The organism is Jannaschia sp. L-14R (assembly GCF_056857695.1).
The window spans coordinates 728,417-779,889 of the sequence record NZ_JBSXNP010000009.1; the positions used below are offsets into that span (position 1 = coordinate 728,417).

General features: G+C 62.9%; 56 protein-coding genes and 1 pseudogene (1 of these 57 cut by a window edge). 34 read left to right on the plus strand and 23 right to left on the minus strand.

Annotated elements, in window-relative coordinates; all coding sequences use genetic code 11:
- Window positions 1–973, minus strand: the 5' portion of a protein-coding gene (locus tag AC13C2_RS08045) for an adenylosuccinate synthase (protein ID WP_482886466.1). It extends 323 nt beyond the left edge of the window; 973 of the gene's 1,296 nt are visible here — the first part of the coding sequence; it begins with the start codon at window positions 971–973; its stop codon lies beyond the left edge, outside the window.
- 148 nt (window positions 974–1,121) lie between these two features.
- Between AC13C2_RS08045 and secG the strand changes: the two genes are divergently transcribed.
- From secG to AC13C2_RS08060, 3 genes are all read left to right on the plus strand, one after another.
- Window positions 1,122–1,481, plus strand: a complete 360-nt coding sequence (gene secG / locus AC13C2_RS08050) for a preprotein translocase subunit SecG (protein ID WP_092764936.1) — start codon at window positions 1,122–1,124, stop codon at window positions 1,479–1,481.
- A gap of 165 nt (window positions 1,482–1,646) precedes the next feature.
- Window positions 1,647–3,290: a CTP synthase gene (locus AC13C2_RS08055; protein WP_339646162.1), complete on the plus strand. Its 1,644-nt coding sequence runs from the start codon at window positions 1,647–1,649 to the stop codon at window positions 3,288–3,290.
- 73 nt (window positions 3,291–3,363) lie between these two features.
- The gene (locus AC13C2_RS08060) at window positions 3,364–4,221 is read left to right on the plus strand and encodes a PhzF family phenazine biosynthesis protein (RefSeq protein ID WP_482886467.1); all 858 of its coding nucleotides are present in this window, start codon (window positions 3,364–3,366) and stop codon (window positions 4,219–4,221) included.
- Here the strand turns inward: AC13C2_RS08060 and AC13C2_RS08065 are convergent.
- Entirely contained in the window at window positions 4,205–5,014 is an 810-nt protein-coding gene (locus AC13C2_RS08065; protein WP_092764941.1) for a MipA/OmpV family protein, read from the minus strand. The genes AC13C2_RS08060 and AC13C2_RS08065 overlap by 17 nt on opposite strands.
- Window positions 5,015–5,130: 116 nt before the next feature.
- Between AC13C2_RS08065 and AC13C2_RS08070 the strand changes: the two genes are divergently transcribed.
- The 12 genes from AC13C2_RS08070 (at window position 5,131) to AC13C2_RS08125 (ending at window position 15,629) form a co-directional block, all read left to right on the plus strand.
- Entirely contained in the window at window positions 5,131–5,913 is a 783-nt protein-coding gene (locus AC13C2_RS08070; RefSeq protein WP_092764943.1) for a 23S rRNA (adenine(2030)-N(6))-methyltransferase RlmJ, read from the plus strand.
- A 3-nt stretch (window positions 5,914–5,916) separates the two neighbouring features.
- Window positions 5,917–6,210, plus strand: a complete 294-nt coding sequence (locus AC13C2_RS08075) for a DUF1330 domain-containing protein (protein WP_092764945.1) — start codon at window positions 5,917–5,919, stop codon at window positions 6,208–6,210.
- A gap of 52 nt (window positions 6,211–6,262) precedes the next feature.
- A complete protein-coding gene (locus AC13C2_RS08080; protein WP_092764947.1) occupies window positions 6,263–6,724 on the plus strand; it encodes a tellurite resistance TerB family protein in 462 nt (153 codons plus the stop codon).
- Entirely contained in the window at window positions 6,721–7,428 is a 708-nt protein-coding gene (locus tag AC13C2_RS08085; protein ID WP_482886468.1) for a PhnD/SsuA/transferrin family substrate-binding protein, read from the plus strand. Before AC13C2_RS08080 ends, AC13C2_RS08085 begins: the two co-directional genes overlap by 4 nt.
- Window positions 7,429–7,497: 69 nt before the next feature.
- Window positions 7,498–8,271 carry an ABC transporter ATP-binding protein gene (locus AC13C2_RS08090; RefSeq protein ID WP_482886469.1) on the plus strand — a complete coding sequence of 258 codons (774 nt, stop codon included), beginning with the start codon at window positions 7,498–7,500 and terminating at the stop codon, window positions 8,269–8,271.
- Window positions 8,272–8,322: 51 nt separating this feature from the next.
- Window positions 8,323–9,057, plus strand: a complete 735-nt coding sequence (locus AC13C2_RS08095; protein ID WP_092764953.1) for a transporter substrate-binding domain-containing protein — start codon at window positions 8,323–8,325, stop codon at window positions 9,055–9,057.
- A gap of 82 nt (window positions 9,058–9,139) precedes the next feature.
- A complete protein-coding gene (locus tag AC13C2_RS08100; protein WP_423787156.1) occupies window positions 9,140–10,042 on the plus strand; it encodes an ABC transporter permease in 903 nt (300 codons plus the stop codon).
- The gene (locus AC13C2_RS08105) at window positions 10,042–10,848 is read left to right on the plus strand and encodes an ABC transporter permease (RefSeq protein WP_424337595.1); all 807 of its coding nucleotides are present in this window, start codon (window positions 10,042–10,044) and stop codon (window positions 10,846–10,848) included. Before AC13C2_RS08100 ends, AC13C2_RS08105 begins: the two co-directional genes overlap by 1 nt.
- On the plus strand, window positions 10,845–12,194 hold the full coding sequence (locus AC13C2_RS08110; RefSeq protein WP_424337578.1) for a glutamine synthetase family protein: 1,350 nt from the start codon (window positions 10,845–10,847) through the stop codon (window positions 12,192–12,194). Before AC13C2_RS08105 ends, AC13C2_RS08110 begins: the two co-directional genes overlap by 4 nt.
- Window positions 12,195–12,314: 120 nt before the next feature.
- A complete protein-coding gene (locus tag AC13C2_RS08115) occupies window positions 12,315–13,013 on the plus strand; it encodes a type 1 glutamine amidotransferase (RefSeq protein WP_482886472.1) in 699 nt (232 codons plus the stop codon).
- Complete coding sequence (locus AC13C2_RS08120; RefSeq protein ID WP_339646422.1) at window positions 13,000–14,361, plus strand: glutamine synthetase family protein; 1,362 nt, start codon at window positions 13,000–13,002, stop codon at window positions 14,359–14,361. The genes AC13C2_RS08115 and AC13C2_RS08120 overlap by 14 nt, the downstream gene beginning before the upstream one ends.
- Window positions 14,358–15,629, plus strand: a complete 1,272-nt coding sequence (locus AC13C2_RS08125) for an NAD(P)/FAD-dependent oxidoreductase (RefSeq protein WP_482886474.1) — start codon at window positions 14,358–14,360, stop codon at window positions 15,627–15,629. Before AC13C2_RS08120 ends, AC13C2_RS08125 begins: the two co-directional genes overlap by 4 nt.
- Window positions 15,630–16,012: 383 nt before the next feature.
- Here AC13C2_RS08125 and thyX read toward each other — a convergent pair whose 3' ends face one another.
- Window positions 16,013–16,936, minus strand: a complete 924-nt coding sequence (gene thyX, locus AC13C2_RS08130; RefSeq protein WP_482886476.1) for an FAD-dependent thymidylate synthase — start codon at window positions 16,934–16,936, stop codon at window positions 16,013–16,015.
- 105 nt (window positions 16,937–17,041) lie between these two features.
- Here thyX and AC13C2_RS08135 point away from each other — a divergent pair, with 105 nt between their 5' ends.
- Complete coding sequence (locus AC13C2_RS08135; protein WP_339646435.1) at window positions 17,042–17,476, plus strand: VOC family protein; 435 nt, start codon at window positions 17,042–17,044, stop codon at window positions 17,474–17,476.
- A gap of 144 nt (window positions 17,477–17,620) precedes the next feature.
- Window positions 17,621–18,118: a hypothetical protein gene (locus tag AC13C2_RS08140; RefSeq protein ID WP_092764967.1), complete on the plus strand. Its 498-nt coding sequence runs from the start codon at window positions 17,621–17,623 to the stop codon at window positions 18,116–18,118.
- A 6-nt stretch (window positions 18,119–18,124) separates the two neighbouring features.
- On the opposite strand, the gene AC13C2_RS08145 is transcribed toward AC13C2_RS08140, so the two are convergent.
- The 4 genes from AC13C2_RS08145 to yajC form a co-directional block, all read right to left on the minus strand.
- A complete protein-coding gene (locus AC13C2_RS08145) occupies window positions 18,125–18,505 on the minus strand; it encodes an Mth938-like domain-containing protein (RefSeq protein WP_482886521.1) in 381 nt (126 codons plus the stop codon).
- 351 nt (window positions 18,506–18,856) lie between these two features.
- Window positions 18,857–19,822, minus strand: coding sequence for a protein translocase subunit SecF (gene secF / locus AC13C2_RS08150; RefSeq protein WP_339646789.1), 966 nt, complete (start codon window positions 19,820–19,822; stop codon window positions 18,857–18,859).
- Between the two features lies 1 nt (window position 19,823).
- Entirely contained in the window at window positions 19,824–21,491 is a 1,668-nt protein-coding gene (gene secD / locus AC13C2_RS08155) for a protein translocase subunit SecD (protein WP_482886478.1), read from the minus strand.
- A gap of 1 nt (window position 21,492) precedes the next feature.
- Entirely contained in the window at window positions 21,493–21,813 is a 321-nt protein-coding gene (gene yajC / locus AC13C2_RS08160; RefSeq protein ID WP_092764973.1) for a preprotein translocase subunit YajC, read from the minus strand.
- Between the two features lie 195 nt (window positions 21,814–22,008).
- Between yajC and serS the strand changes: the two genes are divergently transcribed.
- Entirely contained in the window at window positions 22,009–23,301 is a 1,293-nt protein-coding gene (gene serS, locus AC13C2_RS08165) for a serine--tRNA ligase (RefSeq protein ID WP_482886480.1), read from the plus strand.
- Window positions 23,302–23,313: 12 nt separating this feature from the next.
- Here the strand turns inward: serS and AC13C2_RS08170 are convergent, their stop codons facing one another.
- Window positions 23,314–24,006, minus strand: coding sequence for an HAD family hydrolase (locus tag AC13C2_RS08170; RefSeq protein ID WP_474520881.1), 693 nt, complete (start codon window positions 24,004–24,006; stop codon window positions 23,314–23,316).
- Between the two features lie 82 nt (window positions 24,007–24,088).
- Between AC13C2_RS08170 and clpS the strand changes: the two genes are divergently transcribed.
- The 6 genes from clpS (at window position 24,089) to AC13C2_RS08200 (ending at window position 29,123) form a co-directional block, all read left to right on the plus strand.
- On the plus strand, window positions 24,089–24,433 hold the full coding sequence (gene clpS / locus AC13C2_RS08175) for an ATP-dependent Clp protease adapter ClpS (protein WP_339646800.1): 345 nt from the start codon (window positions 24,089–24,091) through the stop codon (window positions 24,431–24,433).
- Between the two features lie 24 nt (window positions 24,434–24,457).
- Complete coding sequence (locus AC13C2_RS08180; RefSeq protein ID WP_482886483.1) at window positions 24,458–25,438, plus strand: class I SAM-dependent methyltransferase; 981 nt, start codon at window positions 24,458–24,460, stop codon at window positions 25,436–25,438.
- Window positions 25,435–26,247 (plus strand): SDR family NAD(P)-dependent oxidoreductase, encoded by an 813-nt coding sequence (locus tag AC13C2_RS08185; RefSeq protein WP_092764983.1) that lies wholly within the window; start codon window positions 25,435–25,437, stop codon window positions 26,245–26,247. The genes AC13C2_RS08180 and AC13C2_RS08185 overlap by 4 nt, the downstream gene beginning before the upstream one ends.
- 226 nt (window positions 26,248–26,473) lie before the next feature.
- Window positions 26,474–28,096: a peptide chain release factor 3 gene (locus AC13C2_RS08190; protein ID WP_424337596.1), complete on the plus strand. Its 1,623-nt coding sequence runs from the start codon at window positions 26,474–26,476 to the stop codon at window positions 28,094–28,096.
- Window positions 28,093–28,455 (plus strand): hypothetical protein, encoded by a 363-nt coding sequence (locus tag AC13C2_RS08195; protein WP_482886485.1) that lies wholly within the window; start codon window positions 28,093–28,095, stop codon window positions 28,453–28,455. Before AC13C2_RS08190 ends, AC13C2_RS08195 begins: the two co-directional genes overlap by 4 nt.
- Window positions 28,452–29,123: a hypothetical protein gene (locus AC13C2_RS08200; protein ID WP_482886487.1), complete on the plus strand. Its 672-nt coding sequence runs from the start codon at window positions 28,452–28,454 to the stop codon at window positions 29,121–29,123. The genes AC13C2_RS08195 and AC13C2_RS08200 overlap by 4 nt, the downstream gene beginning before the upstream one ends.
- Here AC13C2_RS08200 and AC13C2_RS08205 read toward each other — a convergent pair.
- Window positions 29,120–29,545: an OsmC family protein gene (locus tag AC13C2_RS08205; protein ID WP_482886489.1), complete on the minus strand. Its 426-nt coding sequence runs from the start codon at window positions 29,543–29,545 to the stop codon at window positions 29,120–29,122. The genes AC13C2_RS08200 and AC13C2_RS08205 overlap by 4 nt on opposite strands.
- A 224-nt stretch (window positions 29,546–29,769) precedes the next feature.
- Between AC13C2_RS08205 and AC13C2_RS08210 the strand changes: the two genes are divergently transcribed.
- Complete coding sequence (locus AC13C2_RS08210; protein WP_092764989.1) at window positions 29,770–31,305, plus strand: DEAD/DEAH box helicase; 1,536 nt, start codon at window positions 29,770–29,772, stop codon at window positions 31,303–31,305.
- Window positions 31,306–31,660: 355 nt separating this feature from the next.
- Here AC13C2_RS08210 and AC13C2_RS08215 read toward each other — a convergent pair whose 3' ends face one another.
- From AC13C2_RS08215 to fabA, 7 genes are all read right to left on the minus strand, one after another.
- On the minus strand, window positions 31,661–32,587 hold the full coding sequence (locus tag AC13C2_RS08215; RefSeq protein ID WP_092765054.1) for a threonine ammonia-lyase: 927 nt from the start codon (window positions 32,585–32,587) through the stop codon (window positions 31,661–31,663).
- Between the two features lie 5 nt (window positions 32,588–32,592).
- Window positions 32,593–33,417 (minus strand): alpha/beta fold hydrolase, encoded by an 825-nt coding sequence (locus tag AC13C2_RS08220; protein WP_482886491.1) that lies wholly within the window; start codon window positions 33,415–33,417, stop codon window positions 32,593–32,595.
- Entirely contained in the window at window positions 33,417–34,106 is a 690-nt protein-coding gene (locus AC13C2_RS08225) for a haloacid dehalogenase type II (protein WP_482886493.1), read from the minus strand. The genes AC13C2_RS08220 and AC13C2_RS08225 overlap by 1 nt, the downstream gene beginning before the upstream one ends.
- Window positions 34,107–34,169: 63 nt before the next feature.
- Entirely contained in the window at window positions 34,170–34,607 is a 438-nt protein-coding gene (locus AC13C2_RS08230) for a hypothetical protein (protein WP_339644241.1), read from the minus strand.
- A gap of 184 nt (window positions 34,608–34,791) precedes the next feature.
- Window positions 34,792–35,565: an enoyl-ACP reductase FabI gene (locus tag AC13C2_RS08235; protein WP_482886522.1), complete on the minus strand. Its 774-nt coding sequence runs from the start codon at window positions 35,563–35,565 to the stop codon at window positions 34,792–34,794.
- A gap of 11 nt (window positions 35,566–35,576) precedes the next feature.
- A complete protein-coding gene (gene fabB / locus AC13C2_RS08240; protein WP_092765056.1) occupies window positions 35,577–36,806 on the minus strand; it encodes a beta-ketoacyl-ACP synthase I in 1,230 nt (409 codons plus the stop codon).
- A 33-nt stretch (window positions 36,807–36,839) separates the two neighbouring features.
- Complete coding sequence (gene fabA / locus AC13C2_RS08245) at window positions 36,840–37,349, minus strand: bifunctional 3-hydroxydecanoyl-ACP dehydratase/trans-2-decenoyl-ACP isomerase (protein ID WP_092765001.1); 510 nt, start codon at window positions 37,347–37,349, stop codon at window positions 36,840–36,842.
- 111 nt (window positions 37,350–37,460) lie between these two features.
- Between fabA and irrA the strand changes: the two genes are divergently transcribed.
- From irrA to AC13C2_RS08260, 3 genes are read left to right on the plus strand one after another with little or no spacing between them, the layout of a single operon-like run.
- Window positions 37,461–37,904, plus strand: a complete 444-nt coding sequence (gene irrA / locus AC13C2_RS08250; RefSeq protein ID WP_092765058.1) for an iron response transcriptional regulator IrrA — start codon at window positions 37,461–37,463, stop codon at window positions 37,902–37,904.
- Window positions 37,905–37,940: 36 nt separating this feature from the next.
- The gene (locus tag AC13C2_RS08255) at window positions 37,941–38,693 is read left to right on the plus strand and encodes an SDR family NAD(P)-dependent oxidoreductase (protein ID WP_482886496.1); all 753 of its coding nucleotides are present in this window, start codon (window positions 37,941–37,943) and stop codon (window positions 38,691–38,693) included.
- 26 nt (window positions 38,694–38,719) lie between these two features.
- Window positions 38,720–39,604, plus strand: coding sequence for an NAD(P)-dependent oxidoreductase (locus tag AC13C2_RS08260; RefSeq protein ID WP_482886498.1), 885 nt, complete (start codon window positions 38,720–38,722; stop codon window positions 39,602–39,604).
- 47 nt (window positions 39,605–39,651) lie between these two features.
- Here the strand turns inward: AC13C2_RS08260 and AC13C2_RS08265 are convergent, their stop codons facing one another.
- The 5 genes from AC13C2_RS08265 to AC13C2_RS08285 are packed head-to-tail and all read right to left on the minus strand — an operon-like array spanning window position 39,652 to window position 44,195.
- Window positions 39,652–41,682 carry a molybdopterin-binding protein gene (locus tag AC13C2_RS08265; protein ID WP_482886500.1) on the minus strand — a complete coding sequence of 677 codons (2,031 nt, stop codon included), beginning with the start codon at window positions 41,680–41,682 and terminating at the stop codon, window positions 39,652–39,654.
- On the minus strand, window positions 41,670–42,143 hold the full coding sequence (gene mobB, locus AC13C2_RS08270) for a molybdopterin-guanine dinucleotide biosynthesis protein B (protein WP_482886502.1): 474 nt from the start codon (window positions 42,141–42,143) through the stop codon (window positions 41,670–41,672). Before mobB ends, AC13C2_RS08265 begins: the two co-directional genes overlap by 13 nt.
- The gene (gene mobA / locus AC13C2_RS08275; protein WP_482886504.1) at window positions 42,140–42,754 is read right to left on the minus strand and encodes a molybdenum cofactor guanylyltransferase MobA; all 615 of its coding nucleotides are present in this window, start codon (window positions 42,752–42,754) and stop codon (window positions 42,140–42,142) included. The genes mobB and mobA overlap by 4 nt, the downstream gene beginning before the upstream one ends.
- On the minus strand, window positions 42,751–43,383 hold the full coding sequence (locus tag AC13C2_RS08280) for a hypothetical protein (RefSeq protein ID WP_092765009.1): 633 nt from the start codon (window positions 43,381–43,383) through the stop codon (window positions 42,751–42,753). Before AC13C2_RS08280 ends, mobA begins: the two co-directional genes overlap by 4 nt.
- Entirely contained in the window at window positions 43,368–44,195 is an 828-nt protein-coding gene (locus AC13C2_RS08285; protein WP_092765011.1) for a formate dehydrogenase accessory sulfurtransferase FdhD, read from the minus strand. The genes AC13C2_RS08280 and AC13C2_RS08285 overlap by 16 nt, the downstream gene beginning before the upstream one ends.
- A gap of 61 nt (window positions 44,196–44,256) precedes the next feature.
- Between AC13C2_RS08285 and AC13C2_RS08290 the strand changes: the two genes are divergently transcribed.
- Together AC13C2_RS08290 and AC13C2_RS08295 are read left to right on the plus strand one after the other, a co-directional pair.
- Window positions 44,257–44,973, plus strand: coding sequence for an AzlC family ABC transporter permease (locus AC13C2_RS08290; RefSeq protein ID WP_245737662.1), 717 nt, complete (start codon window positions 44,257–44,259; stop codon window positions 44,971–44,973).
- On the plus strand, window positions 44,970–45,308 hold the full coding sequence (locus AC13C2_RS08295) for an AzlD domain-containing protein (protein WP_092765015.1): 339 nt from the start codon (window positions 44,970–44,972) through the stop codon (window positions 45,306–45,308). The genes AC13C2_RS08290 and AC13C2_RS08295 overlap by 4 nt, the downstream gene beginning before the upstream one ends.
- Here the strand turns inward: AC13C2_RS08295 and AC13C2_RS08300 are convergent.
- Complete coding sequence (locus AC13C2_RS08300; RefSeq protein WP_175495930.1) at window positions 45,297–45,761, minus strand: Lrp/AsnC family transcriptional regulator; 465 nt, start codon at window positions 45,759–45,761, stop codon at window positions 45,297–45,299. The genes AC13C2_RS08295 and AC13C2_RS08300 overlap by 12 nt on opposite strands.
- Window positions 45,762–45,892: 131 nt before the next feature.
- Here AC13C2_RS08300 and ald point away from each other — a divergent pair, with 131 nt between their 5' ends.
- Window positions 45,893–47,008 (plus strand): alanine dehydrogenase, encoded by a 1,116-nt coding sequence (gene ald / locus AC13C2_RS08305; protein WP_092765017.1) that lies wholly within the window; start codon window positions 45,893–45,895, stop codon window positions 47,006–47,008.
- A gap of 66 nt (window positions 47,009–47,074) precedes the next feature.
- Here ald and mscL read toward each other — a convergent pair whose 3' ends face one another.
- On the minus strand, window positions 47,075–47,509 hold the full coding sequence (gene mscL, locus AC13C2_RS08310; RefSeq protein WP_339644280.1) for a large conductance mechanosensitive channel protein MscL: 435 nt from the start codon (window positions 47,507–47,509) through the stop codon (window positions 47,075–47,077).
- A gap of 144 nt (window positions 47,510–47,653) precedes the next feature.
- Here mscL and AC13C2_RS08315 point away from each other — a divergent pair.
- From AC13C2_RS08315 to AC13C2_RS08325, 3 genes and pseudogenes are all read left to right on the plus strand, one after another.
- Window positions 47,654–48,215: pseudogene (locus AC13C2_RS08315) on the plus strand (glutathione S-transferase N-terminal domain-containing protein); the annotation flags it as partial.
- Between the two features lie 207 nt (window positions 48,216–48,422).
- On the plus strand, window positions 48,423–48,740 hold the full coding sequence (locus AC13C2_RS08320; RefSeq protein ID WP_092765022.1) for a hypothetical protein: 318 nt from the start codon (window positions 48,423–48,425) through the stop codon (window positions 48,738–48,740).
- The gene (locus AC13C2_RS08325; RefSeq protein WP_482886508.1) at window positions 48,733–50,445 is read left to right on the plus strand and encodes a methyl-accepting chemotaxis protein; all 1,713 of its coding nucleotides are present in this window, start codon (window positions 48,733–48,735) and stop codon (window positions 50,443–50,445) included. The genes AC13C2_RS08320 and AC13C2_RS08325 overlap by 8 nt, the downstream gene beginning before the upstream one ends.
- Window positions 50,446–51,473 lie beyond the last annotated feature (1,028 nt).

Genomic DNA, 51,473 nt, shown 5'->3' on the forward strand with positions numbered 1-51,473 from the left:
CGCCCGATGTGGCGCAGGTCTGCCGCACCAGCACGGCGTCGAACCAGCCGCAACGGCGCTTGCGGCCTGTTACCGTTCCGAATTCGTGCCCGCGCTCGCCCAGACGCTGACCGTCGGCATCGTCCAGTTCTGCCGGAAACGGGCCTTCGCCGACGCGGGTCGTATAGGCCTTGACGATGCCCAGAACGAAGTCGATCGCGCCCGGTCCCATTCCTGTGCCGGTAGCGGCCTGACCCGCGATGACGTTGGAGGACGTCACGAAGGGATAGGTGCCGAAGTCGATGTCGAGCAGCGCCCCCTGCGCGCCCTCGAACAGAATGCGTTTACCAGCGCGGCGCTTCTGGTCCAGCACCTTCCAGACGGGTGCGGCATATTCCAGAACGGCTGGCGCGACATCGCGAAGCGCAGTCAGCAGCGCATCGCGGTCGACGGGCTCCATGCCCAGGCCACGACGGAGCGCATCTTGGTGCGCAAGCGCGCGGTCGACGCGGGTTTCCAGCGTTGTTACATCGGCCAGATCGGCGACACGAATGGCACGGCGACCGACTTTGTCTTCATAAGCCGGGCCGATGCCGCGTCCTGTGGTGCCGATCTTGGTTCCCTTGGCCGAGGCCTCTTCCCGCGCGCGGTCCAACTCGCCATGGATCGGCAGGATCAGCGGCGTGTTTTCGGCGATCATCAGGGTCTCGGGCGTGACAGTGACGCCCTGTTCGCGCAACTGGTCGATTTCTTTGATTAAATGCCAGGGGTCCAGGACCACACCGTTGCCGATGACCGACAGCTTGCCGCCCCGCACGATACCCGATGGCAGCAGCGACAGTTTGTAGACCTTGCCATCTATGACCAGCGTGTGGCCCGCGTTATGCCCTCCCTGGAACCGCGCGATCACATCCGCGCGTTCCGACAGCCAGTCGACAATCTTGCCTTTGCCTTCGTCACCCCACTGGGCACCGACCACCACTACGTTCGCCATTGCAGGCCCTCGATCCGGTTGAAACCGTTCCCCCCTAACCCGGCCCGCGGTGACAGGGAAGCCTTGCAAACACCCATCGCCGCGCAGGGCTTGCGGGGCCGCTCCGCAGACAATAGGTAGCCCAGCGAACAAGTCTGAGCGGGCCGCCATGGAAAACGTCATCCTCGTCATCCACCTGATCATCGCATTTTGCCTGATCGGGATCGTGCTTTTGCAGCGGTCCGAGGGTGGCGGCATGGGTATGGGCGGGGGCGGAGGCGGCGCGATGACCGGGCGTCAGGCAGCCACGGCGATGACCAAACTGACCTGGGTTCTTGCGATTTCGTTTCTGGTTACATCGGTGACGCTGACGATTGTGGCGGCACAGAACGCGGCCGGCGGATCGGTGGTCGATATTTTGCCGTCGACCCCCGAGAATAGTGTGTTGGCCCCGGCGCCGCCCTCGGGTGACAGCCTGCTGCCACCGACGGCGGGGGATTCTCCGGCAGTGCCGCCGCGTTCTGAATAAGACCCGACGGGCATATCTAGACAGGACGGGACGAAAACTCTCAGGATATAGCGGGCGGCGGTTGCGGCCCGGCATATTGTCCTGTTATTCTCAAATCCCGTGATTGACGATTTTGGGCCGTGATTCTCGGCCCCGGATTCAGGCGTATTCGCGGGGGCATCTGGCATGGCACGATTTATCTTCATCACCGGCGGGGTCGTATCTTCGCTGGGCAAGGGGCTTGCCTCGGCGGCCCTTGGTGCGCTGTTGCAGGCACGGGGATACACGGTTCGGCTGCGCAAGCTTGATCCCTATCTGAACGTCGATCCGGGAACGATGTCGCCCTTCGAACATGGCGAGGTCTTCGTGACCGACGATGGCGCGGAAACAGATCTCGACCTTGGGCATTATGAGCGGTTCACGGGTGTGGCGGCGCGGTCGACCGATTCGATCAGCTCGGGCCGGGTCTATTCCAACGTGCTGGAGAAGGAGCGGCGGGGCGACTATCTGGGGAAGACAATTCAGGTCATTCCGCACGTCACCAACGAGATCAAGGATTTCATCCGCATCGGCGAGGATGAAGTCGACTTCATGCTCTGCGAGATCGGCGGCACCGTCGGCGATATCGAGGGCCTGCCCTTCTTCGAGGCGATCCGTCAGTTTGCGCAGGAAAAGGAGCGCGGTCAGTGCCTTTTCATGCATCTGACGCTACTGCCATTCATTAAAGCTTCCGGCGAATTGAAGACCAAGCCGACGCAGCATTCGGTCAAGGAACTGCGATCCATCGGCCTGGCCCCCGACATCCTCGTCTGCCGATCCGAAAGTCCGATTCCGACTAAGGAACGCGAAAAACTCGCGCTGTTCTGCAATGTGCGGCCGGATGCGGTGATCGCGGCGCAGGACCTGAAGTCGATCTACGAAGCGCCGCTAGCCTATCACCGCGAGGGTATGGATCAGGCCGTGCTGGATGCCTTTGGCATTTCGCCTGCGCCCAAGCCGAACCTGGACCGATGGGAAGATGTCGTCGACCGTATCCACAACACCGATGGCGAGGTGCGCGTCGCCATCGTCGGTAAGTATACGCAGTTGGAAGACGCCTATAAATCCATCGCCGAGGCGCTGACCCATGGTGGCATGGCCAATCGCGTCAAGGTCCGGATCGAGTGGATTGATGCCGAAGTCTTCGAGAATGAAGATGCCGCCCCGCATCTGGAGCGGTTGAACGCGATCCTTGTGCCAGGTGGCTTTGGCGAAAGGGGAACCGAAGGCAAGATCAAGGCCGCGCAATTCGCGCGCGAGCGCAAGATCCCGTATCTTGGCATTTGTCTGGGGATGCAAATGGCGGTGATCGAGGCGGCCCGCAACATGGCCGACATGGGCGACGCCGCGTCCGAGGAATTTTCCGAGGGCGTCGACCCGCGCAATTTCACGCCCGTCGTCTATCACCTGAAGGAATGGGTGCAGGGCAACGCCAAGGTGACGCGCGCCAAGTCCGACGACAAGGGTGGCACCATGCGTCTGGGTGCCTATGACGCGGTGCTGACCGAAGGATCTCGCGTTGCCCAGGCCTATGGCGGCATCGCCATCGAGGAGCGGCATCGCCACCGCTATGAAGTCGACATCAAATATCGTGAGCAATTGGAGAAGAATGGCCTGCTCTTCTCCGGCCTTTCGCCCGACGGTCGCCTGCCCGAAATCGTCGAGGCCAAGGATCACCCTTGGTATATCGGCGTGCAGTTCCACCCGGAGCTGAAGTCCAAACCTTTCGCACCGCATCCCCTGTTTGCCGATTTCGTGCGAGCCGCGAAGGAGCAATCGCGGCTGGTGTGACCGTCGCCAGAGAGAGTGGCTTACGCTGAAACCGGCCTATGGATTGCGCGTAACTCCAACACGGGAGAACACCTTGATAGACCTGCCCTTTCAAGTCTGGGACGTATTCACCGACGCGCCTTTCAGCGGCAACCCGCTGGCAATCGTCGAGACATCAGGCGACCTGACGGCGGCTCAGATGCAGTTGCTGGCGCGGCAGTTCAATCTGTCCGAGACGATCTTCCTGATGCCGCCTCGCGACCCGATGAACACGGCGAAGGCGCGCATTTTCTTTCCGACCGCCGAAATCCCATTCGCGGGGCATCCCACAATCGGCGCGTCGCTGTTCCTGGCCGCGCGCGATGATCTGACCGATCTGGTGCTGGAAGAAGAAGCGGGCCTCGTGCCGGTCACCGTCCGCGACGGGATGGCGCAATTCACCGCGCCCGTTCTGCCCGCGCTGCATGGCGGGCCAGTGGCTGTGACGTTATGCGCCGAAGCTTTGGGCCTCTCGAAAGATGCAATCGGCCCGCATACACCCGGCACCTTCGCGGGCGGGCCGGCTTTCGTCTACATTCCGGTTCGCGACCGCGATGCGCTGGCCCGCGCCCGTCCGATGGAACCGGCATGGACGGGCCTCATGGATAGCGCCGGAGTGGATAGTGCCTGGGTCTACGATCCGGATCTGAACGCGCGGATGTTCTCGCCGACCGCGGGCATTCCCGAAGACCCGGCGACCGGGTCCGCCTGCGCGATCTTGGCAGCACAGCTTCTGGCAAACGGGGCTTTGCCCGATGGCACGACCGTGCGCACGATCCGGCAGGGCGACGACATGGGACGGCCCTCGCGCATCTGCTTCGAAGCAGACGTCGCAATGGGAAAATTACAGGCGGTCAGAATTTCGGGACGGGCCGTGCCCGTCGCCGAAGGGCGGATCAGAAGCCCAGGGTGAAGCGGCGTGTGATGCCGATGCTTGCCGAAACCTGATCGTCGTTCATCGTGATCGGGCTATCGGCGGCATCGCCCCGCAACTTATCGTAGCTGACGACAGCATCGATGCCCCAGTTGTTGTCAAAGCGATATCCCGCACCGAATTGGACCCCTGTGGAGATAAGCCCGCCACCGGCATTGAATTCGGTAAAAGCACCGCCGCTTGCCACTTCTTCCCCAGCGGTCACGCCGAAATAGGTCGAGGCATAATCGCTGTCGCCAAACAGGGCGCGCGGCCCCATACGCAAGGTCAGACGGTCGGTCGGGCGCGCAAAGACATCGGCCCCAAGCTCGCCCACGAAGGCTTCGTGGCCGACGACGCCATAGCGCACGTTGCCGAAAACCTGGTAATCACGTGTCGCATATCGCAGCCCTGCGCCCAATTCGAGTGAAGCGTCGACATCGTTGAGGCCGGCAAGCTCGGGGCTGTCTTCTGCCGTCCGCTCGCCGATGTAGCGGAACGAGCCGTTGATGCCGAAGCCGGTCGGAACGAACAGCGGGTCGGGGTCGCCGAAGGTGAAACCACCCAGACGCAGATAATTGACACCAAAACCCAGCGCCGGAGCCGCTTCGTTCGAGTCGGCACCGAAATATTCCGGCGCGGTCGCCACGCCGCCGCGCAGGGTGAATCCAAGGGCGGGGCCCTGACTTTGCGACGAAAAGACGGGCGAGGCCGGATCCTGCTCCTGCGCCGTGACAGCGGCGGAGGTTGCAATCAAAGCAAGGGCAGCGAGTGTTGGAATGAAGCGCGACATGCGAATCCAGATGCAGAAGGTTAGTTAGTGTCTGACTATCATATGGGGTCGGGATCGCACGAGCAAACTCGTCTCGCAGCTTGCGTCGTTGGTGCTCCGCCGATAGCCCACGGGCCATGCTGTCCTATCAACACGCCTACCACGCCGGAAACGCAGCCGATGTTCACAAACATTCGCTTCTTACCGTTGCGCTCAACTATCTGACCAAGAAAGATAAAGCTCTCAGTTATATCGAGACGCACGCGGGGCGCGGTTTGTATGATCTGACCGATGCGGCCGCACAGAAAACGGGTGAGGCTGCGCAGGGTGTGGCGCGAATGCTGCAGTCATTTCCCCGCGATCACGATTACGTTGAAATGTTGGGAACTTTTCGCGCGACCCATGGCCCGGATGCCTATCCCGGATCGCCCCTTATCGCGGCACAACTGCTTCGCCGATTCGACCGGATCGACCTTGCGGAACTGCATCCTGCGGAACATGCCGCGCTGGTTCAGACAATGCCGGTCAGCCCGAACACCCGTATCCACAAGCGGGACGGTCTGGAAATGGCCAAGGCCTTGACGCCGCCCGATCCGCGCCGCGGTCTGATGCTGATCGACCCGTCCTGGGAAGTGCGCGACGATTACGTCCGGCTGGCGACCTTGCTACCTTTGCTCCATCGCAAATGGGGCGTCGGAATCCTGATGATGTGGTATCCGCTGCTGGCCGACCGTCGTCATGCGCCAATGACCCGCGCCCTGCGCGAGGCCATACCCGATATCATGATCCACGAAGTCCGCTTCCCGCCCGCCCGCGACGGGCACGGCATGGTCGGATCGGGCCTTGCTGTGGTAAACCCACCATGGGGCCTGGACCGTGAGGCGGCCCGTCTGACAGAAATCTTCACAAGGAGCGGCTGAGCGATGACCAAAGGATATTGGATCTCCCATGGGCGCGTCGATGATCCGGCGAAATATGACCTTTATCGTGCTGCGAATGCAGCCCCGCTTGCCGAGTTCGGCGGTAGGTTCCTGGTTCGCGGCGGCGATCGCGTGACCAAGGAAGGCACGGCCAAGCCGCGCACCGTGGTAATAGAATTTCCCAGTTATCAGGCTGCCCTGGATTGCTACGACAGCCCTGCCTATCAAGAGGCGATCAAACTGCGCCAAGGCATCAGCGAAAGTGATCTGGTCATCGCCGAGGGCTGGGCCGGTTAACAGCTTCGATGCGGACTGGTCTCCGGGTGGTACTCGTTCTATATGGCCCGCCATGTTTGCTGACCTGCTGCGCCGCCTGACGGCCCCCGAACCCGATCGTCTGCCGGAACCCGATGCCCGCCTTGCGCTGGCCGCACTGATGGTGCGCGTCGCCCGCAGCGACGGCGATTATGACCCGGCCGAGATTGCCCGTATCGACCGCATTCTGACGAAACGCTACGGTCTCGGCCCCGAGGCTACGGCCAATCTGCGGGCGCAGGCCGAAGCGCTGGAGCAGGAGGCCCCCGATACCGTCCGCTTTACCCGCGCCATCAAGGGTGCCGTCGATCTTGAGGAACGCAGCGCGGTGATCGAGGCGTTGTGGTCTGTCGTTCTGGTGGACGGCGAACGCGACGCCCAGGAAGACAGCCTGCTTCGCCTGTTGGCGAACCTGCTGGGCATCAACGACCGTGACAGCAACATCGCCCGCATACGGGCCGAAGAGGCCATACATCCTCGCAACAGTCAGGCGTGATCGCCAGCCTCGCCTGGTATCCGGCCACGCATTCGGCGTGGGACCGGCTGTGGGATGCGACGCGGGCCGGACTGGGCCCGCATCTTTCGGATGCACCGACCCGACTGACATGGCCTGTTGATTTCGCCAGCCATTGGCGTGCCCCGGACCTGATCCTGTCGATGACATGCGCCCTGCCCCTGCAACTGGGCCTGTTCGACCGCGTCCACATTGTCGGCACTCCAATCTGGGATGTGCCCGGACTGCCGAAGGGGCATTACGCCTCGCACCTTGTGACACGCGCCGATGACGGACGCGCCCTTTCGCGGGCTGCGGCATCGGGCATTGCCGTGAACGCGCCCGACAGCCAGTCGGGATGGGGCACCCTTGTTGGTGCCGGATTGACGGGACCGTCCATCGTGACCGGCAGCCATGCCGCCTCGATGCAGGCCGTCGCCTGCGGGCGCGCCGATCTGGCCGCCATCGACGTCGTGACCTGGGCCATGATGGGCGGCGATGCCCGATTGGCAATCCGGGACACCACCCCACCTACGCCCGCGACACCGTTCATCACCGCGAGAGCCGACCTGGCAGCACCTTTGCGTGTTGCGTTGGCCCAGGCGATTGCGGATATGTCGGCGTCGGATCGGGCCGCGACGGGCCTGTCTGGCCTGACCCGCTTGTCCGACGCGGTTTATGCGCCCCTACTGCGTCGCAGCGCATGACGCACCGACTCCATTGCATTCCCGTGGAAATTACGGCGTAAACATCAAGTCCAAAGACCCGAGGCCCGTTTGTCACAAGCCCCGCCCGTGATCGAAATCCGCTCCCTCCATAAGGCCTATGGTCAGCTGGAGGTTCTCAAGGGCGTCGATCTGACTGCGCGCCAGGGGCAGGTAATCTCGCTGATCGGATCGTCCGGTTCGGGCAAGTCGACGCTTCTGCGCTGTGCCAACCTGCTGGAAGACAGCCAGCAGGGCGATATCCTGTTCTGCGAAGAGCCGGTGAAATGGCGCGGGACCGCCCATAACAGACGCCCTGCCGACGCCGCCCAGATCACACGGATTCGCACAAACCTGTCGATGGTATTCCAGTCGTTCAACCTCTGGTCGCACATGACGGTTTTGCAGAACGTGATGGAAGCGCCGGTCCAGGTTTTGCGCCGCGATCCGAAGGAGGTCGAGGAAAAGGCCCGCATGTATCTCGAAAAGGTCGGGATCGGCGACAAGGCCGACGCTTTTCCTGCGCAACTCTCGGGTGGTCAGCAACAGCGGGCGGCCATTGCACGCGCGCTCTGCATGGAGCCTAAGGCCCTGCTGTTCGACGAACCTACCAGTGCGCTGGACCCCGAGCTGGAGCAGGAGGTCATCCGCGTCATCAAAGATCTGGCTGTCGAAGGACGTACGATGGTCATCGTCACGCATGACATGGCGCTGGCCCGCGACGTGAGCGATCACGTCATCTTTCTGCATCAGGGCCTGATCGAGGAAGAAGGTGCGCCCGACGCCCTGTTCGGCACCCCGAAATCCGAACGGCTTCGCGGGTTTCTGTCCGCCAAGTCACACTAGTTCATCCGCCAACCCCGACCAACCGGGGGGGCTCAACATGGAGAAAGCGATATGAAACTGATCCTGACTGCCGCCGCCTTGGCCGTCGCCGCAACGGGCGCATGGGCTGATGCCCACGGCAAAACCATACGCATGGGCACCGAGGGCGCTTATCCCCCCTATAATTTCCTGAACGATGCCGGCGAAGTCGACGGCTTCGAGCGCGAAGTGGGCGACGAGCTGTGCGCTCGGGCTGAACTGACCTGCGAGTGGGTAACGAACGAGTGGGATTCAATCATCCCGAACCTGACCTCGGGCAACTACGACACGATCATTGCCGGGATGAGCATCACCGACGAGCGCGAGGAAGTCATCGACTTCACGCAAAACTACTTCCCGCCCGCCGCCTCGGCCTATGCGGCGATGTCTGGCGATGCCGATCTGACGGGCGGCGTGGTCGCGGCCCAGACCTCGACCATCCAGGCGGGGTACGTGGCCGAATCCGGCGCGACCCTGCTGGAATTCGCCACATACGATGAAACCGTCGCCGCCGTTCGAAACGGCGAGGCCGATGCGGTTTTTGCCGACAAGGACGCGCTGGTCCCAACCGTCGAAGAGTCGGGCGGCGAGATGGTCTTTGTGGGCGACGATGTGCCGCTGGGTGGCGGTATCGGCCTTGGTCTGCGCGAATCGGATGACGAGCTGCGCGAGAAATTCGACGTGGCCATCCAGTCCATGAAGGACGACGGCAGCCTGAATGAGTTGATCGTGAAATGGTTCGGCGACGACGCCAAAGTCTTCGAATAAGACTCGAACAAGACAATCGGGGTGGAAGCACTCCCGCCCCGATTTCTGAAGGTTATACGAAGAAGACGTCCGAAACGGGCGCATGCGCCGGGGACATCTTACCATTTTCGCCTGCACGGACCCTGAAACGCTGTCCGGCCTGAACTGGCTGATCTGCTACCTGACGACGGGCAAGCACCTGTTGTTCTATGCCGCCTTTGGCACGGTCCTTCTGTTGCTGGCGATCACCGCGCCCGCCGCCATGGCCTTCGGGTTCGGCGGGGCGATGGCGGCGCGGTCACGGATCGCGCCGCTGCGCTGGTTTGGCAAGGGGTACATCGCCGTCGTGCGCGGTGTGCCCGATATCGCATTCTTTCTGTTCTTCGTGATCGCGCTGGATCAGGGCATCGAATATGTCCGCCACAAAATCAAATGTCCTGACTGGGATCAGCCCGTCCGGCAGGGTAGCGATTTTCTGGTTTGTCAGGCCGCCAAGATGCCCTTGGGTAACTCGCCGCAATGGGTTCACGAATCCTATGGGTTCGCTTTGGCCGTCCTGACATTCGCGATCGTCTTCGGAGCCTTTGCGGCCAACGTCCTGTTTGGCGCGATGGCCGCCGTACCGCGCGGTCAGGTGGAAACAGCCGAAGCCTATGGCATGACCGCTCGCCAGACGTTCTGGCGAATTACCGTGCCGCAGATGTGGATCTATGCCCTGCCCGGCCTGGGCAACCTGTGGATGGTTCTGATCAAGGCGACGCCGCTTCTGTTTCTGCTGGGGGTCGAGGATATCGTCTACTGGGCGCGCGAGCTGGGGGCCGCCAAGACACCGCGCTTCACTGACTATCCGCACCCGGACTGGCGGATGTGGTATTTTCTGGCGCTGCTGGTGTTTTATCTGGCCTTCACCCGCGTGTCCGAGATCGTCCTCGCCCGCCTGACCCGCCGTCTGTCGCATGGGCAGGCGACTGCAGGCGGTGAAGCGATGCGGCGGGCACAGGCATGATCGATTGTCTCGACACCATCGCCGACTATGGGCTGCGCAGTCTGGGATATGGCGAGCGTCTGCTGCCGCGCAGCGATTTCACGCTCTGTCAGCAGGTGACACTGATCGGGTCGGGTATGATCTGGAATGTCTATTTCGGCCTGCTGGCCCTGATTTCCGGGTTCGGACTGGCGACGGTGGTGGCGGTCGGCAAGGCCTCGAACAAACGCTGGGCGCGCAAACCGGCGGAATGGTTTATATTCTTGTTCCGGGGCAGCCCTTTGTTCATACAATTCTTCTTCGGATATTTCCTGTTCCTCTCGCTCAAACAGGTATCACCCGCCTTCGACGCCTTCGCCTCCGCCTGGGCCGGGGCGCTGGTCGTACTGTTTCTGAATACCGCCGCCTATACCGGCGAGATTTTCTACGGCGCGCTGCAATCCGTTCCAAAGGGCGACCAGGAAGCCGCCGAAGCATACGGCCTGACCGGCTGGCGCAAATTCCGGCGGATCACCTGGCCGACGATGCTGCGGCTGGCATGGCCCGCTTATACCAACGAAGCGATCTTCCTGTTTCACGCCACCACACTGGTCTTCTTCACCGGCTTCCCGGCAGTCCAGCAAAAGGGCGACGCGCTCTATTATGCCAGCTATTTTGCCGACAAGACGTTCAATCCCTTCGTACCCTATCCGATCCTTGCGGGGTTCTTCATCCTCTTGACCTTGTGCATTATCGCGATCATGGGCGCTGTGAACCGGCGCTTGAACCGGCACCTTCCCCAAGCCGCGACACGACGTCCCCGGCTGCTTCCCCAGATCATCCGATGACAGATGCCGCACCTGACGGCTGGCTTCACGCCAACCCCCATATCCATTCCGTTCGTGCCGCCGCCTGCGACCTGAATGCACAGGCGCGGGGCAAACGCATCCCCCGCCGCTTCGCGCACAAGCTGGAAACCGAAGGAACGCGGTTTCCCTTCTCGATCCTCAACCTCGACATCTGGGGCGAGGATATCGAGGACAGCCCGCTGGTTTTCGACACCGGCGATGCCGACGGCATTCTGAAACCCACTGAACGCGGCTTCGTCCCAATGCCGTGGCTCGACACGCCGACAGCCCTGTTGCCGGTCTGGATGTATCACCACGACGGGCGGCCCTTCGCAGGCGATCCCCGTCATGCGCTGGCTGCCATTTTGGCCAGATACGCCGCGCGTGGACTGACGCCCGTCGTGGCGACCGAGATGGAATTCTACCTGATCGACGACAGCACGCGGCAGCTGCGTGTGCCCAAGGCCCCCGGTTCAGGCAAGCGACGGCCGGGGGCCGAGACGCTGTCGATGCGGGCGCTGGATGCCTTCGATCTCTTCTTCACGCAGCTGTATGACGCCTGCGAAGCGATGGATATTCCCGCCAATACCGCCGTTTCCGAGGCGGGCATCGGCCAGTTCGAGATCGATCTCGCCCATCAGCCCGATGCCCTGAAGGCTGCTGACGATGCCTGGTTCTTCAAGCTGCTGGTGCAGGGTCAGGCGCGCAAGCATGGCTTCGCGGCAAGCTTTATGGCGAAACCCTATCCCGATTATGCGGGCAACGGGATGCATGTGCATTTTTCGGTGCTCGACGCAGACGGAAAGAACATTTTCGATGACGGCACGCCTCTGGGGTCGGATGCGCTGCGCCATGCAGTCGCGGGGCTGCTGGCTGCCGCGCCCGCGTCGACTCTTGTCTTCGCCCCGCACCTGAACAGCTATGACCGCTTGGTGCCCGACGCCCATGCGCCCACAGGGCTGAGTTGGGCATATGAAAACCGCACTTCGGCTATTCGTATCCCCGCATCGCCCAATGTCGCGCGCCGGATCGAGCACCGCGTATCGGGCGGCGACGTGAACCCCTATCTGCTGCTCGCGACGATTCTGGGCGCGGCCCTTCACGGGATCGAGGATGCGGTCGAACCGCCCGCTCCGATCACGGGGAATGCCTATGCACTGGATTTGCCACGGGTGCCGTCCAGCTGGCCCGAAGCCGTGGACCGGTTCGAGCGCGATCCCTGGACCGCGCGACTTCTGCCGCCTCCGCTGATCGCGAATATGGTCCTGACCAAACGACAGGAGATCCGCGATATCGAGGAGCTGTCACAGGCGGAGCGGATCGACCTTTATCTCGATACGGTCTGACATCGCCGATCCCGCAGGTCCGGGATGCCCTGCCATATCCGACACACTTCCACGCCGACATCTTGCGGCGCGCGCTGGCGAGGAATAGCCTGTGCGCAATCAGGCCAAAGGGCACTTTACATGAAAATCGGCATCCTTCTGGCCGGGCACACGCGTCCCCAGCTTCTGTCGACCCACGGCGATTTCGACGCGATGTTCCGGCACCTTCTGAAAGGTCATGGCTTCGACTTTGTATCCTATGACGTTGAGAACATGATTTTTCCGGACAGCGTTCGGGACGCCGACGGCTGGCTCATCACCGGGTCGAAGCATGGCGCTTATGAAGACCACGCCTTCATCCCGCCGCTGGAGCGTTTCATTCGCGATGCCTATGCTGCGGACGTGCCGATGGCAGGCATCTGTTTTGGCCACCAGATCGTTGCCCAGGCCCTGGGCGGTCGAGTGGAAAAGGTCGATCGCGGCTGGGCCGTGGGGCGCGCTGAATATTCGACTGCGGGTGGTGGATCGCTGGTGCTGAATGCGTGGCATCAGGATCAGGTCGTGGAGGTGCCGCAGGGTGCGATCTGCCTTGCCGGGAATGCGTTTTGCGAAAACGCCATCCTCGCCTACGGGGACCGCGTCTTCACTGTTCAGCCGCACCCCGAATTTTCCAACGAACTGATTGCGGATTACGTCGATATTTTGCGCGGAACGGGTGATTATCCTGATGATCGGATGGACCTTGCGAAGGATGCAACGCTCACACCGGTCGAAAATCCCCGGCTGGCCACTTCCATCGCCCGATTTTTTCTGACGAGGACAGCCAATGTCGACGCCTGACTGGATCAACCGTGCACCTCCTCATGTTCGTGCCTTCCTCGACGGGCGCAGGCTGGACGAAGTGGAATGTATCGTCGCCGACATGTCCGGCATCGCACGCGGCAAAGCCATGCCCGCCGCCAAGTTCGCCAAGCAGAAGCATTTCTATCTGCCCAACTCGATCTTTCAGCAGACGATTACCGGCGAATGGGCCGACGACGGCGACACCGCATTTCTTGAACCGGACATGATCCTGACGCCGGATGTCAGCACCGCCTGCGCCGCACCCTGGACGGCAGACTGGACGATGCAGGTTATCCACGACATGCACGATCAAGCCGGAGCGCCGGTCGCCACGGCCCCGCGCAATGTGCTGAAACGCATCGTCGCCCTATATGAAGCTCGCGGCTGGACACCTGTCGTCGCACCCGAAATGGAGTTCTATCTGGTTGCCCGCAACACCGACCCCACGCAGCCCGTCCTGCCGCCGATGGGCCGGTCGGGACGACGAGCGGCGGCACGGCAGGCCTATTCAATGTCGGCGGTCGATGAATACGGCAAGGTGATTGACGACATCTATGACTTCGCCGAGGCCATGGGTCTGGAAATAGACGGCATCCTGCAGGAAGGCGGTGCCGGCCAGGTCGAGATGAACCTGCGGCATGGCGATCCGGTCAAGCTGGCGGACGAGATCTTCTATTTCAAACGGCTGATCCGCGAGGCGGCGCTGCGGCATGACTGCTATGCGACTTTCATGGCCAAACCGATTCAGGACGAACCCGGATCGGCCATGCACATGCACCATTCGGTCGTGGATCAGGCAACGGGACGCAACCTGTTCGATGGTGGCGACGGCACGGAAACACCAGAATTCTTGCACTTCATAGGGGGGATGCAGAAACACTTGCCGTCGGTGATCGCGCTGTTGGCCCCCTATGTGAACAGCTATCGACGGTATGTCCGCGACTTCGCCGCGCCGATCAATCTGGAATGGGGACGCGACAACCGGACGACGGGTCTCCGCGTGCCGGTGTCAGAGCCGGAGGCCAAGCGGGTCGAGAACCGGATCGCGGGGATGGATTGCAACCCGTACCTAGGAATCGCCGCCAGCCTGGCCTGCGGATATCTGGGACTTGTCAACAAGATAGACCCTGCACCGCAGTTTGCCGGCGATGCCTATGACAGTGCCGACGGCATTCCCCGCGATCTTTCGACGGCGCTGGACCTGTTTGACGCGGCAACTGAGATACACGAGGTGCTGCACCCGCACTTCGCGTCGATCTATTCCGCCGTCAAGCGTCTGGAAAATGGTGCTTTCTTGCAGGTTATTTCGCCTTGGGAGCGGGAACATCTTCTGCTGAACGTATGACGTCGTGGCTGCACGCGAACGGCGATCGGAGGGTCTGGCCTGCGACATGGTATGCGGAAGGTGTCCAGTTTCCTGAACCTTTTCTGCCGCTTGAAGGAAGAGTGAAGGCTGACCTATGTGTGGTTGGCGCGGGGATCACCGGGTTATCTGCTGCTTTGCACGGTGCAAAAGCGGGAATGTCGGTGATCTTGCTTGAAGCTCAACGGGTTGGCTGGGGCGCTTCCGGACGGAACGGAGGACAGGTCGGCTCCGGGTTCAACTGGTCCCAACGGAAGCTTGCCGCGAAGCTGGGTGCGCAAAAAGCGCGCAAACTGTGGAACCTGGCGGAAGAAGCCAAAGCCATGACGCGACAGGTTGCGGCGGTGCGGCCGGGAGTTCTTCATACCGTTTATAATAAACGACAATTGCAGGATATTCAGGCCGAAAACGACTGGATGATGTCGCATTACGGGACCGATGCACGGGTTCTGGATGGCTCGGAGGTTGCCGACAGGATTGGAAGTCCTGCCTATGCGGGCGGGGTCCTGGATATGTCGGCGGGAGTTTGTAATCCGCTGGCATATACGCTCGCCTTGGTGCGGGCCTGTGTGGCGGCCGGCGTGACAATCCATGAGGGGTCTGAGGTTCATCGCATTGATAATAAACACGTTTACACGGCGAAGGGCGCGGTTACGGGGCGGTTCGTTTGCCATGCGACGAACGGGTATGGCGCTCATCTGATTGGAAAATCGGCGGCCCGGATATTGCCGATCAACAACTACATAGCGGTGACAGAGCCGCTGGACGTGCCGCCGATGCGGGAGCGGATGGCGGTCGCGGATTCTCGGTTTGTTGTCAACTACTTCTGGCAGACTGACGATGGGCGGCTGGTCTATGGCGGGGGCGAAAGCTATGGCAGGAAGTTCCCGGATCGGGCACGGATCGAGGCCAAGGTTCGGGAGAATTTGTCGCGCGTTTACAATGATTTGTCCGACGTTCGATTCAAGCATGCCTGGGGCGGGACGCTGGCGGTGACGGCGACCCGGCTGCCGTATCTGGCGGAAGTGGCTCCGGGCGTGTACTCGGCGGGTGGGTACTCGGGGCACGGATTGGCACTTTCCTCAATGTCTGGAAAGCTTTGCGTGGAAGCCATGCAGGGTGACAGGTCCCGGTTCGACCTGATGGCGGGCCTGCCTGTGCCCGCCCTTCCGGGGGGCCGGATGCTGGGCGGATGGATGGCGCAGGCGGGGATGCTCTGGGGCGCAACGCGGGACAGATTCCATGGGTGATGCACGGGTAATCTATGGGTGATCCGGGTCGGACGTTGCATAGGGCGGTCCGCGCCGCAGACGTGACCTTCGTGTTCTGGGGCGCTTCGGGTTTTAGGGGGTGAGGGCCGGTCCGGGCAAAGCCCGGATCGGATCGTCCAGTGGACGATCCGAAGTCCCGAACGCGGGGTCAGCAAGGATCGCGCCGGGGGTTTCTGGTTGGGTCTCTTGGGGTGGGGATTGGCAAGCTAATTTAGAAGTAAATTATTACCGCATCGTTCGCATCGCTGACGATGGCTGACTTTTCGCATCTTTCAAGAGGTCATGAATATCAGGCGCCAATTTAGCCGCACCAGCGCTTTTCGTCCTGTCTTCAAAACGCTCCACTGCACCGTTTCGCCCGGCTATGCCGGGTTGCGCACGACCCCCATAAACTCCCGCCATTCCCCCTTGCTCATCCCGCTCGTCTCCTGCGTCACATCCTCCCCGGCGACCATGCGCCGGACACACTCGACCCCCTTGCCGCTCAACTGCGCGCCGCCCAGCCGGTAGTCCTCGAACGCGCCGTAGGCCAGGGGCACCCAGTCCTTAACGATTTCGCAAATCTTTTCGGCATAAACACGAATCTCCATCTGGGCGTGCGGGTCGGCGCGCAGGCGGAGGAAGTGAAACAGATTGTGGAGGTCCACCTTCCAGTACCATTGCGTATAGATATTCGCGGGCAGGTTCATGCGCGCCAGTTCGCGGGCCAGACCGGCCTGCGGGGTTCCGTCGGGGGCGGTGTCGGAAATCATCGCCTCGTAGTGGTCATAGGCGCGGTCGGAATCGTGGCGCAGGTGGTCGAGAACGCGCTGTGCCTCCTCGCCCGAAAGCGCCGCGCCCCGGCCCTGATTGTTGACGACGGACTGGGCGGCAAGGTCGTCGGTGGCGGGAATATAGAATTCGCGGTCGAGGATCGAATAGCGGGCGGAGTATTCGTTTACGTTGGCGGTGCGATGCCTGATCCACTGGCGGGCAACGAAAACCGGCAGTTTGACGTGCAGCTTGATCTCGCACATCTCGAACGGGGTCGAGTGCCAGTGCCGCATAAGGTAGCGGATCAGGCCCTCGTCGTTGCTGACGGCCTTGGTGCCGCGCCCGTAGGAGACGCGGGCCGCCTGGCAGATCGCTGAATCGTCGCCCATGTAGTCGATGACGCGGACGAAGCCGTGATCCAGCACGGGGTGAGCGGTATAGAGATGTTCCTCCATTCCCGGCACGGTGGCGCGGCGTGTCTGATGCGATTGCGCGCGCTGGTCGTCGATTTCGGCCTGTTGTTCCGGTGTCATGTCGTCCCCCGTCGATTCTGTCGCCTGAGGTTAGCGCGGCGTTTGAGGGGTTGCACCGGGGGTCGGTCGGATTACCGTCTGCGCTGTCACCGAAAGGAAGCGAATATGTCGATCAAGTATCTGCACACGATGGTCCGCGTGAAGGATCTGGACGCGTCACTGGCGTTTTACAAACTTCTGGGGCTGATTGAGCGGCGGCGGAGCGAAAACGAGGGTGGCCGGTTCACTCTGGTCTTCCTGTGCCCACCCGATCAGGCAGATGGCCATGCCGATCTGGAGCTGACCTACAATTGGGACGGCGACGATGCCTTGCCGGACGACAGTCGTCATTTCGGGCATCTGGCATACACGGTCGACGACATTTACGCGACCTGCGCCGAGTTGCAGGCGGCGGGCGTCACCATCAACCGCCCGCCCCGCGACGGCCACATGGCCTTCGTGCGCAGCCCCGACAATGTGTCGATCGAGTTGTTGCAGGCCGGCGACCGGAAGCCCCCTGAGGAGCCCTGGGCCAGCATGGAAAATACCGGCAAATGGTAGGAGCGTTATAAGGTCGGTAATTGTGGCGGCGTTCGGGCGAAGGTTCGGACGTTGCCTCGCATTTGTCTCGAAATGAATCAGAAGCGCGCATTTTCGCGCCAAATTCTGCGCTCATCCATGAGTCAACGACATGGAGCTGTTCAGATGCAAAAGATCACCGACTTTCTCCGCTGCGAAACCGGCGCCGTCGCCGTCGATGGTGTTGTTTTGATTGCCGGCGCGACCGGTTTGGCGATGGCCGCGATGGCTGCCTATTCGGATCAGCTGAGTCTGGTTTCCTTCAACGTCGGAGCCGGGGTCCAGCAGCGGGAAACACGGCCCTCGTATGCCTATGTGCCGCATGATGGGTTGGCATACAGCGCCTATACCCAGATGATCCTGGCCCTGCCCACGGACGATCTGGGTGTGTTGTCGGCCTGGGCCAATTCAGTGCGTGCCACGCGGGATCAGATGACCGATCCGGCTGCGATTGCATTCTTCGACGACTTCGACAATGCGATCACGATCTCGCATGCGCGCCGATATATATCGCGAGACACCGGCACGGAATTTTCGCAGGACGAATTCGACCGTGTGGCAGATGCCATCGGGATCGGTGCCGGGTATTACGCGGGCGGCGGCGTCAACTACTACGCCGACTAGGGTCGGTCAGGCGGGCGCGTCGCCGGTCGGCCCGACCACGGGCAGAACGGCCGCGGCAACGCGCCGCCCTTCCCCCATCAGAACATTATAGGTGCGGCAGGCAGCCGGGGTGCTCATGACCTCAAGGCCGATGCCCACTCCTTCGACAGCGGTGCGCAGGTCGCCCGGCACATGCGCAACCTCCCGGCCCGTGCCGACAAGCGCCACATCCACCGCATCGGCCAGCCGCGTCAGCGCCGCGGCGTCGGCATAGCCGTCCCATGACGACAGACCACCGGCGTGAAGAATCAGCGCGCCATGATGCACCTCTCCTCCGACCCGGAAAAAGCCGGGGCCGTAGCCATCGAAGGGACGGGCATCGTGGAAGGTGACTTCTGTCAGGTTCATGACAAACTCCGGATTGATTGCGGCGGCGAGCGCGGCACCCGCGATAATGACATGGGCCGTATGCAACAGGCCCGGCCCTGCGAAGGTCTGGAACGACATGCGCGTGTTACATTGAAAGCCGGATCGGGCGCAATCAGTGCCGCGCCAAGCAAAACGGTGCGGACGCCTGCCGGGCCGCACCCGAGAGTTCAGGCGAAGATCGCCTCACACCGCCAGACATATCGGGACATTCGCCCTGATTCATCGCTGGTGCCAAGACATCGACATACAAGTCAGCCGCCCAGGCAAATCCTCGCCAAAGGCGCAGTCGCGGCAGTCGATTCAGATCAGATCGCCAGACGCAGCACCGCTTCAGGCGTCGATGTTGGCGAACTGGGTTCCGGCGTCTGAGGGTTTCTTGGGGTCACGGTCGACGCCCAGCATCAGCACGACGTTCTTGGCGACATAGACCGACGAATAGGTGCCGACGATCACGCCCCAGAAGATCGCGAAAACGAATCCGCGGATGACGTCGCCGCCCAGAACCAGCAGGGCGATCAGGGCGATCAACGTGGTGCCCGAGGTCATCAGCGTGCGCGACAGCGTCTCGTTGACGGACTTGTTCATCACATCGATCAGCGGCGTTTTCTTGAACTTGATCAGGTTTTCGCGCAGCCGGTCGAAGATCACAACGGTATCGTTGATCGAATAGCCGATGATGGTCAGCAGCGCGGCGATGGTCGCCAGATCGAAGCGAATCTGCAGCAAGCTGAATATCCCGATGGTCAGGATCACGTCATGGAACAGGGCGGCGACCGCGCCGACCGAGAACTGCCATTCGAATCGCAGCCAGATGTAGAACAAAATCGCGATCAGCGAGGCACCCACGGCGAGGAGGGCTGTCGTCACCAACTCGCCCGAAACCTTGGGGCCGACGGATTCGACCGATGGGAAGGTGATCGCCGGATCGACACCCAGCAGCGCGGATTTCACGTCAGCGATCGTTTCAGGCGTCACCGATTCAGCGCCATCCTGAACCTGTATACGAATCTGGGCCACGTTTTGATCGGGCGCGAAGGTCGGGTCGAAAAGCTCGGTAATCGCGATGTCACCAAGCCCCAGCGGGGTCAGCGCGTCACGGTAGACGCCAATATCCACGGATTGCGTCGATTCCGTGCGGATGGTCGTCCCGCCCAGGAAGTCGATGCCGAAGTTCAGGCCGACCGCAAGCCAGATGATCACCGACGCAATCATGGCGATGATGGAGGCACCGAACGTGTAGTGCCGCCAGCGCATGAAATCCCAGTTGGTGTCTTGCGGAACGAGTCTCAGGCGCATGTCAGACCTCGATCTGCTTGGGGCGGCGGCGTTCGAACCAGAGCACGATCAACAGGCGCGTCACGAAGATCGCCGTGAAGACCGAGGTCAGGATGCCGATGCCGAGGGTCACCGCGAAACCGCGCACCGGGCCGGAGCCCAGCGTGAACAGGATCACGGCGATGATGAAGGTGGTGATGTTGGCGTCCACGATGGCCGAGAGCGCGCGTTCATAGCCCAGCGCGATGGCGCGGGCCGGGCCGCGCGCGGTCTTGAGTTCCTCGCGGATACGTTCGAACACCAGAACGTTGGCGTCGACCGCCATGCCGATGGTCAGCACGATACCGGCGATGCCCGGCAGGGTCAGGGTGCCGCCGATCATCGACAACACGCCGAAGATCAGCGCGATATTGATGCCCAGCGCAATGGTCGCGAAGGTGCCGAACAGGCCGTAACTGGCGATCATGAAGACAACGACGGCGGCCATGGCGACCAGCGAAGCGATCTTGCCAGAATCGATGCTGTCCTGTCCCAGTTCGGGGCCGACGGTGCGTTCTTCGAGGAAGGTCATGCCGGCCGGCAAGGCACCCGCGCGCAGCAGGATGGCCTGGCGGTTGGCTTCTTCGACGGTGAAGTTGCCGGTGATCTGGCCTGATCCGCCGGTAATCGCCTCGCGGATCTGGGGGGCCGTGACGACTTCGTTGTCGAGAACGACGGCAAAGAGTGAGCCGACATTTTCGGCGGTATAGACCCCGAAGGCCCGCGCGCCGGACGGGTTGAACCGGAAGGTAACGGCGGGGCGGCCATTCTGATCGAAGGCCGGTTGACTGTCGACAAGGTCGTCGCCGGTGACGACAGCATCGCGTTCGAGGATGTAGAACTGCCCCGGATCGTCCAGGGCGGGCAAGACGATCTGATCGCTTTCGACACGCTGATCCAGACTGGTCGCATTGCCGCGAACGGGGTGGAAGGTCAGCTTGGCTGTGGTGCCGATCAGCTGCTTCAACTCCTGCGCGGAACCGATACCGGGCACCTGGATCAGGATACGGTCGGTGCCCTGACGCTGGATCGTGGGTTCGCGCGTTCCTGCCTCGTCCACACGGCGGCGGATGATCTCCAGCGATTGCGCCATGGTGCGGTCGTCGGTTGCGGTGCGTTCGGCCTCGGACAGTCTGACGGTGATGGTGTCGCCCGCGCCGGACACCTCGATATCGTTCTGGCCGACACCGGTCAGCGAAACGATGGGCTGCGCCAGATCGCGCAGGGCGTCGGCGGCAACCTGCAACCCGTCCGGATTGCTGATGCGGACGCGCAACTCGTCGGCGGGTGCGGTGCGATCCCGCTGCACGCCCCCTACCTGATCGCGGAGCGGGCGCAATGCATCGCGCACTTCGGGCCAATAGCCGTCGATGCGGCTGGCGTAGACGTCCTCGAGCTGAACTTCGGCCAGAAGATGCGCGCCACCGCGCAGGTCAAGGCCAAGATTAACAACGGCGGAGGGCAGAAAATCGGGCCACTGATCCAGATCGGCCTGGATCTCGGGCGTGGTGGCGGCACCGCGTTCGATCGCGGTGACGGCATCGTTGTAGCGCTCGGCGCGGGTGTAGAAGACATTGGGCAGCGCCACCGCCAGGCCCGCGAGGCAGACGAGCAGAATCGTCAACCGTTTCCAGAGCGAGAGTTCCAGCACGTCAGGCGGCCGGATCAGTCTTGGACAGGACCTGCGTGATCGTGGCGCGGACGATGCGGACCTTCACGCCCTCGGCGATCTCGACCTCGACCTCGGCGTCGTCCTTGACCTTGGAGACCTTGCCGATGATGCCACCCTGGGTAACGACCTGATCGCCCCGACGCAGGGCTGCGACGATGGCCTTGTGTTCCTTGACCTTCTTCTGCTGCGGACGGATCAGCAGAAAATACATGATCGCGAAAATGGCGATAAGTGGAATGAAGCTGCCGAATCCGGCGGCGACACCACCGGCGGCCTGGGCGTAGGCGGGGGTTGCGAACATGTGTGGTCCCTTGCGTGGTTGTGCGTCTTTCGGACGGTCGCGTCGCGCCCCCGTTGAAAGTGGCGGCAACCTATAAGCCGCATCTGGGGGGCGCAAGCGGGCGACGCAACCTCTGACGGCCACTGGAATCGGGTGTTTCGCTGTGGCATGTGGCGGGAAGCACACGCCATTCGCCCAAAAACAGGAACCGCCCCGATGCACGACATCCGACAGATCCGCGACAATCCGGCCGCTTTCGATGCGGCGCTGGCACGGCGGGGGCTGGAACCGATGTCATCGGATCTGCTGGCGCTGGACAGCGCGCGACGCGCCGCCGTCACCGGATCGGAGACCGCATTGGCCGAGCGCAATGCCGCCTCCAAACAGGTCGGAGCGGCCAAAGCGTCGGGCGACGAGGCGGAGTTTGAACGTCTGCGGGCCCTGGTCGCCGACAAGAAAGACGAGATCGCCCGACTGGAGGAGGAGGCCCGGACCACGGATGCCGCCCTGCGCGACCGCCTTCTGGAAATCCCGAACCTGCCGTATGACGACGTGCCCGACGGCATGGATGAGACCGACAATGTCGAGATAAACCGCTGGGGCGAGCCGCGCGTGCTGGACTTCACGCCGGTCGAGCATTTCGACATTGCGGGCGTCAGACCCGGCATGGACTTCGAAACCGCCGCCAAGCTGTCCGGCGCGCGGTTCGTTGTTTTGCGCGGCGCGGTCGCCCGCATTCACCGGGCGCTGGCGCAATTCATGCTGGATACACATACCGAGGAAAACGGGCTGGTCGAACACATGACCCCGGTTCTGGTCCGCGACGCGGCAATGCTGGGCACCGACAAGTTGCCGAAGTTCGGGGACGACAGTTTCCTGACGCGCGAAGGGTATTGGCTGATCCCGACGTCCGAGGTCACGCTGACCTATTCGGTGGCGGGCGACATTCTGGACGAAGCTGCCCTGCCCCTGCGGATGGTGGCGCATACGCTGTGCTTCCGGTCCGAGGCCGGGTCGGCAGGGCGCGACACCTCGGGTATGCTGCGCCAGCACCAGTTCGAGAAAGTCGAGATGGTTTCGGTCACGCACCCCGACGAAAGCCGGGCGGAACTGGACCGGATGACACGCTGCGCCGAAGGTATTCTAGAAAAGCTGGGCCTGCCCTATCGCACGGTGGTTCTTTGCACCGGTGATATGGGTTTCGGGGCGCGCCGGACGAATGACATCGAGGTCTGGCTGCCCGGCCAGAATATGTATCGCGAAATTTCGTCCTGTTCGACCACCGCCGATTTCCAGGCGCGCCGGATGAACGCGCGGTTCAAGCCCGCGGCGGGCGGCAAGCCGGAGTTCGTGCATACGCTGAACGGGTCGGGTCTGGCGGTCGGGCGTTGCCTGATCGCCGTGCTGGAGAACGGACAGCAGGCGGATGGGTCGGTCGTGTTGCCGAAGGCTCTGGCGCCGTGGCTGGGCGGCAAACTGACGCTGACGGCAGAGGGCGTGCTGGTCTGACGGCAATGCACGTCAGAGGGACGCGATCAGATCCGGCAACAACGCCAGCGTTTCGATCCGGCGATAGCGGGGCGCGGCTTCAGGGGCGGGTGCCGCCTCCAGCGCCCATTGGATTTCCGACGGACAGAAGACGCCCCAGGCCCCGGCTTCGATAGCCGGAATGACGTCCGATTTCATCGAATTGCCGACCATCAGAGCGCGGGCGGCGCCATCGCCGTGCATTTCGAACGCGCGGGTATAAATGGCCGGGGTCTTATCGCTGACGATTTCGATGCCGTCGAACAGGTCGCCCAGTCCCGACAGGGCAAGTTTACGTTCCTGATCCAGCAGGTCGCCCTTGGTAATCAGGACCAGACGGTGCGTCTCGGCCAGACTTCGCACACAATCCTCGGCTCCCGGAAGCAGATCGACGGGATGGCACAACATCTCGCGCCCTTCGTCCAGAAGCTGCGCGATAATGCCGGCAGGGACGCGACCCTCGGTGACCTCAATGGCCGTCTCGATCATCGACAGGACGAATCCCTTGATGCCGAATCCGTAGTGATCGAGGTTGCGCCGCTCCGCTGCCAGAAGGCGGTCCATCAGATGATCGGTGTCGGCATGATCGGCCAAAAGGGACGCGAACCGCTCCTGCGTCAGGCGAAACACCGTTTCGTTGTGCCAGAGCGTGTCGTCGGCATCGAAACCGATTGTGGTAACCGTCACTGTCTCAGCCCCCTTTTCCTGTGCGGTGCGATGCTTATATGGTGGAACCGACCGCGTCACCCCAGCCCCGGACCCGAATCTCATGCGTCTTGACCCGATATCCATGGCCGACCTGCCCGATGATGGCGATGGCGACACCACGGTCGTCACCAAGACAAAGACCAGGACGGCGCGCCCGCCGTTATACAAGGTCATGTTGTTGAACGACGATTACACGCCGATGGAGTTCGTCGTGATCGTGCTGGAGAAGTTTTTTGGCATTACCCATTCCCAGGCTGTCGAGATCATGCTGACCGTCCACAAGAAGGGTCTGGCCGTGGTCGGTGTGTTCAGCCACGAGATTGCGGAAACCAAGGTCGCGCAGGTCATGGACTTCGCGCGCCGCCACCAGCACCCGCTTCAATGCACGATGGAGAAGGAGGAGTAATCCTCCACGCCATCGGGTCCCCCCATGAATGAACGCCTGTCCCTCGCCCTTGCGGCCGATGCCGTAAGCCTGCCGCCGGGGCGCGTTCTGCTGCTGCGTCCGCCCGCCGACCTGGATCTGGACGGCCTGCCGGAGGACGTGGTTGCGGTGCATGGGTTCCGGCCCGATCATGATGCGCTCTCGGGCCGGGGTGTGCAGGTCGCCGCCGAGGTCGAGGGGGCGTTCGATTCGGCGGTCGTCTTCGCATCGCGGGCCAAGGCGCTGACCTTCGATATGATCGCCCGCGCCTGTGCCGCCGTGCCCCCCGGTGCACCGGTGGTGGTCGACGGAGCCAAGGGAGACGGCATCGATTCGGTGGTCAGGCAATGCCGTGCCGTCTTTGACGTGGGTCAGGTTTTTGCCAAGGCGCATGGCAAATGCTTTGCCTTTCCGGCGGGTCCGGTGCCCGTAGGCTGGGCCGCAGTACCGACACAGGTCGACGGATTCACGACGCGGGCCGGAGTGTTTTCCGCCGACGGTATCGACCCCGGATCGGCGCTTCTGGCCGCGCATCTGGGTGGCATATCAGGCCGGGTCTGCGATCTCGGCGCGGGGTGGGGCTATCTGGCGCGACAGGTTCTGGCGTCCGACAAGGTAACAGCCTGTGACCTTGTCGAAGCGGAGCATGAGGCATTGACCTGCGCCCTTGCCAATATCACCGATGCCCGCGCCACCTTCCACTGGGCCGATGCGACGATATGGACCGGCGGCCCGTTCGATGTGGTCGTATCGAACCCGCCGTTTCACACCGCGCGCAAGGCGGACCCGTCGATCGGCCGCGGTTTCGTGATGGCAGCCGCACGCCTTCTGACGCCCGGCGGGCGGCTTGTGATGGTGGCGAACCGGCATTTGCCCTATGAAGAAACGCTGACCGCCGCCTTTGCCGACCATGTGGTTCTGGCGGATGCCAGTGGTTACAAAGTGATCGAAGCACGCCGACCGAAACGCCAGCGGGGACACAGATGAGCAATAGCATCGAGGGCAAGACCGCCATCGTAACGGGCGCGGCCAACGGCGTCGGTCTGGCCATCGCGCGGCATTTCATCGAGCAGGGTGCAAACGTCATGTTCGCCGACCGCGACGAGGAGCGGCTGCACGACGAAGTCGGCGACGCGCAGGTCGAGGACGGCGCACGGCTGCGATATTTCGCGGGCGATTTACGCGAACGTCTGACCATCGCGAACCTGTTGTCAGCGACCATAGACGCCTATGACCGGGTCGATATTCTGGTGAATGCCTCGCGGCAAATCATGGCGACCGATCCGCTGGACCCGGAAGACGACAGCGTGGCGACCTTGCTGGAACAAAACCTGATGACCGCCCTGCGCCTGTCCCAGGCAGTCGCCAAGCGTATGATCCATCAGGCCGAAACCGATGGCCGGGACGAAGGCACTGTCGGCACCATCGTCAACATCAGCTCCATCGCGGGACGGCGGACGCAGCCGGAGTTGCTGGCCTATTCGATCAGCGCGGCCGCGCTGGATCAGGCGACACGCAGCATGGCGGTCAGTCTGGCCCCTGAGCGCATTCGTGTGAATGGCGTCGCGGTCGGGTCGGTCATGTCGGCCAACCTGCGGTCCCGATTGGGCGAAGCAGACGGGCTGCGACAGGCCATTATCGACGCCACACCGATGGGCCGCATCGCCTCGCCCTCAGAATTGGCGGAGACGGTGCAGTTTCTGGCGTCGGATGCTTCGGCCTTCATGATCGGTCAGGTGCTGACCGTCGACGGGGGACGCACCCTGATCGACCCGGTGGTTGAACCCGCGCATTGAGTCGGACCGACCGGCGGCTTGCGGTGCGGGCACAGGATGTCGCGTCGCCCCCCGAGGCCAGCAAAATGACGATCCCGATCCTTCGACAGGACCAGTCGGTAGTCGAAATGTATCGATGACCCGCCTCCTGTTGTTTTCACGGCAGGACGCTGGCACCCCAACCCCAAACATCCTGCCGACGCAGCGCCCGATTGCGGCGCGCACCCGGCCCGCCTATATCGCGCAGATGCCAGACACCCAGATTCCCAACCGCCCCCCGCTTCCGCCGGAAATCGGCCGTCGCCGGACCTTCGCGATCATCTCTCACCCCGACGCGGGGAAGACGACGCTGACCGAAAAGTTCCTGCTGTATGGCGGTGCGATCCAGATGGCCGGTCAGGTCCGAGCCAAGGGCGAGGCGCGGCGCACGCGGTCGGATTTCATGAAGATGGAGCAGGATCGCGGCATCTCGGTCAGCGCCTCGGCGATGTCGTTCGATTTCGCGGGCAAGGATCGGGAATTCCGGTTCAATCTGGTGGACACGCCGGGCCACTCGGATTTTTCCGAGGATACCTATCGCACACTGACTGCCGTGGACGCCGCCGTGATGGTGATCGACGGCGCAAAGGGTGTGGAAAGCCAGACGCAGAAACTGTTCGAAGTCTGCCGGATGCGCGATCTGCCGATCCTGACGTTTTGCAACAAGATGGACCGCGAAAGCCGCGATACCTTCGAGATCATCGACGAGATTCAGGAAAATCTGGCCATCGACGTAACGCCTGCGTCCTGGCCCATCGGGGTCGGGCGCGAATTCATCGGCTGCTATGACCTGCTCCATGACCGGCTGGAGCTGATGGACCGTGCCGACCGGAACAAGGTTGCGGAGACCATCCGGATCAGCGGGCTGGACGACCCGAAACTGGCACAGCACGTCCCGGCGGAGTTGCTGGACAAACTGCGCGAGGAGCTGGAGATGGCGCGGGAGCTGCTGCCAGCGATGGACCGCGATGCCTTCCTCGAAGGATCGCTGACGCCAATCTGGTTCGGCTCCGCAATCAACAGCTTCGGTGTGCAGGAGTTGATGACGGGAATCGCCGAATTCGGTCCCGAACCGCAACCGCAGCGCGCCGAACCGCGACAGATCAGCCCGGACGAGACGGCGGTGACCGGCTTCGTCTTCAAGGTTCAGGCCAACATGGACCCCAAACACCGCGACCGGGTGGCCTTCGTGCGGCTGGCATCCGGGCATTTTCAGCGAGGCATGAAACTGACGCATGTGCGGTCGAAAAAGCAGATGGCGATTTCGAACCCGGTGCTGTTTCTGGCGGCCGACCGCGAGTTGGCCGAAGAGGCCTGGGCCGGTGATATCATCGGCATTCCGAACCACGGCCAGCTTCGCATCGGCGACGCGCTGACCGAGGGTGAAGCGTTGCGCTTCACCGGCATCCCCAGTTTCGCGCCGGAGTTGTTGCAGGGCGTCCGTGCAGGCGACCCGATGAAGGCCAAGCATCTTGAAAAGGCGCTGATGCAGTTTGCCGAGGAAGGCGCGGCCAAGGTATTCAAACCCGCCATCGGATCGGGTTTCATCGTGGGCGTCGTCGGCCAGTTGCAGTTCGAGGTCCTGGCGTCGCGGATCGAGCTGGAATACGGCCTTCCCGTCCGGTTCGACCAGTCGCAGTTCCAGTCGGCGCGCTGGTTGTCGGGGGCGAAGGATGCGGTCGAGGGCGTAGTGGCCAAGAACCCGCAACACATCGCCCATGACAACGACGGCGACCCGGTGTTCCTGACCCGTCTGCAATGGGACATCGACCGGATCGAACGCGACCACCCGGCGGTGACGTTGTCTGCCACCAAGGAGATGATGGTGTGATCCCGCGCGGTATGGTCGCCGCCTCGCTCGGCCTGTCGGAGACGACCGATGCCCTGCCGCCGGGCGATCTGCCGCTGGATCGCTTTGCGGTGCGGCTGATCGGGTATCTGTCGACGCCCGATGCGGAGGCCGACACGCCGGATGCCTGGACCGGCGCGGTGATGGATGCGCTGATTGCCGACGACCCGGATCTGGCGCTGGCCGCGATCCGCGCAGGTGCGGGCCTGCCGGGGGCCGCAGTTCTGGCCGATCCGCTGGCCGAATTGGGCGCCAGCGATCCGGTGATGCGCGACCGGATCGAAACGCTGGCCGGGGATGATGCCGATCTCGGAGCGCTTGTATCCGCGATCGAAGGGTGACGCATCCCAACCGGGTTCAGCCGGACGGCACATTTCTGGCGACGCCTGCGCGCGGCATGTTGATGGGCAACCGGGGGGTGCTGCATCGCGATGGGGTAATCGGCCCGGCGCGGTGGAAGCACAGGAATTGGGTCTGCTGCGAGGTATCGTTTCGCGGACGGCACAGGGCGATCATGCCGCAAGGACGTTGGACAGCGCTTTTCTTCCTGGACGAGGCGGTGGCGATGGCGGCGGGGCATCGGCCCTGCGGTCAGTGTCGGCGGAACGATTATCTCGCGTTCGCGCAGGCCTGGGAGGGCGCGTTTGGCAAATGGCCCGGCCCCAGGTCCGCGGACGCGATCCTGCACGGGGCACGGGCGCAGCCCGGCGGGCAGATGTTGCGCTTTCACAGGGCCGAGGCGCGGACGCTGCCGCATGGAGCGATGTTCCGGACAGGCGGGTCCGACTTTCTGGTAGTCGACGGTGCGGCCCGGCCCTATGCGCCCGAAGGGTATGGCCAACCTGTCGCATTGCCAGAGGGACGGGTCGACGTCCTGACCGCCCCTCCGATGTGCGCCGTACTCCTGACCGGATATCGTCCGCGCCTGCACCCCTCCGTATCGGGGAAGGTGGTGGCGCAGCGGGCCGACCGGACGGATGCGCCCGGCGTCCCGCCGCCCGCCGGTTAGACGACCTTGGCGTCCATCGTGATCTCGGCTGTCAGCAGCTTGGAGATCGGACAGTTCGCCTTGGCACCTTCGCAGGCTTCCATCACCTTGTCCGGGTCGCCGTCAGGAACACTGACAGTCACATCCAGACGCGACTTGGTGACGGCAAAGCCGCCGTTGACCTGATCGAGCGTCACCGTTGCCCGCGTATCGATTTCCGAAGCTGTCATTCCGGCCTCGCCCAGAACCATGGACAGGGCCATCGAGAAACAGGACGCATGGGCTGCGGCCACCAATTCCTCGGGGTTGGTGCCGGGCTTGTCCTCGAACCGCGTGTTGAAGCCGTAGGGCTGATCCTCGATCGCACCTGATTCGACGGAGACCGTCCCCTTGCCTTCTTTGAGGTCACCTTCCCAATGGGCGCTTCCATATTTTTTCGGCATTGTACTCTCCTATGTGCGGTTGGTCAGTCCAGAGGAACCCTTCGGACCCCTTCAGCGTTCCTTAGAATGCCACGTGCGTTGACCACGCGCACACGCTTTGTTAGTGCGGCAACGCACGGATAAGGATTGTCCGGCAGATGCAATACCGAGGGGCGCATGAGTGATGGGCGTCCCGCCACCCCAGAGTTCGGGCAATACGGCCCACGACTCCAACCAGGACGCACATGACAAGCTTTTCCGACCTGAACCTCGATCCGAAGGTTCTCAAGGCCATCGAGGCCGCCGGCTATACAACTCCCACCCCGATTCAGGCCGGAGCGATCCCGCCCGCACTGGAAGGGCGCGATGTATTGGGCATTGCCCAGACCGGCACCGGCAAGACCGCCAGTTTCACCCTTCCGATGATCACGCTGCTGGGCAAGGGTCGTGCCCGCGCCCGGATGCCCCGATCGCTTGTACTGGCGCCGACGCGGGAACTGGCTGCGCAGGTGGCCGAGAACTTCGATACCTATGCCAAGGGATCGAGACTCAAGAAGGCCCTTCTGATCGGTGGCGTCTCGTTCAAGGAACAGGACATGCTGATCGACCGGGGCGTCGATGTCCTGATCGCGACGCCGGGCCGCCTGATCGACCACTTCGAGCGCGGCAAGCTCTTGCTGACAGGCGTCGAGATCATGGTCGTGGACGAGGCCGACCGGATGCTGGACATGGGGTTCATCCCCGATATCGAGCGCATCTTCGAGATGACGCCCTTCACCCGCCAGACGCTGTTCTTTTCGGCCACGATGGCCCCCGAGATCGAGCGGATCACCAACAAGTTCCTGTCCAACCCCGAAAAGATCGAGGTCGAACGTCAGAACACGACGTCGCAGACCATCACGCAGATCCTTGTGGAACATACGCCCAAGCGGCGCGATATGGCAGCCAAGGACAAACGCGAAATCCTGCGCGCGATCATTGAACGTGACGGCGACGATTGCCGCAATGCGATCATTTTCTGCAATCGGAAAACCGAAGTGGATGTCGTTGCCAAATCGCTGAAAAAGCATGGCTACAATGCCGAGCCGATCCATGGCGATCTGGAGCAGTCGCAGCGCACACGCACCCTGGACGGGTTTCGCGACGGATCGATCCGGTTCCTCGTAGCCTCCGACGTGGCGGCGCGCGGTCTGGATATTCCCAATGTCAGCCATGTGTTCAACTTCGACGTGCCGAGCCATGCCGAGGATTATGTCCACCGCATCGGTCGGACCGGACGCGCGGGCAAGTTGGGCACGGCCTATACCCTGTCGACGCCATCGGATGCCAAGTATCTGGATGCGATCCAGTCATTGGTAAAAACTGAACTTCCGCGCGGCGAAAACCCCTGGACTCCACCGGGTGTCAGCAAGCGCGAAGAGGCTGCTGCCGAGGAAGAAGCGCCCAAGCGCACTTCGTCGCGCACGCGGTCCCGGTCCAAGAAAGTCGATGCACCGGCAGCCGAGACGCCCCAGCCTGAGGTGAAGGAAGCTGATACCAGGACCAAGGCGCGCAACGAGGCGCGGCGCGAACAAAAGCCCGACACGCGAAATGAACCCCGGACCGAGGCGCGCAACCAGCCCCGTCAGCAGGAAGATCGCAGCGGCGCATCGTCATCGCGATCGCGCGGCGGACGTGGACGTGGTGGCGACAGGGACAACGGCCCGCGCGTTGTTGGGTTGGGCGATCATGTCCCCGGCTTCATCGAAATGAGCTTCGAGGAACGTCGCGGCAACAGCTGACGCGCGTTCCTTTCTCTCTATACTCTGCCTAGCCCGGTGCCCCTCGCGCCGGGCTTTTTCCTTGGCAGCCCAACGCCGAAAGGTCGGACCTTGCCCAGCCGAAGCCGCACGGTGTTTCTGTTCTGTGTGGCCTTGGTCCAGCCTGCCATACCGGGGCTGGCCAGCCGGGTTACGGCGGACGATGCGCAGGGGGAATTGCAAGGTGTCTTCGCATCAATTACGGCCATCGCGGCCATCATCTCACCCCTGCGGATGACGCGGGTGTTCAATCTGGCCACTAAAAGGGGGCGGCGTTTTCCCAGTGCCTCCTTTCTGGTGGCGTCTGCCCTGATGCTGATTGAGGGATGTATCGCCGTCAGACCATTGCCAGAGCGCGGGCGAATATCTGAGCGTCGACATTTCCGCCCGACGCCACCACTGCGACATCGCCCTCATGATGGAACAGTCCCGCCGCCAGGGCGATGGCACCACCCGGTTCCAACACGATCCGCAGATGCTTCCACGCTATTGCCATGGCACGCAAAGCCTCCTCGTCGGTGACGACGAGGCCGGGGCCACACAAGCGCGACAGGATGGGAAACGTGACTTCACCTGGAGAAGGCGTCATAACCGCATCGCAAACCGAACCTGTCATCGTCGCGTTCGACAGCCGTTGGCCCGCTATCAGCGACCGGGTGACGTCGTCGAAGCCCTCAGGCTCCACCGGGCGGACGGACGCGCGACCTTCCAGCGCCAGTGCCACGCCCGAGGTCAGACCGCCGCCCCCGCAGCAGACCAGCACCTCGTCGAGGTCTTCTGGCAGATCCTCGACCATTTCCAGCCCGCAGGTGCCCTGCCCCGCGATGACGCGCGGGTCGTCGTAAGGCTTCACGAGGGTCAGGCCACGCTCCGCGACCAGTGCTGCACCTATGGCGTCCCGGTCCTCGGTCGCGCGGTCGAACAACACGACTTCGGCCCCGTACCCCCGCGTGTTGCCGATCTTTATCGCTGGCGCGTCGGACGGCATGACGATCACCGCCTCGCGTCCCAGCATCCGGGCCGCCAGCGCGACGCCCTGCGCGTGGTTGCCCGACGAAAACGCGACCACACCGCCCGAGGTCTGGCTGACGGCGTTGAAGCCGCCGCGAAACTTGAAGCTGCCGGTCTTTTGCAGGCACTCCGCCTTGACGAAGATACGCCGCCCGAAGGTCGCATCCAGCGAGGGAGCATTCAAAAGCGGCGTGCGAACGGCATGTCCGCGCAGGCGATCCGCCGCGGCGCGGATGTCCGCAAGCGTCACCACATCGATCACAAAAGCATCGTCCATTCGTTCAGCGCCTCCAATGCCTCGGGTTCGTCCAGAAACGGAACATGGCCGCGCCCCGGCACTTCGGCCACGATCATGTCGGGGCGGCGGCGCGCCATCTCGGCCAGCGTCTCGGGCGTCAGCAGATCGGAGTTCGCCCCCCGGATGCAGGCCAGCGGCAAACCTTCCAGTGCGTCGAACAGCGGCCAGAGATCGGCCATCGGCTGCGTCCCGCCATCCAGCACCGCGTCGCGCAGCCTGGCATCGTAGTTGATGACCAGCCCATTGTCGGTCTCGCGGTAGTGATGGTGCACTTCGTCGCGCCAGCGTTCGGCTGGCACGTTATCGAAGCCGGCCATCAGCGTCGCGCGTTCCAGCGCCGCCTCCTCATAGGTTTTGGCCGACGGGTTCAGGCCGACGTAATCCTTGATGACATCCAATCCCTCTGCCGCCAGTTCCGGGCCGATATCCACCAGACACAACCCGCCCAGACGATCCTTCGCCAGCATCGCCAGCGCCATTCCGATCAGTCCACCGCGCGACGTGCCGATGATCGGCACTTGGGCAAGCCCCAGTTCGTCCAGCAGTTCCAGCACGTCCCGCGCTTCGGTCGGGATGGTATAGGTCTTCCAGTCGGGCGCGCGCTGCGATTTGCCGCGCCCGCGATAATCCAGCCGGATCACCCGGTGTTCGCCCAGAAGATAGGGCAGCACATAGTCGAAATCGGTCGAATTGCGCGTCAGGCCGGACAGGCACAACAGCGGTTGGCCATCGCCCTGATCCTCGTACCAGAGGCGCAGATTGTCCGATGTCCTGAATTCGGGCATCAGGCGCGGCCCGCCAGATCGGGGATGTCCGACAGGTCGGTCAAGATGTGCGTCGGTGTCCACGGCAGGCGATCCACTGGCAGGCCCATACGATTCACCCAGGCAGTGGTGAACCCGTATCCCGTCGCCGCCGCCGCGTCCCAGCCATTGGACGACACGAACAGGACGTTGCCCGCCTCACAGCCAAACGCCCGCCCGACCAGATCGTAGACCTTGGACGATGGTTTGAAGATGCCGACGGATTCGACCGACAACACGTGATCGAGCAGGCGTCCGATACCGGCCGAGTTGACCGCGCCCTGCAACATCTCCGGCGATCCGTTCGACAGGATGCCGGTCGCCAGATTCCCATCTTTCAACGCGCCCAGCATGTCCGGCACTTCGGGGTAGGCCGATAATTCCCAATAGAGCTGTTTCAGACGGTCGCGCAGCGCCGCGTCTCCAGCCAGATCGACCGCATCAAGCGCATAGTCGAGTGCCTGGGTCGTGACCTGCCAGAAATCGCTGTGATCGCCGGTGATGGCTCGCAGCCAGGTGTATTGCAGCTGCTTGTCACGCCATACGGCAGCCAGCGTCTGCCACTTATCGGCCAGGGCCGGGAATGCCGCGTCCTCCGAGGCCAGCCGTGCTGCCGATGTCACGTCGAACAATGTTCCATAGGCGTCGAAAATGCAGGTGTCGATGGCCATGTCACGCCCCTTTGATATATCGGGCGCGACCCTGCCACGGTGTCTGATCCTAGTCGAGAGGCGCTATCCCAGACCGCGCCGGGTCATGCTGCATTCCATCAGGGACTGGATCGTTTTGTTGCGGGTCCAGTCCGGAATGCCGCGATTGGCCGCCACCAGACGGTCCCGCTCGCTCAGCAGGGCCATGTCAGACAGGGTGTCGCCATAGGTTGCCATCCAGTCGGCGATGTCCACGGGATCGGAACCGCCAGACGCGATTCGCGCCGCTTCCCGGTCGCGCAGTCCGTCTATCCCCGTGGAACAGAGGTCCGCGCCGAAACTTTGCCGGATCACCTGACCGCGCAATTGCGAGGTCGTGCCCAACGAAGCGGACTCGATGCCGCGTGTCACGCTGCCTGTGATCGCCATGCCGGTGCCAAGGATGACACCGGTCAGGATCACCCAGTCAAAGGTGATGGTGCCGTCTTCGCACCGGAAGAAAGACCGAAAATTGATCGACATGAATATTGCCCGCAGTCGGATAGATTAGATTCCACCCACACAGGATGCCCGACAGACTTGGCAAGATTAGGGCCAAACCCCCTTAAAAAAGGCCGGATTTGCGTGTTATAGAGCGCCTTCAGGCAACGATCCGCCGGAATTGGCAGTACCGTTAATCAATTTTCCGCCGAAGCCGAAAACGCCGTCAAAGATTGTCAGTCCGGGGCATTCCCATGATGTGATAGCCGCCATCGACGTGAATGACTTCGCCCGTCGTTGCGACCCCGGCGTCGGAACACAGGTAAAGGGCTGTCCCGCCGATCGCCTCGAGGGTCGCATTGGCGCGCATCGGGGCATTCGCCTCGGCATGACGGAACGTCTTGCGTGCCCCGCCGATTGCGGCCCCCGCCAAAGTCTTCATCGGGCCGGGACTGATGGCGTTCACGCGGATGCCGTCGGCCCCCAGATCGGACGCAAGGTATCGCACCGAAGCCTCCAGCGCGGCCTTGGCAACACCCATGACATTGTAGAACGGCATGACTCGCCGCGACCCTTCGAAGGTCAGCGTCACGATGCTGCCGCCGTCGGTCATCAGGGGGGCGGCCCGGCGCGCCACTTCGATCAATGAATAGCAGGAAATATCCAGCGAATGCTTGAAGTTGGCCCGACTGGTGTCGACGAATCGCCCCGTCAATTCGGATTTGTCGGAAAAGGCGATGGCATGGATCACGAAGTCCAGCTTGTGGCCCTTCTCCAGCTCCGCGAAGGCCGCATCCAGCGAGGCGTCGTCGGTCACGTCCACATCCAGCAGGGTTGTGGCTCCGATGGTCTCGGCCAAGGGGGCCAGCCGCTTGCCGAACGCCTCACCCTGATAGGTGAAGGCCAGATCGGCCCCGGCCTGTGAAAGCGCGCGGGCGATGCCCCATGCAATCGACCGCTCGTTCGCGACGCCCATGATCAGGCCGCGTTTGCCCTGCATGTTCATGGCGATCAGTCCCGGTGCCTGGAGATGATGACGGTGCCGTTGGTGCCGCCGAAGCCAAAGCTGTTGGACAGAACGCTATCGATTTCGACGTCCGTGCGCAGTTCGGTGTTGATCTCGGACGGCGATAGCGCCTCGTCCAGTTGCGTCACGTTGATCGACGGCGCGATGAAGCCCTTGTTCATCATCAGCATGGAATAGATCGCCTCCTGCACACCCGTCGCGCCCAGGCTGTGGCCGGTCATCGACTTGGTGGACGATACCGGCGGCGTGTTCCCCTCGCCGAAAATATTGCGCAGCGCGACGATTTCCTTGATGTCACCCACCGGAGTCGATGTGCCGTGCGCGTTGACATAGTCGATCTTGCGATCTTCGGGCAGTTGCGACAGGGCCAGACGCATCGCCCGCTCACCGCCCTCGCCCGAGGGTGCGACCATATCGGCCCCATCGGACGTCGCGCCGTAGCCGGTCACCTCGCCATAGATCTTTGCGCCGCGCGCCAATGCCCGCTCCCGCTCCTCCAGCACCACGACGCCGGCACCGCCAGCGATGACGAACCCGTCACGCGTCGCATCATAGGGCCGCGAGGCCGTTTCCGGCGTATCATTGTACTTGGACGACATCGCGCCCATCGCGTCGAACAGGCACGACAGCGTCCAGTCGATTTCCTCGCCGCCCCCCGCGAACACGATATCCTGCTTGCCGAACTGGATCTGCTCGACCCCGTTGCCCATGCAATGAAGAGATGTCGTGCAGGCCGAAGTGATGGAATAGTTCACGCCCTTGATCCCGAATGGCGTCGCCAGACAGGCTGAATTGGTCGATGACATGCAGCGTGTCACCATGAAAGGGCCCATGCGCTTGGGACTGCCCTTGTTGATCACGGTGTCGAAAGCGGTGAAGAAGTTCGACGTCGACGGCCCGCCCGACCCCATGACCAGACCCGTGCGTTCGTTCGAAACGTCGTTCTTTTCCAGACCCGAATCCGCGATCGCGCGTTCCATCGCGATGAAGTTGAACGCAGCCCCCGGCCCCATGAAACGCAGGTCGCGCTTGTCGATGTGGTCTTCCAGAACAATGTCCGGCACGCCGTGGATCTGCGACCGGAAGCCGTGTTCGGCATAGCTTTCCGAGAACGTGATACCGGACTTGCCCGCGCGCAAGGATGCCTCGACTTCATCCGGTGTGTTTCCGATGGGCGAGACGATCCCGATCCCGGTGACGACGACGCGACGCAGCATGGGCATGCTCCTTTGAATAACGTGTTCGGATCAGCTCTCGGAGAGAGCGACCTTCATGTCCTTGACGATGTAGATGACTTCACCATCCGCCTCGACGATACCGTCTGCGACACCCATCGTCAGGCGGCGCGTCTGTAACGCCTTGGTAAAATCCACCTTGTAGGTCAGCATCTTGCGGTCAGGGCGGACCATCCCGGTCAGCTTGACCTCGCCCACTCCCAGCGCATAGCCGCGTCCCTGCCAGCCACGCCAGCCCAGATTGAACCCGGTCAACTGCCACAGCCCGTCCAGACCCAGGCAACCGGGCATGATCGGATTGCCGGGGAAGTGGCAGTCGAAGAACCAAAGGTCAGGTTTGATGTCGAATTCGGCGACCACATGACCCTTGCCATGCAGTCCGCCATCGCCCGAAATCTCGGTGATGCGGTCCATCATCAGCATCGGCGGTTCGGGCAACTGCGCATTGCCCGGCCCGAACAACTCACCCCGTGCGCATTTCAACAGGTCGTCCCGGTCGAAGCTGGTCGGATATTCGCTCATGTGCCCCCCTCGGCGTGTTTCGAACCCACTATCACCGCATGTTTCAACGTCGCAACCCTGCGTGCGCGGTCATACCGTCAGAGGCTGGGGCGAATCCGTTTGAAAATCGTCATGTCGCACCTCTATATTGCGGATGTGACCGCGACCGAGAAATCCCGAGGCGAGGCCTGGCTGGCCCGCGCCGATCTGCGCCCGACACGGCAGCGTGTTCTGTTGGCGTCGCTGCTGGTGGGTGACGGACGGGATCGCCATGTGACGGCGGAATGGCTGCATGATGCGACACGGCAGTCCGGCGAAAAGGTGTCGCTGGCGACGGTCTACAATACGCTGCGGGCCTTCACCGACGCCGGTCTGGTGCAGGAAATCACGGTCGACGGAACCGGCAGCTATTTCGATACCAGGCTGGACGATCACCCCCACTTCTACTGGGAGGAGGAGGGGCGTCTGTCGGACGCGGGCTCCGAAGCGTTGCAGATCGTCAATCTTCCCGACACGCCCGACGGCATGGAAGTCGCCAAGGTCGACGTGGTGATCCGGCTGCGCTCCAAGACCTGATCTTAACGCTTGCCCAATCTGACCGGAGGGCGAAAGATGCCTGACTTCGCCCATTACCCTTCCCTGTCCGGAAAGACCGTCATGATGACCGGCGGTGCGTCCGGCATCGGGTCCGAGATCGTGGCCGCATTTGCCGCACAGGGGGCGAAGGTCGGCTTTCTCGACATCGACGCGCGCGGCGCCCAGGCGATGTCCGACGCGCACCAAGGCGTCACGCATGAAGTTTGCGACCTGCGGGACATAGCGGCGCTGCGCGGCGGCCTGGCCGCGCTGAAATCGCGGATCGGTCCCACCGACATCCTGATCAACAACGCCGCGCGCGACGACCGCCACGACTGGCGCGAGGTGACGCCCGCCTATTGGGACGAGCGCATGGCAACCAATCTTCGCCACATGTTCTTCGCCATCCAGACTGTCGCGCCCGACATGGCGGCGCGGGGCGGTGGGTCCATCGTGAATATGGGCTCCAATTCGTGGTGGGAGGCGGGGGGCGGGTTTCCGGCCTATGCCACCGCCAAGGCCGCAGTTCACGGGCTGACCCGGACGATGGCGCGCGACCTGGGCGGCGAACGGATTCGCGTGAATACCGTCGTGCCGGGCTGGATCATGACGGACCGGCAGAAAGACCTCTGGGCGACGCCCGACGCACTTGAGGCGCATCGCGCGCGACAATGCCTGCCCGACCTTATCGACCCGGTCTATGTCGCGCGCATGGTGTTGTTTCTGGCCTCCGACGATGCGGCGATGTGTACGGCGAACAATTATATGGTCGAAGCGGGAAGTATTTGACCGAAGGTTTCAAGGTGAGGGAAAATATGGAAAAGATCGGTTTCGTGGGTGTCGGCCTGATGGGTCATGGCATGGCGTCCAACCTGATGGCGGCGGGTCATCCGTTGACTGTGGTCGCGCATCGCAATCGCGGCCCGGTCGACGATCTGGTGTCCAGGGGCGCGACCGAGGCGGCGGATCTGGCCGAGTTGGCGCGGGCTTCGGATATCGTCCACATATGTGCCCCCGGTTCGCCGCAGGTCGAGGCGGTTGTGGACGTCCTGTTGGCGAACATGGCCAAGGGGGGCGTGATCGTCGATTGCTCCACTTCGAACCCGGTCTCGACCGAGAAACTGGCGCAAAATGCTGAAATCGCCGGGATTCACTGGGTCGACGCCCCCTTGGGCGGCACCCCTGCGCAGGCCGCGACGGGCGAGCTGGCGGCGATGGTCGGTGCGGATGAAGACGTCTTTGCGCGGGTCGAGCCGGTGATCGGCACATGGGCCAAGGCCGTTGTCCGAATCGGCGGGCCGGGGTCCGGGCACAAGATGAAGTTATTGAACAATTTTCTGGCGATGGGCTATGGCGCGATCTATGCCGAGGCACTGGCCCTGGCCGAGAAATCCGGCGTCGGCACCGCCATGTTCGACAGCGTCATTCGGGGCAGCCGTATGGACTGCGGGTTCTACCAGACGTTCATGGGCTATGCCGTCGAAGGCAACCGTGAGGCGCATAAGTTCACCCTGACCAACGCCTTGAAAGACATGGCATATCTGGCTGCGATGGCGGATGGGTCGGGCGTTGCCAACCCGGTCCAGGGCGCGGTCAAGAACAGCTATGCGATGGCCGTGAACACCGGTGGCGACGGGCCCGAGGACTATGTTCCGCACCTTGTGGACTTCGTGGCGAAGGTGAACGGTATCGACCGCTGATCGACGGGTGATGCACGGGTGATCTGCGGGTGATCCGGGGCGGACGTTCAGCCCAACCCGAGTTCGCTGAACGGGATGTAGTCGACCGGATCGCCCGGTTCGACCGTCACCGCGCCGTCCGGCAGCAGGACGAAGCCTTCGGCCCAGCTGAGCCCTGATACCAGACCCGACCCTTCCGAGCGGAAGATCTCGGCTTGACCGCCCCTCAGCCGGGCGCGCAGAACTTCGCGGCGCCCTGCCTTCTTGCGCTTGGCGAAGCCCGCCGGAACGGTGATTGCCTGCGGCTCCCGCCACCCGGCCCCCGCCATCTGCAAAAGCGCCGGACGCGCGAAGAGCGCGGCGCAGGTGAAGGCCGCGACCGGGTTGCCGGGCAGACCGAACAGCGGCGTGTCGTTCCAGTGTCCCAACATCAGCGGACGACCGGGTTTGATCGCGATGCGCCAGTGATGGACGCTGCCACGGTCGCGCATCAGACGGGACAGATGATCCTCGTCCCCTGTCGATGCGCCGCCCGAGGTCAGAATCGCGTCGGTCCCGGCCTTGTCCAGTATCGCGGCAAGCCTGTCGGCCTCGTCGGGGGCATGGCCCAGATCGACAGGCTCCAGCCCCCATTGCCCGAGCATTGCCAACAGCATGGGACGGTTGACGTCCGGTATGCCGGTATCGCTGCCGGGGGAAGTGATCTCGTCCCCGGTCGATAAAACGCCGACCTTCAACCGGGTGCGCACCAACAGACTGCTGTGACCGGCGGCGATGGCGAAGGCCAGATCGGTGGGGCGCAGGATCGTGCCCGCCGACAGGACCGGATCACCCGATGTCACGTCTTCGCCCGCCTTGCGGGTGTTCGCGCCGATCCTCGGGATGGCCTTCAAATACAACAGATCATCCGAAACATGCGCGTCTTCCTGCAGGGCAACCGTATCGGTGCCGGAGGGAATTTCCGCCCCGGTCAGGATGCGGACGGCATGGCCGGGTGGTATCGACCCCGAGAACGGCTGCCCGGCAGCGGATCGGCCCGCAACGACCGGGATGCCGCCGGGGGCGAGGGTGGCGTGGGCGAAGGCCCAGCCATCGACGGCGGCGTTTGCATGCGGCGGGTTCGCGCGGGTCGCCACGAGGTCGGCGGCGAGGATGCGACCCGGTGATGCGTATATCGAGATCGTTTCGCGGCCCATCCCGCAGGGCGTGCCGCTGCGCAGCGTCTCCAGCGCCACATCGACCGGCGTCCAGTCCGTTCCCGGCGGCAGGGCAAAGCAGTCGGAGGGGGGCAGGACGCCGAAGATCCACCCTTCCTCGGTGGCGATGCGGTCGGCGTCGGGCTGACTGGCGGGGGCGGTGAACCAATCAGCGGAGGCCGCGCGCAGGGCGCGGGCGGTGGCGATGACCTGACCGGCGTCCTTGATCGGATGATCGGCGGGTTCGTACAGACTGGGATAAATCTCGACGAGCAGGTTTGCATCTTTCACATGCTCAAAACCGGTTTCCTGCGGCCAGACCCGCAGGGAGGCGTGGCGCGCGCGCAGGCCGGACAGGGCGGCGCAGCCCAGAAGGCTCTGCGATCCGACCGATCCGGTGGTGAAGAGTTTCAGAACGGACTGGGCAGAAGGGGTGAAGCCCTCGACCGTGCGATGATCGGGGACCCCGTGATCGCGGCGATCGTTGCCCCTGTCGGGCAGGTCGGGATGGTCCTGTGTGCCGGGCCGCCCCCAGAGCGGGCCGATGCCGGGAAAGCGGCGGTTGATCGTTTCGGCCACGTGGAAGCGGTTGTTGGAATTGTCGGCATTGTCCTCGACGTGTCGGGCCAGCCAGTCCCAGACCGACAGGGCATTCGGCTTGCCAGTCAGGGTTTCGGCGAAACCGGGCGGAAAGCCCATGGCGAAGTCGAACCCCAGAAGGGTGCGATGACCTCGGTTCAGCCAGTCGTCGATGAAAGCCAGGGCCTGCGCGCGCGTCGGGAAATATTCGACGGTCTGATGCCCCCGAAGATCGGCGCAGACCCAGATTGCGTCCTTGCAGGGGGTCTTGCCCGTGGGTCTGGCGGCGGCAGACCAGTCGGCGACGAGGATCAGGTCGAACATATGAAATCCGCGATGGCGGGAATGTCGTTCAGGTCGAGACGCGGTTGCGGCAGGTCGCAGGTGCCGGTGCAGGCAATGGCGAGGATCGAGGTATCGGCGGCGGCGAGCGGGGGTTTGCCCGTCTCGGGACGCCAGACCTCGAGGCGGGGGTGGGTGCCGTGCTTCCACCCCTCGGCCAGCACGACGTCGCAGGGGGCCAGACGAGAGAGTAGGTGGTCGATGGTCGGCTCCGTCACCTCCTCCATCAGGGTCAGGCGGTGATCGGTGGCAAGGATCACCTGTCGTGCGCCCGCCATGCGATGACGATGCGTGTCGGAACCGGGCTGTTCCAGATCGACGGCGTGATGGGTGTGCTTGAGCGTGCTGACGGTCAGCCCGCGCTGCGCGAGTTCGGTGACGAGGGCGGCGGTGAGCGTGGTTTTGCCCGCGTTCTTGTGGCCGATGATGCCCATCAGGATCATGCCATCGCCTCGGCCCGCGCGAGGTCTTCGGGGGTGTTCACATTGAAGAACGGGTCCCATGGCGTTGTGGGAAATATGGCGAGGCCCGCGCCGTGACGGTCGGTCCAGTGCAGGATCTTGCGCGTGCCTTGGGCGAGCGCCTCGCGCAGATCGTTGCGCAGCGCGGTGGGCCAGAGGCCGAAGGTCGGTTGCGGCCAGGTCTTCGCACCCTCCTGCGTGGCGGCAAGTGCCAGACCCGTGGGGCCGGCGGCGGCCAGCAGGCGGGGAACCAGATCGGGCGGCAGGAAGGGGGTGTCGGCGGCGGCGGTGACGATATGCGGACAGCCCAGCGCTGCGGCCCAGTCCAGACCGGCGAGGACACCCGCCAGCGGACCGGGATGATCGGGCGCGGTATCGGGCAGGACCGGGAGGTTCAGATCGGCCCAGCGCGTCGGGTCGCCGTTGGCATTCAGCGCGATGCGGTCGACCTGTGGCGCGAGGGTGCTGATGACGCGGGCGATGAGGGATGTGCCGTTGATAAGCAAACGCCCCTTGTCGATGTTATTGGCGTCGGTGCCGCCCATGCGGGTTGCGCGCCCCCCTGCGAGGATAAGGCCGTGAGGCTGAGTCATCGGCACCGCTGCAATCCGTAGCGGTCGCCGATGGTGAATATCTCGACCTTGACGACAAGGGGGCGGTCGTCTGCGTCGAAGGTGGTGCGGATCAGGCTGTAGACCGGCGCGCGCAAGGTGTCGGACCACAGCGCCTTGCGGTCCATGACGCCGATAATCAGCGGCATGGTTTGTCGCCCGCGCCAGATGTCCACGGTCGCCGGGCCAAGGTCGGACACCTCCTCCACGTTCCAGCGGGCCGGGCATCCGGGATGCGCCTGAGGCGCGACGATGGTCGCGACCCAGGCCCGGATGGAGTTGCGGTCGCCCAAGGCGTTGAAGATGGCCAGCAGACAGGTCTGATGGTCGCGGGCCGACCGGGTTCCGGGCCAGTCATAGGACGCGAGATCCACCACGACGGCGCCGGGCAGGTCCGCGCGAAGGCAATCTGTGACGTTTACCGTGGCACGGCTCGACAGAAACCGGGTCTGGGTGACGGCGACGGTGGGGAGCATCGCGCCGTATCCATTGATCACGATATCGACGGGGCGCAGATCCTGCCGGAGGCGGAGCAGTTCGTCACCGGCGATGCCACGGCCGGGCAACAGGACCGCAAGCGCAAGCAGAACGGCAATCACTCCGCGTCCCATATCACGCGCCCTTCCCCGCTGAGGCAGACGAAGCGCGACCCTTTCATCCGACCGATTACGGTCAGGCCGACCTGTCGTGCGATTTCAACGCCCCAGGCGGTAAAGCCGGAGCGGGAGACGAGGATCGGAACCCCCATGAGAGCGCATTTTATCACCATTTCGGACGTCAGGCGACCGGTCGTATAAAGCGTCTTGTCCGCCGGATCGGTGCCGGTGTCGCGCATCCATCCGGCCAGTTTGTCGACGGCGTTGTGGCGACCGACGTCTTCGAAATACGCCAGCGGGTCGGGCCCCCGGCACAGGCAGGTGCCGTGGATGGCGCCCGCTTCCAGATAGAGAGACGGCGTGCGGTTGATGGCGCTCGACAGCGCATTGAGGTCGCGGACATGCAGCGGAGTGGGCGGCAGGGTCAGGCCCTCCAACCCCTCCATCATGTCGCCGAAGACGGTGCCGACGGCACAGCCGGAGGTTCGGGTGGCGCGGGCCAGCTTGGCCTCGTGGTCGGTTTCCACGGCGGTGCGGACGACAACGGTTTCAAGTTCCTCGTCGTAATCGATGCCCGTCACTTCGTCCGCGGCGCGCACCATTCCCTGATTGACGAGGAATCCCAGCGCCAGCCATTCCGGGTGGTCGCCGATGGTCATCGCCGTGACGATTTCGCGGCTGTTGAGATATATCGTCAGCGGGCGTTCCTCGACCACGCGCAGGCCAATCGACGCTCCGGTCTGGTCCACGCCGGTCACGGCCCGCGTCAAACGCGGAGAACTCGGGTCGGGCGCGACGCGCAGGGTGGAGGGAGTTTGCGTAGACACTTGAGACCTGTCGGACGGAGAGTTATCGCAACCTGTCTGTCACGCGAGAGGGATGCAAGCGATGGTAAGGTCTCCGTTCCGGCGCGGGGTGGCCGAGGGGCTGCCGTTTCTGGTCATCATGGTCCCCTTCGGAGCGCTGTTCGGTGTGCTGGGCGTGGAGGCGGGTCTGCCCATCGCGCAGGTCATGGGCTTTTCAGTACTGGTGATCGCGGGCGCGTCGCAGTTCACCGCCGTGCAACTGATGCTGGACAGCGTGCCAGCGGTGATCGTCGTCCTGTCGGCCCTGGCGGTGAACCTGCGGATGGCGATGTATTCCGCGGCGATGGTGCCGCACATCGGGGCGGCACCGCTGTGGCAACGGTCACTGATCGCATATTTCCTGGTGGATCAGACCTATGCGCTGTCGGTCAGTGCCTATGAGGACCGGGTCGATTGGGGCATCGCCGACAAGGTCGCGTATTTTGCCGGAACCGCGCTGCCGGTGTTTCCCGCCTGGGTCGGTTCGACGTTCGTGGGGGCCGTCCTGGGCGCGCGGGTGCCGGATGAATGGGCACTGGATTTCGCGCTGCCGCTGGCATTTCTGGCGCTGGTCGGACCCTTGTTGAAGACGCGGGCGCATGTTGCCGCGGCCTTCGTGTCGGTCGTTGGGGCGCTGGCACTGGTGTGGGTGCCGTGGAATCTGGGGCTGATACTGGCCGCGATCCTGGCCTTGATGACCGGCGCGGAAGTCGAGCGCAGGACTGCGGCGCGACCCGTCGGCACGGAACAGAGAACATGAGTCCCGTCGAGATCGGAGGTCCCGGCGTCTGGGGTATCATCGCGGCTCTGGGGGTGCTGACCTATCTGACACGGTTCGTGTTCCTGGGGATCGTCGGCGACCGGCCCCTGCCCGGCTGGCTGTTGCGGCATCTGCGTTATACCGGGGTAGCCGTCCTGCCGGGGCTGGTCGCACCGCTGATCGTCTGGCCCGCCGCGACGGGCGGCGAAACGGACCCGATCCGTCTGATTGCATCCGCCGCCGCACTGGGTGTCGGCGTCTGGCGCAAGGACGTCGTTCAGGCAGTCGTCGCGGGTGCGCTGGTGATGGGCGGGCTGAGCTGGCTAAACGGGTAAGGCCGTCGTCTTGAACACCGTCTTGAGCGCGAAGGACGACTGCATCTTGGACACACCCGGAAGCCGCGCCAGATGGCGGCGGTGGATGGTGGCGAAATCTTCGGAATCGCGCGCGACGACCTTGAGCAGATAGTCATAGGCCCCGGTCATCAGGTGGCATTCCAGAACATCGGGGATACGCGTGACCGCCGCCTCAAACGCATCGAGGACGTCATCGGCCTGTGTCGCGAGGCTGATCTCGACAAAAACGGTGGTGGGGCGTCCAACGGCACGCGGGTTCAGCAAGGCGACGGTTTTGTGAATTATGCCGGTCGCCTCCAGTCGTTGCAGGCGCCGATGACAGGCGGAGGGGGAAAGATTCAACTTTTCAGACAGTTGCGCCGAAGTAAGTCGGGCGTCCCGCTGCACCAGGCGCAGCAGACGGGCGTCGGTATCGTCGATCTGATGCTCCACGCTGAAATTTCCTGTTTTTGATGAAACAGCGCAAATTATTCGCGCAAGATGGATTTGATACGCCTGTGTTAACGAAATACATGCAATCCGTCACCCCTATGATCGCGCCCATATAACTCAGGGAGAACATGATGCTCATCGGCTGCCCCAAGGAAATCAAACCGCAGGAATTCCGCGTTGGCATGACGCCTATGGCCGCGCTGGAAGCGATCGCCCATGGTCATTCGGTGGTCGTCGAAACGAACGCGGGAGTCGGCTCGGGCTTCGACGACGCACAATATCTCGCGGTCGGTGCCAAGATCGTCGACACCGCCGAGGAGGTCTTTGCGACCGCCGATATGATCGTGAAGGTCAAGGAGCCTCAGTCGGAGGAACGCGCGCGCCTGCGCGAAGGCCAGATATTGTTCACCTATCTGCACCTTGCGCCAGACCCCGCCCAGACCAATGATCTGCTGGCATCGGGCGCGACCTGCATCGCCTATGAAACCGTCACGGACCGTGCAGGCGGCCTGCCCCTGCTGGCGCCAATGTCCGAGGTTGCGGGCCGTCTGGCACCGCAAGTCGGGGCATGGACCCTGCAGAAGGCCAATGGCGGGCGCGGCGTCTTGCTGGGCGGCGTTCCCGGTGTCGGCCCGGCGCAGGTCGTGGTTATCGGCGGCGGTGTCGTCGGCACCCATGCCGCCAAGATCGCGGCAGGCATGGGTGCGGATGTCACCGTGCTGGACCGCTCCCTGCCGCGCCTGCGCTATCTGGACGATGCCTTCGGCGGCACCTTCAAGACCCGCTTCGCCAGCGCCGGCAATACCGCCGAGTTGGTGATGGCGGCCGACATGGTGATCGGTGCCGTGCTGATCCCCGGTGCTGCCGCGCCGAAACTGGTCAAGCGCGCGGACCTGTCGCACATGAAACCCGGTGCAGCGATCGTCGATGTCGCCATCGATCAGGGCGGATGCTTCGAGACGTCGAAGGCCACCACGCACGAAGACCCGATCTACGAGGTCGACGGCATCATGCATTATTGCGTGGCGAACATGCCGGGCGCGGTCGCGCGCACCTCGACGCTTGCCCTGGGCAACGCGACGCTGCCGTTCCTGTTGTCGCTGGCCAACAAGGGCTGGAAAAAGGCCTGCGCCGATGACGCGCATCTGAAGAACGGATTGAACGTCCATGCCGGCAAGCTGACCTATGCCGCCGTGGGCGAAGCCCTGGGTCTGGAGTCGGTCGACGCGGACAGCGTTCTGGCCTGAGCGAATGCTTTGACGAATGTGTAAGGGGCCCGCGCTTGCGGGCCCGTTGCACGCTTGGAGAGCGGATTATGCCCCGCGCTTCAGATTGTCGCGGATCTCCAGAAGGACATCCAGTTCGGATGGGCCGGTCTTCACCTCGGGGGCAATGTCGTCTGGATGCTCCGCCACGGATTTCACCCGGTTGACCATCTTGACCAGCATGAACACGACAAAGGCGATGATCAGGAAGTTGATGCAGGCGGTGATGAACGCACCATAGGCGAAAATGGCCGCGCCAGTTGCGCGCGCCGCCTCGAGTCCCGTACCCGCGGGTACATCGCCGGACAGCACGACATACATGCTTGTGAAATCGACACCGCCGAGGACCAAGCCGATGACCGGGTTGATCAGATCGCCCACCAGCGATGTGACGATGGCGGTGAACGCCGCCCCGATGATGATGCCGACCGCCAGGTCCATGACGTTGCCCTTGGCGATGAAATCCTTGAATTCATTTATCATATTGTCCCTCGCTTGGTCGTTATCGTGCAAATCCCGGCAGTCCGGGTATTCGGGCACAGGCATTGTCGGTTTTCGCGACTGAGTCACCCGTTTTCTTCGCTTTCAGCGGGTATCGGGTGAGGGGCATAACGCGAGAAGTTGCGCATGACGGACCTTTCAGCCTTTCGCTCACACGTCATCGGGTGCCGGAAGATCCGACGCGGGTTACAGCTTTTCCGCTTTCCGACACCGAATGTGACTGTCGCCGTTGCGCTGGAAGAAACGGGTTTGGCCTATGAGGCGCATCGCGTGACGCTGACCGATGCGGATGTGAAGTCGCCCGCGTTCTGTCGCTGAACCCCAACAGCAAGATCCCCGCGATCATCGACCCGGACGGACCGGACGGCACGCCGATCGGGCTTTGGGAAAGCGGGGCGATCCTTTTGTATCTGTCTGAAAAGACTGGGCTGCTGGGCGGTGCGACCGCATCGGACAAGGCGCGGGTCATGCAATGGCTCATGTGGCAGATGGCTGGGCTGGGCCCGATGCTCGGTCAGTTGGGTTATTTCGTGAAGTTCGCAGGTAAGGACATCCACGATCCCGGCCCCGCGACCGGTACGCCGCTGAGGCGAAGCGTCTGCTGGACATCCTGTCCGGATCGCTGGCGGATCGGGACTGGATCGCGGGCGGGTACTTCATCGCCGACATAGTCATTGGGCGATGGCTGGCCGTCATTGCGGAATCGGAAGCGTGGCAACCACGGCCGTTCCGAGGAAGACAAGCCCGAGGCAGAGCGCGGCGATCTGGAATCGTAATATCATGGGTGGTCTTGTAGGGCCGCTTTCTTGAGAACCCGTTAATTGCCCGGAATTCCTTTGAAGAGACGCCGCACCCCTTAAGCGTTCCGAAAGATTCGGCTGTTAGCAACGGCAGCATGATGAACAAACGCGCCCTTGTTGCCGGTCTGGCGTTGCTGTGGTTTCCGATCACGAGTATTGCCGCAACCCTCGCCGTCTTGCCCGGTGCCACGCCGGGGGCTCCCGTGCTGGTCCTGTCCCGTCCATTTGGCCCGTCAGCCGAGTCGCTCGTTACGACAGCCGGTGGATATCTGATCGACCAAGGCGCATCGCCATTCGGGGTCGTCGCAACTTCCCCATCGGCATCCTTTTCGTCCAGGCTCAAGGCTTCCGGCGCCCTAATGGTGTTGGACGCGGCTCTCCTTCCCGGCTTCATGTGTGGTGCGAATGCCTGACAAATCCCTGAATCGCAGTCGCGAAAAGGCGACACAACTGGCGCTTCTGGCCTGCCTCGCCTGCACCGTTCCGATCGGCATGGTGGCGATTGCGAACGATATGACGCCATGGGTCCTGATCCCGCTGTCCATGGCACTGCCCCTCGTCGGCTTCTGCATCCGCAGATTGGACCAGGGTATAGGCCGGATCGCCGTGGGGCTGGCACTGGTCGGGCAGGTCATGCTTCTGACGACCGCGATGGCGGCGCATCCATGGCAACTGGACGTCCATCTGTATTTCTTTGCAGCACTCGCCGCCACTGCGGCCCTCGTCGATCTTCGCGCTCTCATTATCGCGGCCGCGGCCATTGCGCTCCATCATGTCTTGGCAACAGTCGCGATGCCCGCCCTGTTCTATGGATCGACGATCGCAGACCCATGGCTTCTGCTTCAGCGGACATTGATCCATGTTTCCGCAGTCGTGATCAACGTCGCCTGGCTCGGCGCTGCGATCCATGTACGAACGCGTCTGGTCAATGCTGCGGTGAAGGATAAGGCCAAGATCGAAGCGGCCACGGCGCGGGCCATCACCGCCGAGCGGCAGGCATCCGCTGCGCTGGTCGATGCGACGACCGCCCAGACGCAGGCGAATGTCGCACGGCAGGATGCAGAAAACGCGCTCGAACAAAGCCGGATCGACGGGCAGCGCGCCAAAGCTCTGGACGCAGAGGCCATGAAACTGCGCACGATCGAAGAAGAACGTCAGGAAAAGGAGCGAATGGTCCAGCTGAATGCGATCACGGTCTTGCGGCGCGCTTTGGAACGCCTGGCTGACGGCGATTTGTCGTCCCGGACGTCGGGGACTCTGCCGAAGGGGTACGAGGATCTGGCGGACAGGTTCGACAGCACTCTGGAATCTCTCGAATTCGCCTTGTCCGACATACATCAGGTTTCGCTGACGATTTCGGACGAAACAGATGAAATTGCGTCCGCAGCCACGGATCTGTCCCAGCGGACCGAACGTCATGCGGCCACTCTGGAGGGAATAAGCCGATCGACCGAACAGCTTACGCAGTTGATCCGTATCACGGCCGAAGATGCGGGACAGGCCGAGGCGATCATGGTTACCACGGGATCCGAAGCGGAAGCAGGCGCGCGGATCATGGGACAGGCTATCGCCGCGATGGCCGAGATCGAGGTTTCGGCAGGAGAGGTGCGAAAGATCACATCCATGATCGAGGATATTGCGTTCCAGACCAATCTATTGGCTCTGAATGCGGGAGTGGAGGCCGCCCGCGCCGGTGATGCGGGACGTGGTTTCGCCGTCGTCGCCTCCGAAGTTCGGGCGCTGGCGCAACGTTCGTCGGAAGCGGCAAACCGGATCAACACTTTGATCGCGCAATCCGGCGATCAGATCGTGCGGGGGGTGACACTCGTCCACGACACCGGCGACGCATTGGAAAAGATCATTGCCGCTGTCGAAACTGTAACGACACGGATCAGTACGATCGCCGCAACGTCGGAGGAACAGGCCACCGGGGTTCACGACATCAATGCGGCATTGCGTGACCTTGATCGGGTATCGCAGCAAAATGCCACCATGTTCGAGGAAACCACTGCCGCCTGTCAGACCCTCAGAACCAGCGCGCACGGACTCTCCCTGTCGATCCGAAAGTTCGGTGGCGCGGGTCCCGACGTGACCGAAACGGAGGTGCAAGCCGCGTAGGCCCCATGTCTCGTCCGCAGCCGAGGTAACCATGGCGAACGGTGTACGATTTCTATGAGAAATCCATACGATTTCTCGCAAAGGCTACGATAGCGACGAACATGTCTCATCATGCTGACGTCAATTCCAGCGAAAAGGGTCATACCAGCAAATCATGGAGTCAAATGTCCAAGGCAACCCGGCCGGGCTGATTGCGCAGGAAATGTAACCGCGTGGCTGTTGCGAAACTAAGACTTCAAGCGGCACCATCTTACATGGGCATTCCGGCCTGCATGTCCGCAGGCTTGTGGGAAGCTCCGCCATCTGGAGGCTGCGGCGTTGCCCATTCTGAAATCGCGCTGCGAAGAGATGGAAGGCTAATACAGCACGATCCGATGTATGGTGATGGGGACAGGCCCGTCTTGGTCGCTGTGCCATGGATCGATCAATGGGTGCATCTTTCAAATGAAAATTCAGTCAGGCCCGATCATTCCGAGCCCATATGCATCCGAAACCCTGCGCGGGAGAGCGGGGGCGGTTTTCATCGCCGGACCCCTTGATCCGGTTTAAACAAAATCTATGCGCCAGTTTTCTCCGGCGTCTTCCATGCACCTGAGCGGCTCGGCTCTGTCCTTGCCATGGCACCGTCACTCACAGAGCAAGATCATCCGGCAATATCTCCGAAAGCGGTCAGCCGCTTGTTGCCGCCGAACGTATCCTTCGAGCAAGGCACGACCCCAGGCACCAAGTTCATCAGCATCGCCCCCGGACCTGCATTGCACCATATTCCGGCATTGCCCGGATCAAGAATGAGAGCGACCTGTCCGGCTAGTTGGATCACACAGGCATGAAGCGTTCCCCAAGCCACGGGTGATCTGGCTCACTGCATCCTAAAGCGTTTTGCTTTTAACCTGAGGCATATCCAGCAGCCTTGACGGAGTTCCAGCATTCCTGTGGATCGAAGAGGTCGCAGATGTCGCCAGGAGCTTCAAACAGAGCGTTGGAAGTTCTGGCCCCGATCCGTCGCAAGTGGGATTTGAGCTTCGGGA

What these genes read in the sequence shown, in the direction of transcription:
- secG (WP_092764936.1), top strand. Translation starts at nt 1,122, where the DNA reads ATGGAAAACGTCATCCTCGTCATCCACCTGATCATCGCATTTTGCCTG.
- AC13C2_RS08055 (WP_339646162.1), top strand. Translation starts at nt 1,647, where the DNA reads ATGGCACGATTTATCTTCATCACCGGCGGGGTCGTATCTTCGCTGGGC.
- AC13C2_RS08065 (WP_092764941.1), bottom strand. Translation starts at nt 5,014, where the DNA reads ATGTCGCGCTTCATTCCAACACTCGCTGCCCTTGCTTTGATTGCAACC.
- AC13C2_RS08070 (WP_092764943.1), top strand. Translation starts at nt 5,131, where the DNA reads ATGCTGTCCTATCAACACGCCTACCACGCCGGAAACGCAGCCGATGTT.
- AC13C2_RS08075 (WP_092764945.1), top strand. Translation starts at nt 5,917, where the DNA reads ATGACCAAAGGATATTGGATCTCCCATGGGCGCGTCGATGATCCGGCG.
- AC13C2_RS08080 (WP_092764947.1), top strand. Translation starts at nt 6,263, where the DNA reads ATGTTTGCTGACCTGCTGCGCCGCCTGACGGCCCCCGAACCCGATCGT.
- AC13C2_RS08095 (WP_092764953.1), top strand. Translation starts at nt 8,323, where the DNA reads ATGAAACTGATCCTGACTGCCGCCGCCTTGGCCGTCGCCGCAACGGGC.
- AC13C2_RS08100 (WP_423787156.1), top strand. Translation starts at nt 9,140, where the DNA reads ATGCGCCGGGGACATCTTACCATTTTCGCCTGCACGGACCCTGAAACG.
- AC13C2_RS08110 (WP_424337578.1), top strand. Translation starts at nt 10,845, where the DNA reads ATGACAGATGCCGCACCTGACGGCTGGCTTCACGCCAACCCCCATATC.
- AC13C2_RS08115 (WP_482886472.1), top strand. Translation starts at nt 12,315, where the DNA reads ATGAAAATCGGCATCCTTCTGGCCGGGCACACGCGTCCCCAGCTTCTG.
- AC13C2_RS08120 (WP_339646422.1), top strand. Translation starts at nt 13,000, where the DNA reads ATGTCGACGCCTGACTGGATCAACCGTGCACCTCCTCATGTTCGTGCC.
- AC13C2_RS08125 (WP_482886474.1), top strand. Translation starts at nt 14,358, where the DNA reads ATGACGTCGTGGCTGCACGCGAACGGCGATCGGAGGGTCTGGCCTGCG.
- thyX (WP_482886476.1), bottom strand. Translation starts at nt 16,936, where the DNA reads ATGACACCGGAACAACAGGCCGAAATCGACGACCAGCGCGCGCAATCG.
- AC13C2_RS08135 (WP_339646435.1), top strand. Translation starts at nt 17,042, where the DNA reads ATGTCGATCAAGTATCTGCACACGATGGTCCGCGTGAAGGATCTGGAC.
- AC13C2_RS08140 (WP_092764967.1), top strand. Translation starts at nt 17,621, where the DNA reads ATGCAAAAGATCACCGACTTTCTCCGCTGCGAAACCGGCGCCGTCGCC.
- AC13C2_RS08145 (WP_482886521.1), bottom strand. Translation starts at nt 18,505, where the DNA reads ATGAACCTGACAGAAGTCACCTTCCACGATGCCCGTCCCTTCGATGGC.
- secF (WP_339646789.1), bottom strand. Translation starts at nt 19,822, where the DNA reads ATGCGCCTGAGACTCGTTCCGCAAGACACCAACTGGGATTTCATGCGC.
- yajC (WP_092764973.1), bottom strand. Translation starts at nt 21,813, where the DNA reads ATGTTCGCAACCCCCGCCTACGCCCAGGCCGCCGGTGGTGTCGCCGCC.
- serS (WP_482886480.1), top strand. Translation starts at nt 22,009, where the DNA reads ATGCACGACATCCGACAGATCCGCGACAATCCGGCCGCTTTCGATGCG.
- clpS (WP_339646800.1), top strand. Translation starts at nt 24,089, where the DNA reads ATGCGTCTTGACCCGATATCCATGGCCGACCTGCCCGATGATGGCGAT.
- AC13C2_RS08180 (WP_482886483.1), top strand. Translation starts at nt 24,458, where the DNA reads ATGAATGAACGCCTGTCCCTCGCCCTTGCGGCCGATGCCGTAAGCCTG.
- AC13C2_RS08185 (WP_092764983.1), top strand. Translation starts at nt 25,435, where the DNA reads ATGAGCAATAGCATCGAGGGCAAGACCGCCATCGTAACGGGCGCGGCC.
- AC13C2_RS08190 (WP_424337596.1), top strand. Translation starts at nt 26,474, where the DNA reads ATGCCAGACACCCAGATTCCCAACCGCCCCCCGCTTCCGCCGGAAATC.
- AC13C2_RS08205 (WP_482886489.1), bottom strand. Translation starts at nt 29,545, where the DNA reads ATGCCGAAAAAATATGGAAGCGCCCATTGGGAAGGTGACCTCAAAGAA.
- AC13C2_RS08210 (WP_092764989.1), top strand. Translation starts at nt 29,770, where the DNA reads ATGACAAGCTTTTCCGACCTGAACCTCGATCCGAAGGTTCTCAAGGCC.
- AC13C2_RS08220 (WP_482886491.1), bottom strand. Translation starts at nt 33,417, where the DNA reads ATGCCCGAATTCAGGACATCGGACAATCTGCGCCTCTGGTACGAGGAT.
- AC13C2_RS08225 (WP_482886493.1), bottom strand. Translation starts at nt 34,106, where the DNA reads ATGGCCATCGACACCTGCATTTTCGACGCCTATGGAACATTGTTCGAC.
- AC13C2_RS08230 (WP_339644241.1), bottom strand. Translation starts at nt 34,607, where the DNA reads ATGTCGATCAATTTTCGGTCTTTCTTCCGGTGCGAAGACGGCACCATC.
- AC13C2_RS08235 (WP_482886522.1), bottom strand. Translation starts at nt 35,565, where the DNA reads ATGCAGGGCAAACGCGGCCTGATCATGGGCGTCGCGAACGAGCGGTCG.
- fabA (WP_092765001.1), bottom strand. Translation starts at nt 37,349, where the DNA reads ATGAGCGAATATCCGACCAGCTTCGACCGGGACGACCTGTTGAAATGC.
- irrA (WP_092765058.1), top strand. Translation starts at nt 37,461, where the DNA reads ATGTCGCACCTCTATATTGCGGATGTGACCGCGACCGAGAAATCCCGA.
- AC13C2_RS08255 (WP_482886496.1), top strand. Translation starts at nt 37,941, where the DNA reads ATGCCTGACTTCGCCCATTACCCTTCCCTGTCCGGAAAGACCGTCATG.
- AC13C2_RS08260 (WP_482886498.1), top strand. Translation starts at nt 38,720, where the DNA reads ATGGAAAAGATCGGTTTCGTGGGTGTCGGCCTGATGGGTCATGGCATG.
- AC13C2_RS08265 (WP_482886500.1), bottom strand. Translation starts at nt 41,682, where the DNA reads ATGTTCGACCTGATCCTCGTCGCCGACTGGTCTGCCGCCGCCAGACCC.
- mobB (WP_482886502.1), bottom strand. Translation starts at nt 42,143, where the DNA reads ATGATCCTGATGGGCATCATCGGCCACAAGAACGCGGGCAAAACCACG.
- mobA (WP_482886504.1), bottom strand. Translation starts at nt 42,754, where the DNA reads ATGACTCAGCCTCACGGCCTTATCCTCGCAGGGGGGCGCGCAACCCGC.
- AC13C2_RS08280 (WP_092765009.1), bottom strand. Translation starts at nt 43,383, where the DNA reads ATGGGACGCGGAGTGATTGCCGTTCTGCTTGCGCTTGCGGTCCTGTTG.
- AC13C2_RS08290 (WP_245737662.1), top strand. Translation starts at nt 44,257, where the DNA reads ATGGTAAGGTCTCCGTTCCGGCGCGGGGTGGCCGAGGGGCTGCCGTTT.
- AC13C2_RS08295 (WP_092765015.1), top strand. Translation starts at nt 44,970, where the DNA reads ATGAGTCCCGTCGAGATCGGAGGTCCCGGCGTCTGGGGTATCATCGCG.
- ald (WP_092765017.1), top strand. Translation starts at nt 45,893, where the DNA reads ATGCTCATCGGCTGCCCCAAGGAAATCAAACCGCAGGAATTCCGCGTT.
- mscL (WP_339644280.1), bottom strand. Translation starts at nt 47,509, where the DNA reads ATGATAAATGAATTCAAGGATTTCATCGCCAAGGGCAACGTCATGGAC.
- AC13C2_RS08320 (WP_092765022.1), top strand. Translation starts at nt 48,423, where the DNA reads ATGATGAACAAACGCGCCCTTGTTGCCGGTCTGGCGTTGCTGTGGTTT.
- AC13C2_RS08325 (WP_482886508.1), top strand. Translation starts at nt 48,733, where the DNA reads ATGCCTGACAAATCCCTGAATCGCAGTCGCGAAAAGGCGACACAACTG.